Source organism: Neobacillus sp. NPDC093182, assembly GCF_044754045.1.
Window position 1 is genome coordinate 125,216 of the sequence record NZ_JBIVOI010000016.1, and the last position, 50,841, is coordinate 176,056.

The 50,841-nt window shown below is 39.6% G+C and carries 41 protein-coding genes and 1 pseudogene; 28 read left to right on the forward strand and 14 right to left on the reverse strand.

What is annotated here, in order from left to right; translation table 11 throughout:
• The coding region (locus ACIQAA_RS25300; RefSeq protein ID WP_402625298.1) for a hypothetical protein at window positions 1-412 on the forward strand (412 nt) is incomplete at its 5' end.
• Window positions 413-437: 25 nt separating this feature from the next.
• Here ACIQAA_RS25300 and ACIQAA_RS25305 read toward each other — a convergent pair.
• Window positions 438-812: a YmaF family protein gene (locus ACIQAA_RS25305; protein WP_402625300.1), complete on the reverse strand. Its 375-nt coding sequence runs from the start codon at window positions 810-812 to the stop codon at window positions 438-440.
• Window positions 813-1,319: 507 nt separating this feature from the next.
• Here ACIQAA_RS25305 and ACIQAA_RS25310 point away from each other — a divergent pair.
• The 6 genes from ACIQAA_RS25310 (at window position 1,320) to gnd (ending at window position 8,479) form a co-directional block, all read left to right on the forward strand.
• Window positions 1,320-2,378, forward strand: coding sequence for a hypothetical protein (locus tag ACIQAA_RS25310; RefSeq protein WP_402625303.1), 1,059 nt, complete (start codon window positions 1,320-1,322; stop codon window positions 2,376-2,378).
• Window positions 2,365-3,108 carry a hypothetical protein gene (locus ACIQAA_RS25315; protein WP_402625306.1) on the forward strand — a complete coding sequence of 248 codons (744 nt, stop codon included), beginning with the start codon at window positions 2,365-2,367 and terminating at the stop codon, window positions 3,106-3,108. Before ACIQAA_RS25310 ends, ACIQAA_RS25315 begins: the two co-directional genes overlap by 14 nt.
• 259 nt (window positions 3,109-3,367) lie before the next feature.
• On the forward strand, window positions 3,368-4,105 hold the full coding sequence (locus ACIQAA_RS25320) for a GntR family transcriptional regulator (protein ID WP_402625308.1): 738 nt from the start codon (window positions 3,368-3,370) through the stop codon (window positions 4,103-4,105).
• Window positions 4,098-5,639, forward strand: a complete 1,542-nt coding sequence (gene gntK, locus ACIQAA_RS25325) for a gluconokinase (protein ID WP_402625310.1) — start codon at window positions 4,098-4,100, stop codon at window positions 5,637-5,639. The genes ACIQAA_RS25320 and gntK overlap by 8 nt, the downstream gene beginning before the upstream one ends.
• A gap of 21 nt (window positions 5,640-5,660) precedes the next feature.
• Window positions 5,661-7,007, forward strand: coding sequence for a GntP family permease (locus ACIQAA_RS25330; protein WP_402625312.1), 1,347 nt, complete (start codon window positions 5,661-5,663; stop codon window positions 7,005-7,007).
• Between the two features lie 68 nt (window positions 7,008-7,075).
• Window positions 7,076-8,479 (forward strand): decarboxylating NADP(+)-dependent phosphogluconate dehydrogenase, encoded by a 1,404-nt coding sequence (gene gnd / locus ACIQAA_RS25335; protein WP_402625314.1) that lies wholly within the window; start codon window positions 7,076-7,078, stop codon window positions 8,477-8,479.
• 231 nt (window positions 8,480-8,710) lie between these two features.
• On the opposite strand, the gene ACIQAA_RS25340 is transcribed toward gnd, so the two are convergent.
• Together ACIQAA_RS25340 and ACIQAA_RS25345 are read right to left on the reverse strand one after the other, a co-directional pair.
• Window positions 8,711-8,929, reverse strand: a complete 219-nt coding sequence (locus ACIQAA_RS25340) for a DUF2922 domain-containing protein (RefSeq protein WP_402625317.1) — start codon at window positions 8,927-8,929, stop codon at window positions 8,711-8,713.
• 33 nt (window positions 8,930-8,962) lie between these two features.
• Window positions 8,963-9,181, reverse strand: a complete 219-nt coding sequence (locus tag ACIQAA_RS25345) for a DUF1659 domain-containing protein (protein WP_402625320.1) — start codon at window positions 9,179-9,181, stop codon at window positions 8,963-8,965.
• A gap of 165 nt (window positions 9,182-9,346) precedes the next feature.
• Between ACIQAA_RS25345 and gloA2 the strand changes: the two genes are divergently transcribed.
• The 4 genes from gloA2 to ACIQAA_RS25365 all read left to right on the forward strand — a co-directional run bounded on the left by gloA2 (window position 9,347) and on the right by ACIQAA_RS25365 (window position 11,120).
• The gene (gloA2, locus tag ACIQAA_RS25350; RefSeq protein WP_402625323.1) at window positions 9,347-9,733 is read left to right on the forward strand and encodes an SMU1112c/YaeR family gloxylase I-like metalloprotein; all 387 of its coding nucleotides are present in this window, start codon (window positions 9,347-9,349) and stop codon (window positions 9,731-9,733) included.
• A 381-nt stretch (window positions 9,734-10,114) separates the two neighbouring features.
• Window positions 10,115-10,264, forward strand: coding sequence for a Spo0E family sporulation regulatory protein-aspartic acid phosphatase (locus tag ACIQAA_RS25355; protein ID WP_402625326.1), 150 nt, complete (start codon window positions 10,115-10,117; stop codon window positions 10,262-10,264).
• Window positions 10,265-10,482: 218 nt separating this feature from the next.
• Window positions 10,483-10,839, forward strand: a complete 357-nt coding sequence (locus ACIQAA_RS25360) for a nucleotide excision repair endonuclease (RefSeq protein WP_307193642.1) — start codon at window positions 10,483-10,485, stop codon at window positions 10,837-10,839.
• A gap of 137 nt (window positions 10,840-10,976) precedes the next feature.
• Window positions 10,977-11,120 (forward strand): VOC family protein, encoded by a 144-nt coding sequence (locus ACIQAA_RS25365; RefSeq protein WP_402625329.1) that lies wholly within the window; start codon window positions 10,977-10,979, stop codon window positions 11,118-11,120.
• A 17-nt stretch (window positions 11,121-11,137) separates the two neighbouring features.
• Here the strand turns inward: ACIQAA_RS25365 and ACIQAA_RS25370 are convergent, their stop codons facing one another.
• Entirely contained in the window at window positions 11,138-11,353 is a 216-nt protein-coding gene (locus ACIQAA_RS25370; RefSeq protein WP_307193643.1) for a hypothetical protein, read from the reverse strand.
• A gap of 110 nt (window positions 11,354-11,463) precedes the next feature.
• On the opposite strand from ACIQAA_RS25370, the gene ACIQAA_RS25375 reads away from it, so the two are divergent.
• Window positions 11,464-12,393, forward strand: coding sequence for a TRM11 family SAM-dependent methyltransferase (locus tag ACIQAA_RS25375; RefSeq protein ID WP_402625333.1), 930 nt, complete (start codon window positions 11,464-11,466; stop codon window positions 12,391-12,393).
• 177 nt (window positions 12,394-12,570) lie between these two features.
• Here the strand turns inward: ACIQAA_RS25375 and ACIQAA_RS25380 are convergent, their stop codons facing one another.
• Window positions 12,571-13,770, reverse strand: coding sequence for an MFS transporter (locus ACIQAA_RS25380; protein WP_402625336.1), 1,200 nt, complete (start codon window positions 13,768-13,770; stop codon window positions 12,571-12,573).
• Between the two features lie 196 nt (window positions 13,771-13,966).
• Here ACIQAA_RS25380 and ACIQAA_RS25385 point away from each other — a divergent pair, with 196 nt between their 5' ends.
• The 6 genes from ACIQAA_RS25385 (at window position 13,967) to ACIQAA_RS25410 (ending at window position 24,107) form a co-directional block, all read left to right on the forward strand.
• Window positions 13,967-14,959: a galactan degradation operon transcriptional regulator GanR gene (locus ACIQAA_RS25385; RefSeq protein WP_402625338.1), complete on the forward strand. Its 993-nt coding sequence runs from the start codon at window positions 13,967-13,969 to the stop codon at window positions 14,957-14,959.
• Between the two features lie 151 nt (window positions 14,960-15,110).
• A complete protein-coding gene (gene ganS / locus ACIQAA_RS25390) occupies window positions 15,111-16,385 on the forward strand; it encodes a galactooligosaccharide ABC transporter substrate-binding protein GanS (RefSeq protein WP_402625341.1) in 1,275 nt (424 codons plus the stop codon).
• Window positions 16,386-16,511: 126 nt separating this feature from the next.
• Window positions 16,512-17,768, forward strand: a complete 1,257-nt coding sequence (gene ganP, locus ACIQAA_RS25395) for a galactooligosaccharide ABC transporter permease GanP (RefSeq protein WP_402625344.1) — start codon at window positions 16,512-16,514, stop codon at window positions 17,766-17,768.
• Window positions 17,769-17,771: 3 nt separating this feature from the next.
• A complete protein-coding gene (gene ganQ, locus ACIQAA_RS25400) occupies window positions 17,772-18,623 on the forward strand; it encodes a galactooligosaccharide ABC transporter permease GanQ (RefSeq protein ID WP_335529762.1) in 852 nt (283 codons plus the stop codon).
• 35 nt (window positions 18,624-18,658) lie between these two features.
• Window positions 18,659-20,719, forward strand: coding sequence for a beta-galactosidase GanA (locus tag ACIQAA_RS25405; RefSeq protein ID WP_402625347.1), 2,061 nt, complete (start codon window positions 18,659-18,661; stop codon window positions 20,717-20,719).
• 340 nt (window positions 20,720-21,059) lie between these two features.
• Window positions 21,060-24,107, forward strand: coding sequence for a glycosyl hydrolase 53 family protein (locus tag ACIQAA_RS25410; protein ID WP_402625350.1), 3,048 nt, complete (start codon window positions 21,060-21,062; stop codon window positions 24,105-24,107).
• A 58-nt stretch (window positions 24,108-24,165) separates the two neighbouring features.
• Here the strand turns inward: ACIQAA_RS25410 and ACIQAA_RS25415 are convergent.
• The 3 genes and pseudogenes from ACIQAA_RS25415 to ACIQAA_RS25425 form a co-directional block, all read right to left on the reverse strand.
• Window positions 24,166-24,246, reverse strand: a pseudogene (locus ACIQAA_RS25415) (family 1 glycosylhydrolase); the annotation flags it as partial.
• Between the two features lie 81 nt (window positions 24,247-24,327).
• Window positions 24,328-26,253: a beta-glucoside-specific PTS transporter subunit IIABC gene (locus ACIQAA_RS25420; RefSeq protein ID WP_402625353.1), complete on the reverse strand. Its 1,926-nt coding sequence runs from the start codon at window positions 26,251-26,253 to the stop codon at window positions 24,328-24,330.
• 293 nt (window positions 26,254-26,546) lie between these two features.
• Window positions 26,547-27,989 (reverse strand): L,D-transpeptidase family protein, encoded by a 1,443-nt coding sequence (locus tag ACIQAA_RS25425; RefSeq protein WP_402625404.1) that lies wholly within the window; start codon window positions 27,987-27,989, stop codon window positions 26,547-26,549.
• Window positions 27,990-28,255: 266 nt separating this feature from the next.
• On the opposite strand from ACIQAA_RS25425, the gene ACIQAA_RS25430 reads away from it, so the two are divergent.
• The 3 genes from ACIQAA_RS25430 to ACIQAA_RS25440 are packed head-to-tail and all read left to right on the forward strand — an operon-like array spanning window position 28,256 to window position 31,913.
• Window positions 28,256-29,725, forward strand: coding sequence for a spore germination protein (locus ACIQAA_RS25430; protein WP_402625356.1), 1,470 nt, complete (start codon window positions 28,256-28,258; stop codon window positions 29,723-29,725).
• Entirely contained in the window at window positions 29,710-30,810 is a 1,101-nt protein-coding gene (locus ACIQAA_RS25435; protein ID WP_402625359.1) for a GerAB/ArcD/ProY family transporter, read from the forward strand. Before ACIQAA_RS25430 ends, ACIQAA_RS25435 begins: the two co-directional genes overlap by 16 nt.
• The gene (locus tag ACIQAA_RS25440; RefSeq protein WP_402625362.1) at window positions 30,807-31,913 is read left to right on the forward strand and encodes a Ger(x)C family spore germination protein; all 1,107 of its coding nucleotides are present in this window, start codon (window positions 30,807-30,809) and stop codon (window positions 31,911-31,913) included. Before ACIQAA_RS25435 ends, ACIQAA_RS25440 begins: the two co-directional genes overlap by 4 nt.
• Before the next feature lie 262 nt (window positions 31,914-32,175).
• Here ACIQAA_RS25440 and ACIQAA_RS25445 read toward each other — a convergent pair whose 3' ends face one another.
• Entirely contained in the window at window positions 32,176-33,549 is a 1,374-nt protein-coding gene (locus ACIQAA_RS25445; RefSeq protein WP_402625364.1) for a sigma-54 interaction domain-containing protein, read from the reverse strand.
• Window positions 33,550-33,782: 233 nt separating this feature from the next.
• Here ACIQAA_RS25445 and ACIQAA_RS25450 point away from each other — a divergent pair, with 233 nt between their 5' ends.
• From ACIQAA_RS25450 to ACIQAA_RS25475, 6 genes are all read left to right on the forward strand, one after another.
• Window positions 33,783-34,808 (forward strand): NAD(P)/FAD-dependent oxidoreductase, encoded by a 1,026-nt coding sequence (locus ACIQAA_RS25450; RefSeq protein ID WP_402625367.1) that lies wholly within the window; start codon window positions 33,783-33,785, stop codon window positions 34,806-34,808.
• A 72-nt stretch (window positions 34,809-34,880) separates the two neighbouring features.
• Window positions 34,881-35,963, forward strand: coding sequence for an aromatic ring-hydroxylating oxygenase subunit alpha (locus ACIQAA_RS25455; protein ID WP_402625370.1), 1,083 nt, complete (start codon window positions 34,881-34,883; stop codon window positions 35,961-35,963).
• A complete protein-coding gene (locus ACIQAA_RS25460; protein WP_402625373.1) occupies window positions 35,956-37,407 on the forward strand; it encodes an aldehyde dehydrogenase family protein in 1,452 nt (483 codons plus the stop codon). The genes ACIQAA_RS25455 and ACIQAA_RS25460 overlap by 8 nt, the downstream gene beginning before the upstream one ends.
• 109 nt (window positions 37,408-37,516) lie before the next feature.
• Complete coding sequence (locus ACIQAA_RS25465) at window positions 37,517-38,608, forward strand: tartrate dehydrogenase (RefSeq protein WP_402625376.1); 1,092 nt, start codon at window positions 37,517-37,519, stop codon at window positions 38,606-38,608.
• Between the two features lie 148 nt (window positions 38,609-38,756).
• On the forward strand, window positions 38,757-40,298 hold the full coding sequence (locus tag ACIQAA_RS25470; protein ID WP_402625378.1) for a BCCT family transporter: 1,542 nt from the start codon (window positions 38,757-38,759) through the stop codon (window positions 40,296-40,298).
• 237 nt (window positions 40,299-40,535) lie between these two features.
• Window positions 40,536-43,388, forward strand: a complete 2,853-nt coding sequence (locus ACIQAA_RS25475) for a leucine-rich repeat domain-containing protein (protein WP_402625381.1) — start codon at window positions 40,536-40,538, stop codon at window positions 43,386-43,388.
• Window positions 43,389-43,424: 36 nt separating this feature from the next.
• Here ACIQAA_RS25475 and ACIQAA_RS25480 read toward each other — a convergent pair whose 3' ends face one another.
• Genes ACIQAA_RS25480 through ACIQAA_RS25490 form a run of 3 tightly spaced genes read right to left on the reverse strand, consistent with a single transcriptional unit; the run spans window position 43,425 to window position 47,392 of the window.
• Window positions 43,425-44,537: a GerAB/ArcD/ProY family transporter gene (locus ACIQAA_RS25480; protein ID WP_402625384.1), complete on the reverse strand. Its 1,113-nt coding sequence runs from the start codon at window positions 44,535-44,537 to the stop codon at window positions 43,425-43,427.
• A 34-nt stretch (window positions 44,538-44,571) separates the two neighbouring features.
• Window positions 44,572-45,789, reverse strand: a complete 1,218-nt coding sequence (locus tag ACIQAA_RS25485; protein WP_402625387.1) for a Ger(x)C family spore germination protein — start codon at window positions 45,787-45,789, stop codon at window positions 44,572-44,574.
• Window positions 45,779-47,392 carry a spore germination protein gene (locus tag ACIQAA_RS25490; RefSeq protein WP_402625407.1) on the reverse strand — a complete coding sequence of 538 codons (1,614 nt, stop codon included), beginning with the start codon at window positions 47,390-47,392 and terminating at the stop codon, window positions 45,779-45,781. Before ACIQAA_RS25490 ends, ACIQAA_RS25485 begins: the two co-directional genes overlap by 11 nt.
• A gap of 128 nt (window positions 47,393-47,520) precedes the next feature.
• On the opposite strand from ACIQAA_RS25490, the gene ACIQAA_RS25495 reads away from it, so the two are divergent.
• Window positions 47,521-47,763, forward strand: a complete 243-nt coding sequence (locus ACIQAA_RS25495) for a YczF family membrane protein (RefSeq protein WP_402625390.1) — start codon at window positions 47,521-47,523, stop codon at window positions 47,761-47,763.
• A 511-nt stretch (window positions 47,764-48,274) separates the two neighbouring features.
• On the opposite strand, the gene ACIQAA_RS25500 is transcribed toward ACIQAA_RS25495, so the two are convergent.
• Both ACIQAA_RS25500 and ACIQAA_RS25505 read right to left on the reverse strand, forming a co-directional pair.
• Window positions 48,275-49,183, reverse strand: coding sequence for a nuclease-related domain-containing protein (locus tag ACIQAA_RS25500; protein ID WP_402625393.1), 909 nt, complete (start codon window positions 49,181-49,183; stop codon window positions 48,275-48,277).
• A gap of 198 nt (window positions 49,184-49,381) precedes the next feature.
• A complete protein-coding gene (locus tag ACIQAA_RS25505; protein WP_402625396.1) occupies window positions 49,382-50,233 on the reverse strand; it encodes an AEC family transporter in 852 nt (283 codons plus the stop codon).
• Window positions 50,234-50,841 lie beyond the last annotated feature (608 nt).

A 50,841-nucleotide genomic window follows, 5' to 3' on the forward strand; every position in this document is an offset into this window, starting at 1 on the left:
GATGATTGTGGCTGTAAAAAGCAAGACAACTATAAAAAACACGATGATTGTGGCTGTAAAAAGCAAGACAACTATAACAAACACCATGATTGTGGTTGTAAAAAGCAAGACAATTATAAAAAACACGATGATTGTGGTTGTAAAAAGAAAGACAACAACAAACACGATGATTGTGGCTGTAAAAAACAAGACAACTATAACAAATATGATCAATACAGAAGGAAATACTATGGTCAAAAACAAGACAACAGATATGGCCAAAGGAAAAATAATGATTATAATCATGATCAAAAGCAAAACGATGATTATAATGAACGCAGACCATGCAGGAATTTTGGTTGTTTATTTAGATGTAGATGTTGGTAATTTTAAAAGGGAGCGATTTCTATTTACTAGAAAGCTCCCTTTTTGATGTGTGCAGGCAACAGAAATGGATCTTAGAGACTTGTTCTTCCACTATAAAAGTGTCTATGTGGCCGAGCCCCTTCCACCGTGGTGACACCATTAAATTCATGATAATGTCCACCATTTGGAAGCGGAATGGCAGGTCCCGTTACTCCTTGTATTTGGTGTCTGTGTCTGTCATCAACAGAAGTAAAGGTAAAATATCTATGGGTATGCGGGACCCCAGTGGGTGCTGGTTCGGTTGTGCCAGCGTATTGATGGCTGTGCCCATCATCAAAAGAGGTAATGCCGCTAAAGCTGTGAACATGAACAGGCCTTCCATCCCAAGAGGTAATATAAAGTCGGTGGGAATGCATTGGGTCTGAACCATCTGAAGAATACATAAAACCAGAAACAGGAATATCCATGGATAATCACTCCTAAAAAGCTTTTTAACACAGTATTCAATCTCTGCCGGATTAGTGCTAATGCCCCATTGAGGAAATCTCTGACTCGTTATTGCATGGCTAAAATTCGCTAATTCTCCTATATTAACAGACAATTATTTTAACAGAATCAGGATAGAAACCTTTCTATAGCGGGATTTATCCCGTTTTTACACAAACGTTTAATTACTAGGAGAATTCGTCGATAGATGTTGAAAGCCATCCTTTTTGGCTGGATTTGAAGGAATTCAGGTAAAAACAATCCTCCTCCTCGACAAGAAATTTTCTTGAAAAGAGGCTGGAGTTCGTTTTTCAAAAGGGGTTGGGATGTTTTTAATCAAACGTTTGATTGGCAGGGAAGTTTGCAGAGAAGTGTCGAAGTCTGCTTGAAGATATAGTAAAATGAAAGCAACGGGTGTCTGGGAGTGATTGGATGTTGAGTCTATATAATATTTTGAATAAACAGTTAATAAAAGAAGGTTATGAAGCATGATTGCCGATTTGCTTACTGCGTTAGAAGAGGAAAAGGACCAATGGATTTATAAATCAATCAATCGTTTTAATGAGCGGTTTCTGGTCTTTGGCGGTCAAAAGTATGGAACAGCTGAAGATCAGATTACGGAGATAAAAAACGTCGCGCAAAGCATGTTCAAGCAGAGGAGCCTTGATCTCGAACGGCAGGAGATTGAGATGAAGACGCTGGCAGAAGGCATGTTGGAGGATGAGCGAACGCTCGAGAATTTGGTGTCAACTGTTGATTTTCTGCAAAAGGAATTGGCGATGTACGAGAGTGCAGATAAGGTGTTAGAACCGATTCAGTTGGAAAAGTTCGAATTCTCACTTGAAGATCAGTTTACATTTGATAAAAAGGATCAAGTGGTGTTTAAGGAGCGGAAGGTATCCAAGTTGTTGGATGGCTATGAAATGGTCGAGGCGGATATGCTGGATTTTTATCAAAGGCAGCTTTCTAACAGTTGGCTGATGTTTACAAAGAGCATGCAGAATATCTTACCCCAAGCCAAGTTTGATGTTGAAACCAATCCGCCAGTGGTGGATGTTCGTTTAAATCACGGCCGGGGCCTGGATCAATATTTAAAGGCAGGAAATTTTGAAGAGGATTATTGGATAGTTCATGACACGTTAGATTGGAATAACAATAGTATTTATGAGTATTATGAAAACCAGATTAACCTTTTTAAAAAGAATAGTAGAGAAGAAATTATGCAGCTTCTTGATAATAAGAATGAGCATAAACGATTAGTGGAAGAAAAGGTACAAGTGCTGCGGGAACAAATACAGCAAAAGGAAAAACGTTTTATCGAGCTTCAAGATCAATTGGTTCGGGTGAAGCAGGAATGTGAACAGGATATGCTGCGTCCGAAAGTGCTGGATGATATTTTAAAAGAAGAGTTTGTGAAAACCGTGTCAGGCTGGCAGGAGAAGTTATTTTCGGAGAATGCTACTGATGAGGAACGCTGGGCCTGCCATCAATACTGCCAAATTATTTTAAAGCAAGCGGAGAGGATCATTGGAAATGAATACTTCTAATACTATTGATGAGAAATATACCGAGGCCATTCAATCACTTAAGAAAATTAATGACGAACTTTTTTATGATGACTTGAAAAAGCTAATGAAAGACCGGGAAGAAACGATTGCGGCATTGAATGAAGAAGTTTATGAATCTATTGAAAACATGCAGAAATCGATGCAAGGCTTCCCTGTGCAGGTTAGTGAGCGGTTAAGGGAAGACGTGATTGATCCTCAGAACGAGATATTTAATCGCGGGATGGAACGGTTTGATGAGAATATCCTGGTGCTGGAAAAGAAGATTGCTTTTTGGCACCAGCAATACGAGGAAAATCTCGAGAGAACCGAAAAACTGTTAGCTGAAGTAAAAGGATTCCAGCAGGAAGATCAAGCGTTTATCATTGGGGAAACAGATAGAGTGATGAACGATCTTAGGCAGCTGCAGGGAGCTTTGAGTGAGCAATCTTCCGCCTTGAATGTAAAATATGAAGTGGTGAGCGATCGATTAGGGTTGATAATCAAAGAGATTATCGCCATTGAAGACAGGTATAAAGAGGATATAGCGGAGTTGACACAGCAGGTGGTGCAGGTCCAAAAAGACGCTCGAGACAAGTGGGAAGCAAAGTGGAAACAGAGTGTTGAAAGTGGTGTAAAGAGAGAAAGACTGTTTAAAAAATGGCTGATTGGGCTGGCCGCTGGGCAGGGTGTTTCGATCGTAATGATGGTTTTGTATTTTATCATGAAGTAACGTGAGACTTGCTCTTGGAATAGGGGCAAGTCTTTTTATTGAAGTAACTATACGCTTAATTCAGAGAAACATAATTACCATAACCATGCCCACCCCGAGTATGATTCTACCCTTACCCTGCCAATGTACTAAATCAAGTTTTTAGAATTTTAATAGACAGTCCAACTAATGGAAGAAGAAAAAGCGCTTGCATAATTAAAAATATATACTATAATACTTGTATACAAGTATCCTTGTATTACATTAAGAAGGTGAAACTATGATAGAAACAAAGGAATTTCTATATCCTGAGAAGAGCCTTTCAAAAGCTTCCGCCGGTGAACGTGTAGCTTGCGAGCTTAGAATGCGTATCATTTCAGGTGTAATTGAAAGCGGCACCATCTTATCCGAAAACAAATTGGCTGCTGATTTTGCTGTAAGTCGATCCCCCATTCGTGAAGCGTTAAAAATACTGTCTTCCGAAAATATCATCCGATTAGAAAGAATGGGTGCCGTTGTTATTGGTTTAACAGAAAAAGAAATACAAGAGATTTATGATGTACGTTTACTTATTGAAACGTTTGTGTTTGAACGTCTTATAAAAATGGATACAGGGCAGCTATCAAGAGAACTTAGTAAAATACTAGAAATGATGAAGGTCGCGATAAAATATCGTGATGCGGATGAATTTGCTCTACAGGACGTTTTATTTCATGAAACGATTATTCGGTCTATTAACCATTCCCATATGCTGATGATTTGGGATAACTTAAAGCCTGTTATGGAATGCTTAATTCTGTTATCGATGCGTTTACGCATTAAAGAAGAGTATGAAGACTTTACAAGGGTTATCAGAAATCATGAAATTTATATAGAAGCGATCGAATCTAAGGATCGAGATCTTATGCTTGAGTCTTTACATCTAAACTTTGATGATGTTCAAGTTCAAGGGACAGTCGATGACCTATGGATGTCACAACAAATGCTGGCAAAAGGAGGTGTGCATAAAAATGACTAACTACATGTTAGGTGTAGATATCGGTACAACTAGTACCAAAGCTGTACTATTTACGGAAAAAGGTGAAGTTATTCAGGTAGAGAATCATGGTTATCCACTTTACACACCGGATATGTCTACAGCCGAACAAGATCCAAATGAGATTTATCAAGCTGTGCTGCAAGCGATTACTAATATAACGAAACGCCACTCTGATAAAAAGCCAGCTTTCATTTCATTTAGCAGCGCCATGCACAGTGTTATTGCGATGGATGAAAACGACCAGCCACTGACACCTTGTATCACCTGGGCAGACAACCGGAGTGAAGCTTGGGCACATAAAATAAAGAATGAGTTGAATGGACATGAAGTCTACAAACGGACTGGAACACCGATTCATCCAATGTCGCCATTAACCAAAATAACTTGGATGGTCAATGACCGTCCTGAAATCGCTGTTAAAGTGAAAAAATATATTGGAATTAAAGAATATATTTTTAAAAAGTTCTTTAACCAATATGTTGTCGATCATTCCCTTGCTTCATGCATGGGGATGATGAATCTCAAAAACTTGGATTGGGATGAAGAAGCATTACATATTGCAGGCGTAATGCGTGATCAATTATCGGAGCTCGTTCCAACAACGCAAGTTTTCCGCAACTGTAATCCTGACATAGCCAAACAAATGGGTATCAATCCACAAACTCCTTTTGTCATTGGTGCCAGTGATGGCGTCCTTTCCAACCTTGGTGTCAATGCGATTGGCAAAGGCGAGATTGCCGTTACCATTGGGACAAGCGGTGCGATTCGTACGATTATTGACAAGCCGCAAACCGATGAAAAGGGAAGAATATTCTGCTATGCCTTAACGGAAAAGCATTGGGTCATTGGCGGCCCGGTAAACAATGGCGGGATGGTTCTTCGCTGGATTCGTGATGAACTTGCCTCTTCGGAAGTTGAGACTGCAAAAAGATTAGGAATTGATCCATACGAAGTATTAACCAAGATTGCTGAACGTGTAAGACCAGGCTCGGATGGATTGTTATTTCATCCATACCTCGCAGGTGAACGTGCACCACTTTGGAACCCAGATGTACGAGGCTCATTTTTCGGTTTAACCTTATCACATAAGAAAGAACATATGATTCGAGCAGCATTAGAAGGAGTCATTTACAATTTATATACTGTTTTTCTAGCATTAACGGAATGCATGGATGGTCCTGTTGCCCGAATCCAAGCGACGGGAGGCTTCGCAAGGTCAGAGGTTTGGCGGCAAATGATGTCCGATATATTCGAATCGGAAGTAGTCGTTCCTGAAAGCTATGAAAGTTCATGCCTGGGGGCTTGTATTTTAGGGCTATATGCAACAGGAAAAATCGACTCATTTGAAGCTGTTTCTGAAATGGTTGGCAGCACTTTTACACATACACCTGAAGAAGCTGCCGCAAAAGAGTACAGGCAGTTGCTGCCGATCTTTATTCATTTATCAAGAGTATTAGAAGAAGATTATACTCGGATAGCCAAATATCAAAGAAAGCTTACAACACACAACTAGAAAAAGTACGGAGGAATTAACATGCCATTAGTTATTGTAGCGTTAGGAATTATCGCCCTACTTATTTTGATTATGGGCTTAAAATTAAATACCTTTATTTCTTTAATCATCGTATCGTTTGGTGTTGCGTTAGCCCTTGGAATGCCATTAGAAGAAGTGGTTAAAACCATCGAAGCCGGCTTAGGAGGAACACTTGGACATATTGGTTTAATCTTTGGACTTGGAGCCATGCTCGGGAAGTTAATCGCTGATTCAGGCGGTGCGCAGCGAATTGCGATGACGCTTGTGAAGAAATTCGGTGAAAAAAATACACAATGGGCAGTAGTAGTTGCCTCATTCATTATCGGTATCGCGTTATTTTTTGAAGTAGGTTTAGTATTATTGATTCCCATTGTTTTTGCCATTTCAAGAGAATTAAAAGTTTCGATTTTGTCACTCGGTATTTCCATGACAGCCGCTTTATCTGTCACACACGGCTTCTTGCCGCCACACCCAGGGCCAACTACGATTGCCGGTGAATTGGGTGCGGACATTGGTGAAGTTTTACTTTACGGTTTCATTGTTGCTGTCCCTACGGTTATCTTAGCTGGGCCAGTTTTTACAAAGATTGCGAAAAAACTTGTACCTGAATCATTTACAAAAATGGGCAGCATTGCCTCATTAGGTGAACTAAAAACATTTAAACTTGAAGATACACCAAAATTCGGTATCAGTGTATTTACTGCTTTACTTCCTGTTATCTTAATGTCGATTGCGACCATTATTACCTTGCTGCAAAAAACATTAGGCATCGAAGATAATACTGTATTAGCAGTCATTCGATTTATCGGTGAAGCGGGTACGGCTATGCTGATCTCGCTATTATTTGCTGTTTACTCCATGGGTATCGCAAGAAAGATTCCGATGAAGGATGTCATGGAGTCTTGTACACAAGCGATTCTGCACATCGGAATGATGCTATTAATCATCGGAGGCGGCGGTGCCTTCAAGCAAGTATTAATTAACGGCGGCGTAGGTGACTATGTAGCGGAATTATTCAAAGGGACTGCTATATCACCGATTATCCTCGCATGGATGATCGCTGCGATTTTACGTATTGCATTAGGATCTGCTACGGTAGCGGCATTAACAACAGCTGGTTTAGTGATTCCAATGTTAGGACAATCAGATGTTAACCTTGCGCTGGTCGTTCTTGCAACAGGTGCCGGAAGTGTCATTCTTTCCCACGTAAACGATGCAGGTTTCTGGATGTTTAAAGAATACTTTGGATTAACCATGAAAGAAACTTTTGCAACATGGACGTTGCTTGAGACGATTATATCCGTAGCGGGATTAGGATTTGTTCTATTATTAAGCTTATTTGTTTAAGTCATTCCAGGCAGTAAAATCTCTTAGGTTTTACTGCCTATTCATCTAGATAAAGGGAGTGGAAATAAATGGTAAATACAATTGGCGTCATTGGATTAGGAGTTATGGGCAGTAATATCGCTTTAAACATGGCCAGTAAAGGGGAACAAGTGGCTGTGTATAATTACACGAGAGATTTAACCGATCAGCTTGTGGAAAAACTTGATGGACAGAGTATTACTCCTTACTATGAAATTCAAGATTTTGTTCAGTCTTTGGAGAATCCAAGAAAAGTTTTTGTGATGGTGACAGCTGGAAAGGCAATTGATTCGGTGATCGCAGCGTTAGTACCACATCTTGAAGAAGGCGACGTCATTATGGATGGCGGTAACTCCCATTACGAAGATACGGAACGCAGATACGATGAGTTAAAGTCTAAAGGAATTGGTTATTTAGGAATCGGGATTTCTGGCGGCGAGGTGGGTGCATTAACGGGGCCTTCGATCATGCCAGGCGGCGATAAAGACGTCTATGAAAAAGCAGCACCGATTCTTACGAAAATAGCGGCCCAGGTAGACAATGATCCTTGCTGTGCTTATATGGGTCCAAAAGGTGCCGGTCATTTTGTAAAAATGGTACATAACGGGATAGAGTATGCAGATATGCAGTTAATTGCGGAAGCCTATACGTTTTTAAGAGAAAGGTTACATTTATCCGTTCATGAAATTGCCGACATCTTTGAAACCTGGAATCAAGGTGAACTGAAAAGTTATTTAATCGAAATTACTGCAGAGATTCTACGGAAAAAGGATGAAGTAACAGGCTTACCACTGATTGATGTGATTCTTGATAAAACAGGACAAAAAGGAACGGGCAAATGGACGAGTATGCAAGCCATCGATAACGGGATTCCAGCATCGATTATTACACAGTCTTTGTTTGCACGCTATCTATCCTCGCTAAAAGAAGAACGGGTTCAGGCTGAAAATATCTTGGCTGGCCCAGAGATGGATGAGGTAAATTTAGATCGAGATTTTTGGGTTGAGTATATTAGACAAGCATTGTATGTGGGAAAAGTTTGTGCCTACGCACAAGGATTCACTCAATATAAAACAACTTCTGATTTATATGGCTGGGATTTACCATTAAAGGATATTGCCCTGATTTTCCGTGGTGGCTGTATCATTCGTGCAGAGTTTTTAAATATAATAAGCGAAGCCTATCAAGAGCAACCAGATCTTGCGAATTTGTTGATTGCCCCTTATTTTGCTGAAAAGGTGAAAGAGTTCCAAATCGGATTACGCAAAGTGGTCTGTGATGGCATTACTGCTGGTATATCGTTACCGTGCTTAAGTGCAGCTCTTTCCTACTATGATGGTTATCGTACAGGTATTTCAAATGCCAGTCTCTTACAAGCACAACGTGATTACTTCGGCGCCCACACCTACGAACGCAGGGATATGCCTGGAATCTATCATACAAACTGGCAATAAACGTTCATCCTACTCCTTGTGTTGGAGTAGGATTATTTTTTTGAATACAAAAAAGATCCAGCAACATGCCGAATCATAAAAAAGGGGGAATATGATAAAGAAAGAAGATTAATAGGAGATCCTTCTCATGTCTATATCTTACCCCGTATTCATGAACAAACTATGAATAAAGGTTTAAGGTATTATTAATTAAAAGAGGCTGGCTTCGACTGAAACCGGCCTCCTGCTCTATTAAACAATCTCGTATTCAGTAACATTGCGGTCAATCACTCGTGCTCCTTTTACAGAAGCAAAATTACCATTTGTGGATGTGAAGATTCCAGACGCGATCATTTCCTCCATCGCCGCCTTTACCACAGATCCGTCAATCGGTTCCTTCGGATTGTCTACAGATAGACGTGCCGTTTTACCAAACTCGGTAACGAACTCTAACTCTAGTGTTTTAGCCATTTTATTCACCTCCTATCATTATTTATTTTCCGATTACGCTAGTAAATCCGCATTCTCGACTCTCTCAATATTGCTGAGCGTGTCATTGGATAAACCAATAAGGGCCTGTGCTGCTTGTAAAAGTTGATCGGGCGTGACGGATTTTTGGATATTATTGAATGTCTTTGCTTTAAGAACCGGTTTGCCTTCATCATCCATACCCACCTGGAACACCAAACGCAACTTTGACGCTGTTACCACTGCTTGTGCCATCGTTATCACCTCCTTTCACCCTTTATATAGAGAAATATAGGCAAAAAGGACAGGGTGATAAAAAATAAATTTGTCATTTTAGATTTACGTGCCAAACCCTAAGGTTTGTAGAATCAAGTCGAATGGTATACTTTGATAAAAAGGCGAAAGAAGTGAGAAGAGGAAATGAATCTAAAGAAAATACACCATATAGCAGTTATTTGTTCTAACTACGATGTATCAAAAGACTTTTATGTTCGGGTATTAGGTCTAACACCAATAAGGGAAGTGTACCGCGAGGAAAGGGACTCTTATAAACTGGACCTTGAGGTAAATGGACAATACCAAATTGAGTTATTTTCCTTTCCAAACCCGCCAGCACGGGTTAATTATCCAGAGGCTGCAGGATTAAGACATTTGGCATTTGAAGTGGACAATATAGAAGAGGCTGTCCATCATTTAAAAGAATTGCAGGTGGAAGTAGAAGACATACGGATAGACCCATGGACAGAAAAGAAATTTACCTTCTTTGCGGATCCGGATGGGCTGCCGATTGAACTATATGAATGTTAAATACTAGTCGAACTTAATGGGAGTAAATCTCCCGTTAAGTTCGACTTTCTTTTTACCATTCTCGAAAGAAAAAAGTTAATTTAGAGGGACTTTTCCTAATTTTAATCAAACGTTTGATTACTAGGCAAGGTGGAACTTGTCGGAATAGGAGTGTTAATCGTCAGCAAAAAAATTACCTAGATACTCTGCATGGTCAAGATATTGCAATACAAATTCTTTTAAGGTAGGGGGATTCCTACATTAAATGACAATCTAGGATGAAATCATACAGGGACAGGCAGAAGCCTGTCGAGATTTGATGATAGAAACTAATTCGTTGTATCCGCTTTCAGGTGATAATATTTTTATAAGCCAAAAGTTTTACATAAAGGGGTATTCGTGATGATAAAAGAAGAATTAATAGAACAAATCGAAAGCTTAAGAAGAACCATGATTTCTGTCGGGATGTCCCAAGGGTTTACCTCTACAGAAACGATTAGACTCAGTAAAACACTAGATGAATTATTAAACCAATGGGTTGTATCTGTGTAACTGCAGACCTAGTATCTGTATTAATAGCAGTCACAGTTTGAATCTGTAATTTAAAACAGACTCTTAGATCAAAATGGTCTAGGAGTTTTTAATTTAGGGATAAAATGCAAATCAAACTTAATGGAAAAATAGTTTTAAAAGGTTTTTGTAGGGAAATAGTAATATATGTAGATATATGTTAGTATAAACAGCGATATAGAAGAAGGAAGTGAGTTTGCGTGATCAACATTACTGTTCCAAAACCAGACGTTACTATTACCAAACAGGACAATCCAGAGCTGAGTAATATTTATGGATTTACTGATTTTCATCTTATCACTCGTGAAAAGGGTGGTATTTTTATGTTTTATAACAAGAATGATGAGCTATTGTTTGTTGGTAAGGCAAGAAAGTTACGACCAAGAATCAAAAAACATTTTGAGGATACGGTGTCTCCAATCAAAAACCACAGGGATGAAGTTACAAAAATTGAGGTTTGTGTGATTGAAGACCCAACACATAGAGAAATTTATGAGACCTACATTATTAATGAATTAAAGTCGAAGTACAATATCGACAAAGTGTTTTTTAGATGATTTCTTAAGGCAGTAGGGTGAGACCTATTGCTTTTTTTTTATATAGTCGGAACCGTTGAACCAATCGATGAGATACACATCCTCCAGCTTGGGTCAATTGTCCGGAAGCGGCTGGATTAAGACATTAGGCGTCTGAAGTGGACAATATTGAAGAGGTCGTTCACAATTTAAAAGCAATGCAAGTGGAAGTAAAGGACAAATGGATAGACCCATGGACACAAAAGAAATTTACCTTACTTGCGGATCCAGATGGGCTGCCGATAGAACTATATGAATGTTAATGGCAAGCTAGGTGTGTTTAATCGTCATCAAACATTTCACCGAGATACGCTGCGTGGTCAAGGTACTGTAAAACAAATTCATCTAAGGTCATGGGAATATTGGTATCTTCTAACCAATAATCATAACTTACTGCAATCGTTTTTTTGATAAAATCGTTGCCTAGCCACTTTTGTGCTAATGGATGTTGAAAACTGGAGAGAACTTCGTTTACATCCTGAATACTGGTTATCATCAACACCCCCTATAGATTGCCTTTTTTTAGTATATGCAAAAGCGTTCCATCTAGAGGTGAAAATGGAGAATTAACTTTTTTGTTATATTTCGGAAAGGGGTGAGAATGAATTGGATCGTAATGAAACGACCTATATCTATATTTACGCTGGTTATGAGGACGAGCGCTCCTTGCGTGTGCTGGAAATGCGCTCATTGTTTGGGACCGAATCAGAAACCAATGTCTTGGAAAGCTCTGTAAAAATAGATCCCAGCCGTAGTCCGTTTATAAAGGAGAGAATCGATGTAATTTTGGAAGGAGAGAGTATGGAGGAACTCCTCGATAAATTAGCAGCCTTCCAAGTAACCGGAGAGACGTTTAAGGTCATTTGTGTGAAAAATGGTGAGGTAGCATTTGAAAATCGGCGAACGATTGAGAGAGAAGTTGGCCAACGGATTAAAGGTGTTGCGGATATTCGAAATCCACAGCGCTTGTTAGCTGTCATGCATGTGAACGGAAGATGGGTTTTCGGTGACTATGTGAAAGGTGAGTCTGTTTGGTTTCACCATCAGCAGAAGCCGCATCAGTACTCCACCGCGCTGAGTACACGTCTGGCAAGGGCAGTCGTAAATATCGCGATTCCGAACCCAACTGGGATAAAAGCTATTGACCCTTGCTGTGGAATAGGGACCGTACTGATTGAAGCCCTGTCGATGGGGATTGATATCGTTGGGAGCGACAATAACCCCGTCATTCTTGCTGGTACAAGAGAAAACATCGCACACTTTGGGTTTATTGGAGATGTAAAGTTTAAAGACATGCGAGATATCACCAATCATTACGATGTCGCGATTATCGATTTACCCTACAACCTTTGTTCTGTGATATCCCCTGACGAGCAGCTGGAAATGCTCCAAAGCGCACGAAGGTTTACTGATAAGGTTGTAGTCGTAACCGTGGAACCCATTGATAAGATTCTTATGGAAGCGGGATTTGAAATTGTTGACCGGGCAGTTGCGAAAAAAGGGGTATTTACCCGTGAAGTAATTGTGTGCAGGTAGGATAATTGCGGCAGAATTGGTTCTATTTTAGTGCTTTTTTATAAGAAGAGATTTGAAGGAGACTGAATAATTTTCCAGAGGAGGACCGGCTTGTATCAGCGAAAATCCATAGTCTATCAGCGGAACTCATTCCCTGGCAAAAACAGCAACGAGTGCTCGCTGCTGCTGAATTACGACTTATCTATATATTTTAATAGTTTTCCTAACAATAAACCCATCTTTTTCGGCAGATAGGATTTTAAATAGCAATCCTTGAATGAATATCGCAAATAGAAAATAATAATGGGTCAGCTCTTTAGCGAACAGGTAAAGCAAAATAAAGGTGGTGATGGATAGAAGTCTGCCGATGTTAAGCATGATTTCCCTCATTACCATCGATTCTGTCCGCAGCCCAGACTTAGGCAAATCCTTTATTGCTCTGAACATGAAACTGAAATAGGTTACTCCTATTAGTACTTTACTGATTTCATTGATGATAAGGAAGATAAAGACTGTCCATATATTCATATGGAGAATCATCGGGATGCAAGCAAGGAAGTACATCAACCAGACAATCAATAAGGTATTGGGCTCTCTGTCTCTATGGTTGTACCTGGCATACCATAGACTTGATAGGACCGCAACCGTTCCAAACAGGATTGAGCTGATTCCAACGAGAAATTCATTCTTAACGGTCATAAATAAAATGACCGTTGGGAAAAATGCAAGTATTCCTTCGCACATTCCCCAAATTAACCATCCAAACCACATGGGTTTTAAAGCTAATTTCCTCTTGTTAAACCTCCATAATAAACGTAAATATAGTGGTTTTTTAGACGAGGCATCTTTAGGAAGCCAAAAGCTAAGGATAAGTCCTATAAAAAATAACAATAAGGATAGAGAAAACACAAGATTGTACCCAGTAAAATGTAGTTTGGAAATAACAAATCCAGCAAAAGCCGGCCCCAATGTATTGACTAATCCAAATACGGCCATTTGCTTTCCCATAAATTGTGAGCGTGATTGATTGTCCACGAGGTCATAGATCAACACTAGGTAGCCAAGCCAGTAGAAACCTGTAGCAGTACCATTCAAAATGCCGATTATCATCGGATATGAAGCGGTTTTCTCCTGTAATAGGATAACAAGTAAATAAAACAGCGCAGTTAAACCAATACCGATTTGAAAACTAAAGATTCTATCTGTCTTTTTTGACAGCAGGGCACCGACGGCAAAAGAGACGGTCCCAAAAAAGAACGTTACAAGGATAAAGGAAGCATTTACTGTCAAATTATTTGAAAGTCTCCATAAATAGAGATTTAAGAACAAGCCTGACATCGTAGTGGCCAAACCGTAACAAGCATGAATACTAAGTAATAATTTTTGTGATGGACTCAAGATGTTCCCCTCTATCTTATTAAACTGTTTTCAAATTAGTAAAAGTATACCTATTGGACAAGAGTCATGTCTACAATTTTATTGTGGAATATTTACTTGAATTCGCGATTTATATGCAGTAAAATTTAGTAAATAGTTTTACTAAATTGTGAACATCTTTAGAAAAAGACAAAATGTAAATATGGAGGTTTTCTTTATGGCTACGATTAAAGATATTGCGGAAAAATCAGGTTATTCTACTTCTACTGTTTCTCGTGTTCTCAACAATGATCAGAGTCTTTCGGTTTCGGATGAGACGCGTGACAGAATTTATGAGGTGGCAGAAGAGCTTAATTACCGGAAGAAAACAGTAAGGCTCCTTGTTAAGAATATAGCCTTTTTATATTGGTTGACGGATATTGAGGAATTAGAAGATGTATATTTTAAGACAATGCGAATCGAGTTAGAAAAAATGGCTAGGCTGTTCAACGTAGAGTTGATTACCTACAAAATTACCGATGGAATTCACCAAATTCCAGATACAATTGAGGGATTCATTGCTGTAGGGACGTTCTCGGACAAAGAACTTGCGCATTTGAGAAGCATTACCACAAATGGGGTCTTTCTAGATACATCACCTGACCCGAATCATTTTGACTCAGTAAGACCTGATCTGCCGCAAATAACAAGAAAAACAGTTGATTTCTTAATGGAAAAAGGTCATACAGAGATTGGTTTTATTGGCGGTACGTATCACAATCCCAACACCGGTGAAGATGAATTGGATTTGCGAGAACGAGTTTTTCGTAGATATATGGAAAAAAAGGGGATATTAAAGGACCAGTATGTTTTTCATCGCAGGGGATTTTCAGTTGATACTGGCTATTCTTTAATGAAGAATGCCATTGAAACGCTGGGAGATCAATTGCCAACGGCTTTCTTTATTGCAGCTGACCCAATCGCAGTAGGTTGTCTTCAAGCGTTGAATGAATATGGAATTACAATACCTAACCGTGTAAGTATCATCAGCATTAACAATATTAGTGTGGCCAAGTATGTTTCCCCGCCACTAACCACTTTCCATATTGATATGAGGGAAATATGCAAAAATGCCATTGAGTTATTGCTTGAACAAGTCTTGGAAAAACGAAAACTAGTAAAAACAATATATATAGGATCAGAACTGATCGTTCGTAAGAGTACGAATTAGCCTTTGTAAAGGTTCATTATATTTTCCTAAAAAAGTTTACCGAATTTAGTAAAAAAATTGTTTACTTGTTTTCTAGACGATGTTATATTTAATTTACTAAAACGCTTCCACCTAGGCGTTAAGTAAACTATTTTTGAAAGGATGTACATCCATGAAAAAGTTTAAAAAATATTTTAGCCTTATGAGTGGTATTGCTTTAAGTTTATCTTTAGTAGCATGTGGACCACAGGACGACGCTAAAGGCGGAGACACAAAAGAAGCAGATAAACCGAAAGAGTTACTCGTTTGGGAAGACATTATGAAGGGTGAAGGTATTAAAGACGCCATCGCCAAGTTTGAAGAAGAAAACGATGTAAAAGTAAAAATGGTAGAAAAACAATATACGAAACAAATAGAAGATTTACGTCTTGATGGACCAGCAGGTACAGGTCCAGACGTTCTTACTATGCCAAGTGACCAGATTGGTACAGCTGTTACTGAAGGGTTAATCAAACAACTAGATGTTGATGACACTACTCAAGGAATTTATACAGAAGCAGCAATGGACGCGCAAAAGGTTGAAGGTAAAGTTTACGGATTACCAAAAGCAGTAGAAACAACGATGCTGTTCTACAATAAAGACCTTATCACTGAGGACAAGCTGCCAACTACACTTGAAGGATGGTATGACTATTCTAAAGGTGTTGCAAATGGTGAAAAGTTTGGTTTCTTAGCACTATTTGATCAAATCTACTATGCAAACAGTGTATTAAGCGGATACGGCGGTTACATTTTTGGTCAAGATGACGACGGCAGCTACGATCCAACTGATATCGGACTCAATAATGCTGGCGCGGTCGAAGGTGCACAATACATTCAGAAGTTCTATAAAGAAGGCTTATTCCCAGCTGGTATTGTTGGTGAACAAGGTATTAATGTAATCGAATCATTATTTACTGAAGGAAAAGCTGCTGCCATTATTTCTGGCCCATGGAATATCGAGCCATTTACAAAAGCAGGCGTAAACTTTGGTGTGCAAAAATTACCTGAGCTTGGAAACGGTAAGAACATGGCTGCCTTTATTGGTGTAAAAAGCTACAACGTAAGCTCTTATTCTAAAAATCCTGAGCTTGCTGAAAAGTTTGTTGAATTCATTGCAAACGAAGAAAACTCTAAAACAAGATATGAAATTACAAAAGAAGTTCCAGCTGTAGCATCTTTGGCTACTGATCCTGTTGTTACTGAAAGCCCAGCTGCAAAAGCTGTTGCTGAGCAATCAAAATTCTCAGTATTAATGCCTAATATTCCTCAAATGAACGAAGTTTGGGCACCTGCTGATTCAGCGTTACAAACAATCGCAACTGGTAAAGCTCAACCAAAAGCAGCATTAGATCAAGCTGTTGAAACAATCAAAGGTCAAATTGAAGCAAAACACGGCAAAAAATAATTAGTCATCACAAATAATGGTGTCAAACGCTAATTATGTTTGACACCATTTATTATATGAATCTGAATATTAGAGCCAATAAAAGTTTACATTTTTAACGGTCATCTATATAGAGAGGTGAAGAAAGTGCAACATCGTACGATAGCCCCACTTTTATCTATCATACCTGGACTAGGCCAGTTTTATAATAAGCAATGGGTGAAGGGTCTTGTGTTCCTTGTTCTTGCAGCTTCGTTTGTGGTCGCATTTGGAGACCTTTTGAATATGGGTTTTTGGGGACTTTTTACCTTAGGAACTCAAGTGCCTCGAGATAACTCTATCTTTCTTTTAGCAGAAGGGATTATTGCCTTAATTGTTACTGCCTTTGGACTAGGTATTTATTATTGGAATCTAAAAGATGCTTATCATAATGGAAAACGACGAGATGAAAATTTCCCTGTCACTTCACTGAAGAGTGAATATCAAAATTTAATTGGACAGGGATATCCATACTTAATTAGTGGTCCATCCTTGTTTCTATTAATTTTTGCTGTTATCTTTCCGATTTTATTTAGTTTCGCATTAGCTTTTACCAATTATGACTTATACCATTCACCACCTGCAAACTTAGCCGATTGGGTTGGCTTAGAAACGTTTGCAGAAATCTTCACCGTTGATATTTGGCGTTCCACGTTCTTTGATGTTTTAGCATGGACGGTTATTTGGACGCTTGTGGCCTCATCTCTTCAAGTAAGTCTTGGCGTTTTCTTAGCCATAGTAGTAAACCAAAAGGAAGTACGCTTCAAGAAATTCTTCCGTACCATTTTGGTTTTACCATGGGCGGTGCCAGGGTTTGTAACGATCCTGATTTTTGCCGGACTATTTAATGATAGTTTTGGTGCAATCAACAATGATATTTTAGCGTTTTTTGGGATGGATCCTATCCCGTGGATGACAGATGAGAAGTGGGCGAGAGTAGCACTAATTCTAATGCAGGGATGGCTTGGATTCCCCTATATCTTCATCGTGACAACAGGTGTTCTTCAATCGATTCCTGAGGATTTATATGAAGCCGCCACGATTGATGGGGCCTCTATTTTTGCTAAATTTAAGAATATTACTTTGCCAATGATTTTAATTGCGATGGCACCAATCATCATTACGCAGTTTACCTTTAACTTTAATAACTTTAATATTATTTATCTTTTCAATGGCGGTGGTCCTGCTGTGGCTGGATCAACGGCTGGCGGAACCGACATCTTAGTGTCATGGATCTATAAACTGACCATGCAATCAAGCCAATACTCACTGGCTGCGGCCTTAACGATTTTGTTATCAATCTTTGTTATCGGCATCGCCTTATGGCAATTCAGACGTACAAATTCATTCAAGGAGGGGGCATAAAATATGCAGACAACTATGAAAACCAACCGATTCGTCCGTCTATTTTTCACCTATGCCCTGCTACTTTTTATGACCGTCCTGATTATTTATCCTTTACTTTGGACTGTAGGGGCAAGTTTTAACCCAGGTAACAGTTTAATCAGTACCTCGATTATCCCGGAAAATCCAACCCTTGATCATTATAAAGAGTTATTTGCGGGAAAAGAAAGTCTTCAATATGGCAAATGGTATTTGAATTCGTTGAAAATAAGCATTTTTACCATGCTTGGGACGATGATCACGGTATCATTTACAGCCTATGCTTTTTCACGTTTTCGCTTTAAAGGAAGAAAAAATGCATTAATGCTGTTTCTGTTATTACAAATGATACCGCAATTCGCGGCGTTAATTGCCTTGTTTGTATTAGCGCAAATCCTAGGGATGATGAATAGTCATTGGTTATTAATCCTTCTCTATATTGGCGGACAGATTCCGATGAATACCTATTTAATGAAGGGCTATATGGATTCGATTCCTATGGATTTAGATGAAAGCGCAAAGATTGATGGCGCTAGTAACTCTAGAATCTTTTGGCAAATTATCCTGCCATTATCAAGACCGATGTTAGCGGTTGTAGCGATGAATGGATTCACAGGTCCGCTTGGGGATTTCGTTTTATCATCGGTTATTCTTAGAACACCTGATTCTTTCACATTGCCAATAGGATTATATAAATTAGTGAACGATGTAATGGGAGCGAGTTATACGACATTCGCAGCTGGTGCGATTTTAATTAGTATTCCGATTGCTATTACCTTCTTGCTGCTGCAAAAGCAATTTGTTTCTGGCTTAACTGCAGGTGGTACGAAAGGGTAATGGTGGAGTAAGCAACAAATATAAAGGAGATTACTATGTCTAAACATGAAAAAACTTACGTGACGAAGGCTGACTTTATGCTGCATGGCGGAGACTATAATCCGGACCAATGGTTAGACCGTCCAGATATTTTAGAAGATGATATAAAATTAATGCAGAGGAGCCATACGAATACGTTCTCGGTCGGAATTTTTGCGTGGGCAGCACTTGAGCCGGAAGAAGGAGTCTACAACTTTGAATGGCTTGATAAAGTGATTGATGACATCTATAGCATAAATGGCCGAGTGATTTTGGCGACACCAAGCGGGGCTCGACCTGCTTGGATGTCACAAAAATACCCTGAGGTACTGCGTGTGAATGGCTCACGAGTTAAAATGCTACATGGCGGCAGGCACAATCACTGTTTTACTTCGCCGGTTTATCGTGAAAAAACGCAGAAGATTAATCGTATGCTGGCAGAACGTTATGGGAATCATCCTGGTTTACTTATGTGGCATATTTCAAATGAGTATGGCGGTGAATGTCATTGCGATTATTGCCAGGATGCTTTTAGAGGATGGCTTAAAAAGAAATATAATAACGATTTAAAATCCTTGAACGACGCATGGTGGGGTCCTTTCTGGAGCCACACTTTCACAGATTGGTCGCAAATTGAATCTCCTTCTTCGATAGGAGAAAATATGGTTCACGGTTTGAATTTGGATTGGCGCCGGTTTGTTACGGACCAAACGATTGACTTCTTTGAAAATGAAATCGTTCCAATTAAAGAATTAACACCAGAAATACCGATTACAACGAACTTTATGGCGGATACGCACGAATTAATCCCATTCCAGGCACTTGATTACAGCAAATTTGCAAAACATCTTGATGTTATCAGCTGGGACGCGTACCCTGCTTGGCATAATGATTGGGAGAGCACAGCCGATTTAGCCATGAGAGTAGGCTTTATTGATGACCTGTATCGTTGCCTAAAGCAGCAGCCATTTTTACTAATGGAATCCACCCCAAGCATGGTTAACTGGCATCCAGTCAATAAAGCGAAACGACCTGGCATGCACATGCTAGCATCGATGCAAATGGTGGCGCATGGCTCTGACAGTGTCCTTTACTTCCAATGGCGGAAATCCCGGGGGTCTTCGGAAAAATTCCATGGTGCTGTTGTCGACCATGACAATAGTTCAGAAAACCGCGTATTCCAAGAGGTTGCGGAAGTCGGCAAAACGCTTGAAAAGCTTTCTAACGTTGTTGGTACGAATCGTCCTGCTGATGTCGCCATTTTCTATGATTGGGAAAGCAATTGGGCGCTTAATGATGCACAAGGTTATGGCTTGGAGACAAAACGCTATCCGCAAACCTTGGTTCAGCACTACCGTGCTTTCTGGGAACAGGATATTCCTGTCGATGTCATAACGAAGGAACAGGATTTCTCATCTTATAAATTATTGATCTGTCCGATGCTTTATTTAGTCAGTGAAGAGACGATTGCACGCTTGAAGACATTTGTTGCCAGCGGCGGTACGTTAGTTACGACTTATATTAGCGGCATCGTCAATGAACATGATTTAACCTACACAGGTGGTTGGCACAAGGATTTGCAAGATGTTTTTGGAATCAATCCAGGGGAAACAGATACGTACTATCCAAGTGATCGGAATGCTGTGACCTATCAAAATCAGTCTTACGAATTAAAAGATTACGCAACAGTTATTAAGGTGGGGAAAGCAACAGTTGAAGCCGCCTATGAGGAAGATTTTTATGCTGGGACACCTGCAGTGACAAGCCATCAGTATGAAAATGGTAAAGCCTACTATATTGGCGGCCGTTTAGAAGATCAATTCCAACGTGATTTCTACCAAGAATTGATTAATGATTTGTCACTTGAACCTGCCTTTGAGGTAAAACACGGGCTAGGCGTTTCTGTCCAAGTTAGACAAGCAGTGGAAAGTGACTATATATTTGTCATGAATTTTACCGAAGAAAAGCAGCCCGTTACAATAGAATCTTCCGTAAAAGATCTGCACACTGGTGAAGAAGTTTCCGGTGAAATCACCTTAGAAAAATATGAAGTAAGAATCCTTGAGAAAAAGAAATAATGGGTGCGATGGTGCCTGTCACCGCTCGTGGACACTGTCCACCTCAGGCGGACAGTCGAACTCTTTTATGATACTGTAACCGACAATCCAAAAAGTTTTCGGTCGCTATGAAGCTCCTATAGTGACCGAAGTGAATATTCTAAAAAGGAAATTAGTCCTCTATAAATGGTCATGAGGAAAATATCAGCGAAACAATGATTATGGAACCATTCATTCTATTTTTAGGGTGGATGGTTTCTATACATATAATAGTTTGCTAGATTAATTGGAACCGCCTACCACTAGAATTGACATCATTCATATAGCAGACAATACAAATGATTGTAAAGGTGATGGGAGAATGGGAAAAAGAAGTGGCAGGGTTTTATCAATGTTTTTTGCGTTTTTAATGGTGTTTAGTTCATTATTCGTCAACATCAAACCCGGCTTAGCAGCAACTGCACCCTCTTTGGTTAATGGTGGATTTGAATCGAATTTTTGGGAAGATGGATCATGGACAGTAGAAACGATGAATTGGAATGGTATTTCAGTAAATCCATCTCAGAGTGAGAAATTTGAAGGTAATTCTTCCTTTAATTATTGGATCATGGAAACAGCCAGTGGAACCCAGACATTTACTGTGAAGCAGACAATTGGTACACTTCCTGCGGGGAATTATGAATTATCTGTTCAATCAATGGGTGGATCAAATGATGCAGCAGGAAATGTTAAACTATTTGCTGGGGCAGAGACAATTGATGCTGTTGCAACCACAGGGTGGGGTTCTTGGGCGCCCGTTACGTTAAAGTTTGAGGTCACAGAAGATGTTTCAAATTTTGCAGTAGGTGCAGTGGTTGCAGGGGAACCAGATGCTTGGGGTTATTTAGACAGCTTTAGCTTAAAGTCACTGAATGCGAGTGTTCCTGATCCTGTTGAAGCTGATATTGTTGTAGAAAGAGTAGACGGTATCAGTGAGGACTTTATTAAAGGTGTCGATGTCTCTAGTATCATTTCTTTAGAAAAAAGCGGAGTATCATTTAAAAATGAAGCTGGTCTTGAACAGGATATTTTCAAAACGTTAGCGGAATCTGGTGTCAATTATGTACGTGTGCGTGTTTGGAACGATCCTTTTGACGCTGCCGGGAACGGTTATGGCGGCGGAAACAACGATTTAGATACCGCGATTGAAATTGGGAAAAGAGCAACTGCGAATGGCATGAAGCTGTTAGTAGACTTCCATTATTCTGATTTCTGGGCGGATCCAGCTAAACAGCAAGCACCAAAAGCATGGGCAAACTTAAGTTTTGAAGATAAGAAGCTAGCTTTATATAACTATACAAAAGACAGCCTGGAAGCCATGAAGGCGGCGGGAATTGATATTGGTATGGTTCAGGTTGGAAATGAAACAAATGGAGGAATAGCAGGAGAGAAGGATTGGACGAAAATTAGTGCTTTATTTAATGAAGGAAGTAAAGCAGTTAGGTCGATAGATACGAATATCTTAGTAGCCTTGCATTTTACTAACCCAGAATCAGCAGGAAGATATGCTTCCTATGCTAAAACTCTTGCTGAAAATAACGTTGACTATGATGTCTTTGCCAGCTCTTATTATCCATTCTGGCATGGTACCTTAAGTAATTTAACAGCTGTTCTTAAAAATGTTGCCGATACATATGGCAAAAAGGTAATGGTCGCTGAAACCTCTTACGCATATACAGCGGAAGATGGAGATGGCCATGGAAACACAGCACCAAAGGATTCCGGTCAGACGTTAAATTACCCGATTACAGTACAAGGTCAAGCGACAGCGGTTAGAGATGTGATTCAAGCCGTTGCAAATGTTGGTGAAGCGGGAATTGGTGTGTTTTATTGGGAACCTGCCTGGCTTCCAGTTGGTCCAGCAAGTCAGTTAGAGCAAAATAAGGCAATTTGGGAACAGTATGGTTCTGGTTGGGCAACCAGCTACGCTGGAGAATATGATTCTCATGACGCAGGTGTGTGGTATGGCGGAACTGCAGTAGACAACCAAGCTTTGTTTGATTTTACTGGTAAACCATTATCTTCAATAAACGTGTTTAACTATGTTGATACTGGTGCCAATGCCCCATTAAAAATCGATGAAATTAAAGATATAAGAGTAAGTGCGATTTTAGGAGAAGACATTACTTTGCCTGGAACCGTAACGGTTACCTATAATAATGGAACAAAAGGATCTACTTCTGTTACTTGGGATGCTGATGCACTTGAACAAGCGATAAGCAGCGGTGCTGGATTATACGTAATTGAAGGCGCAGCTGAAGGTGGAGCGACTGTAAAAGCACACCTTACCATTAATCCTAAAAATTATGTGGTAAACCCTAGCTTTGAAAATAGTGATCGTTCGATGTGGAAGGTTACTTATGGAAATGGTGCTAAGTCACATACTTCATTCCAACAAAAGGCAGCTGACGCGAAAGCAGGAGAATATGCTTTTCATTTTTACTCAGATAATGGTGTGGATTTCAAAGTAGAGCAAACCATTACAGGCTTAGAACCAGGTTATTACAACCTTTCTATGTTTCTGCAAGGTGGGGACGCAGTAAACCCGGAAATGTACTTGTTTGCGAAAACTGGCGGTTATGAATCAATAGCCAATACCTCCGTAAACGGCTGGGTAAATTGGAGCAATCCTGAAATCGCTGAGATCCTTGTTCTAGATGGAACCATTACTATCGGGGCAAGTATAAAAGCAAACGCAGGTGCATGGGGAACGTTAGATGATTTCTATTTATACCGCGCAGGTGATGATACCAAGGCGCCCGTAACGGAGGCGGTACTTTCAGGACAAGACCGTAATGGTTGGTATAACCAGAATGTGAATGTTACTCTGAATGCTTCAGATGATAAATCTGGTGTAGCAAAAATAGAGTATAAAATTAATGAAGGTAATTGGCAAACCTATCAGGGGTCATTTGATGTAAGTGCTGAAGGAGAAAATGTGGTTCAGTACAGAAGTACAGATCTCTTAGGTAACATTGAAGATGCTCAATCTGTTACAGTAATAATTGATAAGAGTGCTCCAACATTGAATGTTTCGTTTAACACAAGCGTCCTAACCGATCGAAACCATGCGCTCATTCCGATTAAAGCGTTGGTTGATGGTGCAGACACCCTTTCAGGGATTGATAGAATTGAATTACTATCAATCGAAAGCAATCAACCTGATAATGGAAAAGGCGATGGGAATACAATCCATGATATTCAGGGAGCAGACTTTGGAACCTATAATACTGATTTTCTACTAAGAGCAGAGAGAAGTGGAAGCGGGGACAGGGTTTATACTGTAACCTATAAGGCATGGGATCATGCCGGAAATTCCGTGATCCAATCCAATCAGATTATTGTAAAGCATAATGATTCGAAAAAATAAGGCTTATAGATCAAAAAAGTGTAGAGTTTTCAGGCTCTACACTTTTTTAGTCTTCTTGATAGGCACCCTCCAATTGGTTAGCCGCTACGGTACCGCCCCATAAAAAACCATCTGGGAATTTTCTTGTTTGTGAACTCAACCCATTCACCCCTTAAGTAACTTGCGTTAATCAATCCTTTAATGAGTCTCAACGATTCGTTTGTCTTAGCTGAACATCATTTTATTTCATGTTCAACTCAAATAATCGATCGCCAGCTTTTATTTGCTTTTGGCCGGTTATAATCGGGGTTTGATAGTGATCGGTATTTGTCACAATCACAGGGGTAGTGACAACATATCCTGCCGCTTGAATACCTGGAATATCAAATTCAATCAGTAACTGACCTTTTTCTACTCGTGCTCCTTGAACGACGTGTGAGGTAAAAAACTTACCTTCTAGCTGCACCGTATCCATTCCAATATGGACTAATATTTCTGCACCATTGATGGAGGTTATCCCAATCGCATGGTTGGTTGGGAAAAGCGCTGTGACTGTACCGGAAAAAGGGGAGTACAGCTTCCCCTCAGAAGGTTCTATCGCAACACCTTTTCCAATTGCACCAGAGGCAAAGGCTGCGTCGTTAATCTCCGAAAGAGCTTTAACTTCACCATTGAATGGGCTGAAAATAACGTCATGGCTCTGGCTTGGATTTGGTTGAAATTGATCAGTCGATTTGGATTCAACCGTTTGTGTATTTTGGTTGGCTGTGTTGTTTTTTCCCATTCCAAACAGCCAAGTTAAGATAAAGCCGACGATAAACCCGACAATCATCGCAACGATTGAACCCCAGAATTCAGCATCGAGCCCTCCTTTAGGACTGATATAGGTAGGGATTCCGAAGATACCCAAGCCCCCAACCATATAGATTTGTGAGCCCATAAAGCCTAAAATGGCACCACCTGCTGCACCACCGATACAACTGATAATAAACGGTCTTTTTAGAGGCAGGGTAATCCCATAAATGGCCGGCTCCGTCACGCCGAAAATACCGGAAATAAAAGCGGGTAAACTCAGTGATTTTAATTTCTGATCCTTCGTCCTTAACCAAATCGCGAGTACGGCACCAATCTGAGCAAAGGAAGCTGCAAACATTGTACCAAGGATTGGGTCCGCGCCGTGCACAGTAAGATTGTTAATCGCAATAGGGACAAGACCCCAATGTAGCCCAAAGATAACAAATACTTGCCATAGTCCACCAACAAATAGCCCCGCAATCATCGGACTGAGATTATATAACCAAAGGGTGGCTTTACCTAAAAGGACACCCGCCCAAGTGGCGATTGGTCCAATGACAAGAAACGTTATCGGAACAACAATCAACAGCGTCAAAAAAGGTACAACGAATGCCTTAACCACATCCGGTATAACTTTTTTGAAAAATTTCTCAACCTTTGCTGCAAAATACGTGGCTAAAATAATCGGGATAACCGAAGAGGCATAGCTCATTAAAATAACCGGTATCCCTAAGAAAGTAATGTATACTGGGGACTGAAAAACACTCCCCGAAAATAAAGTCGTAATAGGGTCACCCGTTGTTAATGTCGTTAAAGTCGGATAAACAAGAGAGGCACCAATCGCCATCCCGATAAAGTGGGATCCGCCGAATTTTTTGATGGCGGTATAGCCTAAGAAAATCGGGAAGAAATAAAACAGGGAGTCACCGATTGCGTTTAAGATATGATAAGTTCCTGTGGTATTTTCTAACCAGCCTAGTGCCACGAACAGGGCGACTAACCCTTTAATCATTCCGGTTGCGGCTAGCACGCCTAGAACTGGGGTGAAAATACTAGAAATGATATCAATAAAACTTGCTTTCTGTTTGACACCGCCATCAACTGCATCGACAGGCGATTGTGATTGGAAACCGCCTGTATTTACAACAGCTTTGTATACATCTGGCACATGATTTCCAATAACCACTTGATATTGGCCGCCGCTTTTCATCACGGTGACAACGCCTTCCATGTTTTTGATCGCGTCCGTATTCGCTTTTCCTTCGTCCTTCAATTTAAAACGTAACCGAGTAATACAATGTACGACGCTATTCACATTTTCTTTTCCGCCGACATTTTGTATGATGTCTTTTGCTAATTGTTCATATTTCATCCCAACACCTTCTTTCTTTTAAAATGGGCTGTGTTAAATTGGCCTGTTGATTTCCGCTCCAGGCACTTCGCTTTCCGCGGGCGGTCCGGTGAGCCTCCTCAGCGCTTCGCGCCTGCGGGGTCTCACCTGCCCCGTCCTCCCGCAGGAGTCTTCGTGCCTTCCGCTCCAATCAACAGGGTGCTAAATAAAAATTGGCTTTAACACAGCCTTACAATAAAAAAACCTATATTCCTTTAAGCACACATGTGTAGTGTGTTTTAAAGAAATACAGGTTATTCTGATGGTCTGTTCTTTTAATAGACCACCACTGGCTGGTAGACACTGAGGTTATCATAAACGGCTTTCATCATACTAGGAGATACGTTGACGCAGCCGCCGGATCCTTGTGTAAGATAGGCGTTGTTGTTCCAATTTGTCCGCCAGCTGGCGTCGTGGAATCCTTGGCCGCTGTTTGTAAATGGTGCCCAATAATCCACTTGGACGGAATAGTCAGGTTTGCCGACGGCGCTCCCCTTAAGTGTGTAGGGTGTTCGTTTAAAAAGAATATACCATACACCGGGTGAAGTATCTTCACCCGTACTGTGTTTGCCGGTAACCACATTCGTCGTTAATACCAAATTTCCATCTCTGTAAAGCCAAATACGCTGTTCGGCAATGGATATTTCAGCATAGGTACCGCCAATGCCATTGTTGGCAATGGTTTCGTAGCCATAGCCCTCTTTGTTCCAGCCGTTTCCGTGGATATTAGAAGCAGAAACAGATGTTTCTCCGTTTTCAAAAGCGGCTTGAACGAGTGCTGTTTCTTTTTCGACATCCAGAGCCCAGCCATAGCCTTCACCTTTAACCGATATCACAGAGCCTGAGTGAGTGGTAAAAGTAAAATTCTTCCCTAATGTGGATTGAGCATTATTAATTTCCATAATTTTATTCTTAATACTGCTTGGATCGATCGAAACTTTCATGTCTGTGGACACAGAGGCATTTTGAATAACCTCACTGCCCTTTAAAGAATAAACTTTATCCTGCACCTTATAGTCAACACTTTGCTGAAGGAGAGCTTGCAGTTTTTTCTCTAGGTCTTTTACCGTTTGACTGTCTTCCATGATCGGTTGACTCAATATTGGATCAAGACGGATTTCGCTCGTAAATGGCTGATTTTCATAATCCTTTATTAGACTAGTCACATCATATTGTGTACCTTCAATACCATTTATGATCGTTATTTTTCCTTCTTGCAAGGTTACCTGCGCATCTTTAGGAGCTTTTAATTTCTCATTCATTGCGTTGAGTTTTTGTTCCAGCTCGTTTTTCAAGCTTACACTGCGATATTCGTCCTGTTCGCTTGGCGTTAAGGTATAATCCTTTGCTTTAAATGAAGGAAAAAATGTCCACTGGCTTTTTAATAGTTTTTTTACTTCAGGCAGATCCTCTTTCGTAAGTCCCATCTCTGAATCATTTCCATTAATAATTAGCTCTTTTCCAATATAGACATCATTTTTTAAAACAGATGATTGTAATGTGTTGAGAGCCTCGTCAGCCGTTAAGCCGCTAACTTTTATGCCATTAATCGATACATTCGCATTAAAATGGTTTGCCTGATAATAGCTAACCCCCGATAGTAAAAGTGCAATCATAATGCCGATGAATGCTGATATGAGCTTCCAATTTTTGTACCACTGTGTTTTGTTATTTCGTGAATGGTTAATCTCACTAACTTCTAACGCGTTTCCCACAATTGTTCCCCCCGCATACCTTTGAATCTTTGAATGTTATTATACCATAAATTACCAAGTATTTTACATTACTATTAATCTTTCATTACAATTCTACAAGATAGTATAGCGTAAACTTTGTCGTTATTTGTATAAATTTTATATATATATTTTTTCTAAAAAGTGGTAACCAACCAATCGATTAATTCGATACGTGCCTGGCGCAAAGAATATGGGCAGAAATTAGGGAAATAATAGGTAATATCTAGTTTCTTAAGGAGTTTTCGGACATGAGTTTCTCAAATAAAGTGGGGCAGCTTTCTGATGATATTGATAAAAATATTAAAATGGTAGAAGAGCATTTTTGCCATACAGAAGATTTAATGAAAAAAGAACTCCTTTTTTCTAAACAGAAGTGTGTCATTCTCTACCTTGATCCCTTATTGAAGAAGGAACTTCTCCAATCCTCGATTATCGAGCCTCTTTTAGAAGGGGAAATCGATGGGATTGAACAAATTGTCCATGCGGCGGAAGTAAAAAAGACCACCCTAATTTCAGAAGTAGGGAAACAATTATTAGATGGATTCTGTGTGATTTTTCTAGAAAACCATTCCCAAGCCTATACCGCTTCAGTGGGAGGAATAGAAGGCAGGTCGATTGAAGAACCGAATAATGAGCGGAATATTAAAAGTTCTCATGATGGTTTTGTTGAAGAGTTTAGCTCCAATCTGCAGCTTTTACGTAAGAGAATGAAAAGTCCGTATTTAAAAGTAAAATATTTTACAATCGGAGACCTTACCCATACAAAAGTGGGCATGGTTTATCTAGAAAATTTAGCAAACAAAGAGCTTGTTGACGAAGTAGAGCGGAGAATAACTTCGATTGAAATCGATCAGCTTTATTCCTCTGGTGATTTAGAGGAGCTTATTGAAGACCATCCATTTTCACCATTTCCGCAAAATTTAGCAACAGAAAGACCGGACAGAGCAGTGTCCTATCTAGCTGATGGAAAAATCACCATCATTGTCGATGGAAGTCCCCGAGTGTTAGTCGTTCCGATTACTTTTTTTGCGTTTTATCAGGCACCGGACGACTATAATAGCCGATGGCTGGTTGGTTCTTTCTTTCGAATTATTCGTATCTTTAGCTTCATTGTCGCGATTAGTTTACCTGCTATCTACATAGCCATCGTTTCCTTTCATTCAGAGGTCCTTCCAATTGGGATCCTATACTCCATCCGGACTTCCTTAGAGTATGTTCCTTTTCCGCCATTTGTGGAGGCCTTAACGATGCAAATCATTTTGGAACTATTAAAAGAGGCTTCGATTCGATTGCCGTCACCTATTGCTCAGACCATCGGGATTGTTGGGGGATTAGTCATTGGGACAGCTATAGTAGACGCCCATATTGTATCGAATATGATGATTGTGGTAATCGGGTTTACCGCCATTGCCTCTTTTGTGGCGCCAATCAATGAAATGGGGACGAGTGCAAGGTTGTTAGGATTTCCGACCATGCTTGCTGCAACCCTGTTTGGGTTTTTTGGGATTGTCTTCGTGTTAATGCTGATTTTTATGCATTTAAGTAAACTAGATTCTTTTGGGATGCCCTATTTTTCACCGTTCGCGCCATTAAAAAAAGAAGAGCTGAAGGATTCGTTTATCCGGCTGCCTTTATGGAAATTAAATACTCGTCCGACTGACGCAAAGCCAGCTTATGAGAATCAACAAGGGAGAACAAGGGCATGGAAAAAGAAATGACGAATAATCAGATAACCAAATTTCAGTTGTTTTTTTTATTGATACAAAGTCAAGTTGGTGTCGCTCTTTTATCCTTGCCGCATGCTGTGCAGGAGAGTGCGAAAGGAGACGGGTGGATCTCTACGATTATTGCAGGGCTGGCGGTTCAAGTGATGCTTGTTGTTTATTGGCAATTGTTAAAACGATTTCCTGCCCTTATCTATACAGAAATAACCAAGAAGGTACTCGGGCGTTTTTTAGGAAAACTCCTTAATGTTTTCATCTACCTAAATTTCATTCTTGTCGGGGGCTTAGCGACGATTTTATTTATTAAACTTATCAATTTATGGTTATTGCCTTTGACACCTGGCTGGATGATCTCTGCATTGATATTGACTGCCTGTATTTATTTAGCTAGCAGTGATTTAAAAATCATTGCAAGATTCTTTGTCCTGGCAACCTCCTTAATCATATTATTATGGTTTACATCTGTATTAAGCTGGTTTACCCCGAAAGAATTTCAATATGTGCTTCCGCTGGGGAGTTCAGGATTGAAAAATATTTTAATGGGAAGTAATAACTCGCTTCTCGCGATGTTAGGATTTGAAGCGCTTCTGTTTTTCTTCCCGTTCATTATTGAAAATAAAAAGGGCGTATTGAAAACGGTATCGATGGCCAACCTTTTTATCACTCTTTTTTATACATACTTTATTTTTGTCACCCTCATCAGTTTTAGTACACATCAGCTGGCCCAAATGAGGGAACCGATTTTAAATCTACTTAGAGGAATATCCTTTAATATGATTGACCGGGTCGACCTGATTTTTCTGTCGGTATGGATGGTTCCGATGGCCACTTCGATTATTACCTATTTATTCGCTGCAAGTAAAAGTTTGAATCTAGAAAAAAAGAATTACCCAAAAGCTGTCTTATTAAACGGATGCATTCTTTTTTTGATTACCTTGATTCCTAACGAAGATGCCATTATTACTTTGTTTAACCAATATGTTTCCTATTTAAGTTATGTGGTCGTATTTTTGATTCCTACTTTGTTATTAATTCTTTCATTCCTGATGAAAAAACATGAAATGAGTGAATCACGATGAGAAAAATCTGCCTCATCATTTTATTGATACTCCCCATCATTTTGACGGGTTGTTGGGACCAGCGCCTTTTAGTAAATCGAACACTGGTCAATGGGGTAAGTTTCGATGTGACCGAAGATGGTAAAATCGCTGCAGCAGTGAGAGCGTTAAATATACAAAGTAAGGGTGGCGGCTTATTCGAAATCCAGGATGAGCTCGTTGAAGCCAAAAGACCAACCCCCGTTGGTTTGGGATTAGATTTAGACAGTAAAATTCCGGGTGAACTGGATGCGAGTAAAGCGCATGTCGTTATAATAGGGGAAGATTTAGCGAAAAAAGGAATTCACCCTTTCATGGAGTTCTTTTATCGAAATCGGGAATCTTATTTGTCTTCCAAAATTGTGATTAGTAAAGGAAAGGGAAAAGAGATTCTTTCCGTGGAAAAAGAAAAAAGCCCCATTGCTTTCGCCATCCTGCAATTACTAGAGGGTGCCGAATCGGATACGGTCATTCCAAAAAAAAATACCTTTACGGTTTGGAACAACATTCTGGATCCAGGTAAGGATATGGTGTTACCGTATCTGGAAAGGGCAGAGTCCGATAAGGTAGAAGTGGCTGGAGTAGCCTTATTTAACGGTGATAAATTTACAGGTAAAACATTACCAAAGGAAAAAAGCAGTTTACTATTGTCCTTAATGGATCAACTAGACAAAAACAATCGAATGGCATTAATACTCGGTTCAGAAAGCAACGGCCGATCGGTTTCTTTTTCCACTAGAGATTTAAGACGGAACCTGGATGTCCAAGTGAAAAAGGATGAAAAGATCACTTGTAAAATAGATGTCAAAATGAATATTGAAATCGTCAGCTATCCGCAAGATTTTAAAAATGAAATCAATGTAAAACAACTAAATCAAGAACTTTCGGATGAATTCACTAAGAAGGCGAAGGGGATTACCGACACTTTAGTGAAAGCCAATTGTGACGCGTTTGGGATTGGCCGGCAAATCGCAAGCTTACACCCTGAACTATGGAAGAAAATCAATTGGGACCAGGAATATAAAAATGTTCAAATTGAGCCTGTGGTAAAGGTAAACATTATAAAAACGGGAAATGTATTTTAAGCTACTGTTTTGAAGATGGTTGCCTGTTTCATATATAAAGAGAGGTTGCCGGGATACCCCTTGCTTTAATAACGGTGGTGTATGACGGCTGTTGCAAATTTACATGACCCATTTGCGTCTCCCTTTCATATAGTAGACGGAGCAAATTTAAAATTTATTGGAGAAATTTTATTTTTTTGAGGACATGCTAATTGTTGGAAGAAAATGGGGGTATAAAAGTGTAAAGTTTCTAGGCTTTACACTTTTTACACTAAAAAACTTCTTATCCGTTTAATAAATCTGAGCAATATTTTCTGATCATGTTGGATGCTTTCGTTTGGCTAATGCCGAGGTCGTTTGCTACCTTTCTAGAAGATTTATACGTTTGATAGGATCTCCTGACAAGGGTTCTCTTCGTTTCATCTAGAGCTTTATCCAATGAGTTTGGAAGAGCAAGTTGAGTAACCTGTCCGACACTTTCATTGATGATATCTGGTAAATCAGCCAGCTGAATAATAGAGTTACTCACAATCACTAAACGTTCCATTAAATTTTCGAGCTGTCGTATATTACCGGGCCAGGAATAGTGAATAAGAATGTTCAGGCACTCATCGGATATCACTTTATTTTGATTATATTTTTGATTAAATTTATTTAAAAAGTTGTAAACGAGTGGAACAATATCCTCTTTTCTTTCAGACAACGGCGGTAAATGAATATCAATCACATTCAAACGGTAAAATAAATCTTCGCGAAATGCTTTGTCTTTCACCATATCAGATAAGTTTTTATTGGTTGCTGCCATAATCCGAATGTCCACTTTTTTTATTTTATTACTTCCGACAGGGATAAACTGTTTTTCCTGAATAACCTGTAGAAGTTTTGCTTGCACAGATAGAGGCATTTCCCCAATCTCATCTAAAAATAAGGTACCGCCATTTGCGGCCTCGATTAGTCCTTCTTTTCCCAATTTACTTGCACCGGTAAAGGCCCCTTTTGCATAACCAAACAGCTCTGACTCTAATAACTCCTCAGGAATGGCCGCACAGTTGATGGCTAGAAATGGTCCATTAATTCGTCGACTCATTTTATGGATATATTGAGCCAGCACGCTTTTCCCTGTTCCGGATTCTCCTAGAATTAGAATATTTGAATCTGTCGGTGCGACTTTTTTGCAAAACTCTAAGATACTCTTAATCTTGCCGCTATTTGTTACGATATGAGCATCATCATTCGACTTGTGAGTGGTTTTTGACTCACCATTCTCTTCTTTCGCCTTCATCATTTTTATCGTTTCTACCTGAGTTGATGTGATTACAACGAGGTCAATTTCTCCTTTTTCGTTCAATATAGGAACTGCGGACGTCATTAACTCCGCTCCAATATTCGTAACCTGCCTCATGTAACATGGCACTTTTCTCCTGTAAACCTCGGGTACAATCGAAGGCTTCCAATACCCTTTTTCAAACAATTCAACATTAAATTTTCCAATAACATCTGTTGGTTTAAGCCCATAGTGCTTTTCGCAAACCTGGTTAACATAAAGAATTCGCTTTTCGCCATCAAGGACGAAGATCTCGTCAGAGGAGTGATCAAGAATTTTTAATAGAGTTTGAACAGTCATTTCAACATTGCCTGTGTGATTCGATATTTTCATTGGAAAGCCCTCTCTTTATGAAAGTGAGTTATTTTTGCTTCAAAGTAATGGATAATGAGTTAATTTTAACTCATTTATTCATGCTATTCAGCAAATTTTACCTAATTTTCTGCCTATTTACTGATTTAACAACATTGGCACAGTACTTGCATTAGAAAAGGTATGAGTCATTTATTATTTTGTTTAGTTGGTGAATGGTGCAAGTTTACCACAAAACAAATGGGAGGGAAGATATGGGAGAGCAGCTAGAAACATTTGATATTACCATTATCGGCGGGGGGCCAGTTGGTTTATTTACTGCCTTCTATGCGGGAATGCGCCAAGCTTCCGTAAAAGTAATAGAAAGTCTTCCACAATTAGGTGGACAATTGTCTGCGTTGTACCCTGAGAAATATATTTATGATATTGCTGGGCTTCCAAAGGTGAGAGCAGGCGAGCTCATTGAAAATTTGATGACGCAGATGAATCAGTTTGAACCAACTGTTTGCTTAGAGGAATCAGTTGAAAGTATCACCCGTCTTTCAGATCAGTCTTTTGCGCTCTTAACGGACAAAGGAACTCATTTTACGAAAGCAGTCATTATTACGGCTGGAAATGGTGCATTCCAGCCACGGAAGCTGAAATTACCGGGCGAAGGAAAATTTGAAAGCGCTAATATCCATTATTTCGTTCAGGACCTAAGTAAATTTTCTGGACGAAGGGTTGCTGTATTTGGGGGTGGTGATTCTGCGGTTGATTGGGCGTTAATGCTTGAACCAATAGCAGAAAGAGTATCGCTCATTCATAGGAGAGATAAGTTCCGTGCCCATGAACACAGTGTTGAATTATTGAAAAAATCAAAAGTAGAGGTTTTAACGCCGTATGTACCGGTCGAACTAATAGGAGAAAACAAGGTAGAAAAGGTGGTTTTGACAGAAGCGAACAGTGGTGAGACAAGGGAAATTGAGATAGATGATGTCTTTGTCAATTACGGATTTGTCTCCTCGCTGGGCCCGATAAAAGACTGGGGTTTGGAGATCGAAGGTAATTCGATCGTTGTCAATTCCAAAATGGAAACAAATATACAAGGCATTTATGCTGCAGGGGATATTTGTACGTATAAAGGAAAGGTAAAGCTGATTGCCAGCGGTTTTGGTGAAGCACCGACAGCAGTCAGTAACGCTAAGGTCTACCTGGATCCCAATTCGAAAGTACAGCCGCTTCACAGTACGAGCCTTATGGAAAAAAAAGATAAAAGCAGTGAAGCTGTTTATTTTTAAGTTTCTACTGATTGTAGAATTTAAAAGTTTAATAGCAAAAAATATACCATTCTATTATTGGGGGAAAAAATGATGGCTTATAACCAAGTGCAAAATGCAACGAATCGTACATTTGAAAGAACCTTGTCTTATGACAAATATACAGACCCTAAAGTTTTGGAAAAAGAGATGGATCTTGTTTTTTCAAAATCATGGCAACTAGTGGGACATGTTAGCCAGGTAGAAAAACCGGGGGACTTTTTTACTGTTGATGTAGCAGGAGAGCCGATTATTGTAAACCGCGGAAAAGATGAAGTGATTCGTGCTTTTTACAATGTATGTCCCCATCGTGCGACCAAGCTTGAAAGAACAGAGGCTGGTAACAAGAAAATCCTGCAATGCGGGTATCATGGATGGACTTTCAAGCTTGATGGTCAGTTGAACAAAGCTCCTAATTTTCGAGGGGAAGACGCTGCTTGTGTGAAGGATGCCTGTTTACGCTCTGTCTCCATCGGTATTATGGAGTCATTGATTTTCGTGAATCTTGATGATCACGCAAAGCCGTTAAGCGAATCGTTTGGTGATTTCTTTGAAAAATTAAGCAAGTTCCCATTCTTAAGTGAGTTAAAACGAACTCACCAAAGAACACGTGTGGTGAAAGCAAACTGGAAGGCTTATATCGACAACTATCTAGAATGTGACCATTGCCATGTTGCCCACCCAGGTTTTGTTGCAGCCCTTGATATGAATGATTATCAAATCATTACATGTGACAATTATTCGATCCAAGGTACAGTTGTAAAACCAGATAAAAAATATGGTTCGGTTAATCTAGATGAAGCAGAAATGCAAGGCGGGTCATTCTATTGGCTGTGGCCGAATTTAATGGTGACCATTTATCCGGGTCCTGGTAATATGGCTACCATTCAAATGATACCAATTGATCACGAAACATCCTTGGCTGTTTATACCTATTATTTTCGTGATGAAAACTTGACTCAGGAAGAAAAAGACCTAGTTGCATTTGCGGAGCAGGTTCGCCAGGAAGATATTGAGCTTGTAGAGCTGGAGCAAATTGGCTTCCGTTCCCGTGCATTTACTAATGGCAGATATTCATCCTCAGAAAAAGCGATTTTACAATTTCATGAAATGGTATTGGAGGCCCTCAATGAGTAAAAATGTCAGTGAATTAACGACGACGAAACAGTCCCTAATCATCAATGGTCAAAAAGTAGAACCAACAAAATATGCACCACTTCGCTCCCCGTATTCTGGAGAGGAAATAGCCCAAATTGCGATGGCAGATAGAGAGCTTACGAAAGAAGCAATCGGTGCTGCCTACAACGCACGCGAAGTGATGGCAAAAATGCAAGCCTATAAGCGTGCTGAGATTTTGGAAAAGGTTGTTTCGCTTTTAAAAGAAAAGGAAGATGAAGCTGCCGAGATTATTACGCGGGAATCCGCAAAACCGATTATGTTCTCCAAGGCAGAAGTGGCAAGAACCATTGAAACGTATAAGTTTGCAGCTGAAGAAGCAAAACGAATTCATGGTGAAACGATTCCTTTCGATGCAGCCACAGGCGGTGTGGGCCGATTTGGATATACAGTAAGAGAACCGATTGGAGTGATTGGAGCCATCACGCCCTTTAATTTTCCGATGAACCTTGTCGCTCATAAAGTAGGGCCGGCAATTGCAGCAGGAAACACTATTGTATTAAAACCTGCATCACAGACACCGCTGTCCGCGCTTTTTATTGCTGAACTCTTTCTTGAGGCAGGTCTTCCAGCCGGTGCTTTAAATGTTGTAACGGGACCAGGTGGTATAGTAGGAGATGCTATTGTGGAAGATGATCGAGTGAACATGGTTACCTTTACGGGGAGCCCGAGTGTAGGGATTGGTATACGCAGTAAAGCTGGACTAAAAAAGACGACATTGGAGCTAGGTTCTAATTCTGCATTAATTATAGATAAAGACATTACTATTGATAACATTATCGATCGTTGTATCCTCGGTGCTTTCTCTAACCAAGGACAGGTGTGTATTTCCTTACAGCGCGTTTATGCCCATGAAGAAGTTTATGAAGAATTTGTATCGAAATTTACCGCAGCAACGAAGCAATTGAAAATTGGTGATCCATTGGATCCGGAAACCTATATTTCAGCATTAATTTCAAAAGGAGAAGCTGAACGTGTATTAGGATGGATTAACGAAACAGAAGGCAGCACTGCCAATATCACCACAGGTGGAAAGCTTACGGACGGTATTCTTGAGCCAACGATTATTACCGATGCGGATCACGATTTAAAGGTATCTTGTCAGGAAGCTTTTGCACCGGTTGTTGTTGTGAATAAAGTAAGTTCCGTAGAGGAAGCGATTAAAGAAGTCAATAACTCCCGCTTTGGACTTCAGGCTGGTATTTACACGAATAGTGTCAAAAATGCTCTTTTTGCCTCACAAGAATTACATGTAGGTGGAGTTATAATAAATGACATACCAACATTCCGTGTTGATCAAATGCCATACGGCGGTGTAAAAGAAAGTGGTACTGGCCGTGAAGGTATAAAGTATGCAGTGGAAGAAATGACCGAAATGAAGTTGATTGTCTGGAACCATAGTTGATAAAATAAGCGCAAGCTTCCTTTGCAAGGCTGATGGGCTGCTTGCGCTGTACAATTATCAAGGCTGAATGTATAAATTTCTATGATCATAAAAAAGGGAGTTATCTATTGTGAGAATACTAAAAATTGCGGTAATTGCAGGTGACGGTGTTGGGCCCGAAGTTATTAACGAGGGGATCAAGGTTTTAAATAAAGTGGCTAGCATCGATTCAACCTTCCAATTCAACTTCACTTATTTTCCATGGGGCTGTGAATTTTATTCAAAACATGGAAAAATGATGCATGATGATGGCATTGAGCAGTTAAAAGAGTTTGACGCGATATACTTAGGAGCGGTTGGTTTTCCCGGTGTCCCTGACCACATATCTCTGTGGGACTTGTTGTTGAAAATTCGAAAAAGCTTTGATCAATATGTGAATATACGTCCCGTGACGTTATTAAAAGGGGCAAAAACGGCCTTAAGCGATGTGAAACGCGAAGATATCAATATGCTGTTCATCCGTGAAAACAGTGAAGGGGAATATTCCGGTGCTGGAGATTGGCTGTTTAAAGGGCAAGATCACGAAGTGGTTTTACAAAACAGTGTATTTTCCAGAAAGGGAACAGAGCGGATTATCCGTTATGCATTTGAAACGGCTAAAAAAGAAGGAAGGTCCCTCACGAGTATATCGAAGGGAAACGCATTGAATTATTCAATGGTTTTTTGGGATCAAGTTTTTGAAGAAGTTAGTGCTGAGTATCCTGAAGTGAAAACGGCATCTTACCTTGTCGATGCAGCGGCAATGTTGATGATAAAAGATCCGAAGCGATTTGAAGTAGTTGTCACATCCAACTTATTTGGTGACATTTTGACTGATTTAGGTGCTGCGATTGCTGGAGGAATTGGACTTGCTGCAGGGGCAAATATTAATCCTGAAAGAGACTATCCATCTATGTTTGAGCCTATTCATGGTTCTGCTCCTGACATTGCGGGACGAGGGATTGCGAATCCTTTAGCAGCCATTTGGTCAGCGAGTCAAATGCTCGACTTTTTCGGCTATGAAGCATATGGAAAGATGGTGCTTGAAGCGATTGAACAGCTTTTGGAAGAAGGACAAGTACTAACACCGGATATGAGTGGAACTGCCTCGACGTCTGAAGTAGCTGACAAGATTATTGAAATCATTGAATCTACTGTTCAATCCAATAGCTTAAAAGTTTAATAATGGACGAGATTCAAAGGAAGGAGCTTTCCTCCATATGATGTCAGACTATTCTTTAAAATCTGTTTATGTTTACGTTTTTTTTACCGCATTTAGAAATCGCTTACATGTGGAATCCCAATCTTTCTATTAAAAAAGGAGTGTTTGTATGAAGGGTAAGAAAACCGTATTCCATTTCTCATTGGCTATAAGCTTAGCCTTAATAAGTGTTGGTATTTTTGCGCCGAAACAGTTGGAGAATTTCTCCAACTCATCCCTTGGTTTCATCTATAATAATTTAGGCTGGTTTATTCTAGGCAGTGTCTTTCTCTTCTTTGCTTTTTGTATGCATATTGGCTTGTCGAGGTTTGGTCACATTCGGTTAGGTGATGACACCGATCGCCCTGAATTTAAAACGAGTACCTGGATTGCCATGCTATTCAGTGCTTCTATCGGCATTAGTCTTGTGTTTTGGGGAGTTGCAGAACCTGTATCTTATTATATTGATCCTCCGTTCGGAAAGGCTTCGTCCGAACAATCGGCAAAGCTGGCGATGCAATTTGTCTATCTGCACTGGGGTGTTTCCGCCTGGGCATGTTATGCCGTTGTAGGAGTTTCATTAGCGTTCTTCCAATTTAGAAAAAAACTGCCTTCTTCCTTAAGTTCGACCTTTCACCCGTTAGTAGGAGATAAAATTAATGGCAGGTTTGGCAAGTTTATTGATATCATTGTTACTCTTTCTATCGTAATTGGAATTGCTACGTCTCTAGGCTTTGGAACGTTGCAAGTCAATAGCGGGATGAACTATCTATGGGGTATTCCGGTAGGGTTTCTCACTCAGGTAATCATCATTGTTGTCGTCACGGCACTCTATCTTGGATCATCTGTTTCAGGGCTGCAAAGCGGCATGAAACACCTATCTAATTTAAATATGGCTTTAGCTTTTCTTCTATTAGCTTTTATGCTGGTACTTGGACCAACTCAATCAATCTTAAAAATCTTTTTACAAGGAATTGGGGATTATGCCCAAAACTTTATCGGTATGTCATTCAGAACGGAGCCATACAGTGATGGATCATGGATCGGAAGCTGGACACTATTTTATTTTGGCTGGTGGATTGCTTGGGCACCGCTTGTAGGAAGTTTTGTGGCGAGGATTTCTAAAGGGCGAACGATAAAAGAATTTATGATGGGGGCTATCTTTATACCCGTTCTTGGTTCCTTCTTGTGGTTTGCTGTTATGGGAGGATCGGCCATTGATCTAATCCAAAATCAGGGCCAAACAGCCATCGCAAATGCTGTTTCGTCGGATGTGACCTCTGCTCTATTTAAATTCTTTGAATACTTCCCGATGAGTACATTCTTAAGTATTCTAGCTATGGTTCTGGTCCTTATTTTCTTTATTACATCCGCGGATTCAGCTATTTTTGTACTTGGTATGATTAGTGAAAACGGTAATCCTAATCCTTCTCATTCGACAAAAATTATTTGGGGCGTCATCATCGCGGCAGTTTCCTCTGTATTAATTGTGACAGGTGGTTTGTCGGGACTGCAATCAGCCCTCGTGGCAACGTCGATACCACTAGCAATTCTAATGCTATTTATGTGTTACTCCACCTATAAAGGGCTGACAAACGAACTGAAAATCATGTCAGCGAAAAATCAACAACCAGTCACTGTAAAGAATAAGGTTATCTCGAAGAAAGCGTAACGATGGATAGAAGCACCAACATTTACGGGGAACTCGTCGACAGGACGAGTTCTTTTTACATTAATCGTCTTCAGAGAAAAATAGTTTCATACACATCAGGCGAAAGTATTTATGTCAGCACTTATATTTAGGATAGCGAAATATGTAAAAATTTAGAAATATATTATACCAAATGTCCTGCAAGACAGTATATAATTATTTTGTTAGTAAAACTTTTATACCTAAGGAGGATGCAGTTTGCATAATCGAAAATGGACGAATCTCTCGATCGTTCTAGTATTATTATTTTCTTTGTTTAGCCCGTTTACTAGTTTGAAGACTTATGCTGCGGCAGGGTTGCAAATACTAGACGTGACAGAGAAAAAAGAGTCCACGGTTCTTGTGTGGGAAGTGGTGAACGATGAGGGACAAGAACTTACAAACTACCAATTAATAAAAAATGGTGAAGTGCTGGATATAGAGCCGGCACCATTAGAATCTTCAGAGGACAATGTCACAAGGTACTCCTATGAAGATCAATATGTAGAAAAGAATACCCTATATAAATACGAAATCACGGGATCCCTTTCCACTGGGGAAAAAGTAATAAGTGCACCAGTAGAACATACTTTTGTTGGACAAGCAGAAGAGCAGCAAAATAATGTACTAGTGAACCCTGAGTCAGATGTCGTGACGACAAATATCAAAGTGGTTACGGATCTGGGTACGATTCCATCAGGATTTGATTTTTCAATCGTCGGTGAAGAAGGTTCCGAAATCGCTTATTATGGTTATTTAGATGATGAAGGATTTTTTGTAGAATACGAGTCTGAATCCCGTGATATTGAACTTCCTATTGGAGCCTACACTATAAATACTCAAAACTACTCCACAGAAGAAGAAATTACGGCTGCGTTCACGATTGAGAGTGGGAAAGATTATGTAACAAACCCAATAGAAATGGTGTTCCCTGATGAAAAACTAGTTATTAAAAAGTTCCTGGAAGTTGCAGGAACAACGGAGCAGTCGATTTCAATTAGCTGGGGAGAGTCTGTTGATCCCGAAGCAGTAGAAAAATATCTTGTCTACTTAAATGACGAGCTAGTTGAAGAAATTACCGAACCCTATAGTACTTCTTATACGTTTTCAGGATTATTAGCTGAAACGTCCTATCAGGTAAAAGTAGAGTACGTCTATAAGGATGGAACAAGCGAGACGGTAACCGCAGATGTTACGACGTTAGCTCCTCCTTTAGGTGAGGTTGTTGTTTTTGCAGATGAAAATCTAAAAAATGCAATTGCTAATCAATTGAAAATCCAGCACCGTGACATTTATACGGATGATATGGAAAAATTGACTGATTTAGATGCCAGCTATTCAGACATTAGTGATTTAACAGGCATTGAGTATGCTGTTAATCTTACAAGTCTTATGTTATATGGTAATCAAATTGAAGATCTATCACCGCTTGCGAACCTTATGAATCTAGCGTCTCTGGATTTGGATGAGAATTTGATTACGAGTCTTGATGACTTGAAAAACTTGCAAAACCTCGAATCTTTGTTTTTATCTTTTAACCAAATTGAAGATATTCTTGTCCTGAACGAATTACCGAATCTCACTTATGTGACGTTAATCGGTAATGAAGGTCTTGATTTTAGAAAAGGTTCCGAAGATGCTGAGGTGTTGAAAAAACTAATTACAGCTGGGGTTTCAGTTGAGTGGCTGTTAGAAAACTTTGAAATTTCGATTCAGGATGTAACGGAATCCTCGATTCATTTTGAATTTAATTTTCCTGGCGTTACTGATTTTCTGAGCGCTTATAATCTTTATCTAAATGGTGAGTTAGTGGCAGAAATACCAGTTGAAGAGAATGGTTATGAGGTGACGGATCTTGAGCCGATGACAGAATATGAGATTACGGTAGAAGCTGTTGATGAATCTGGTAATGTTTGGGCCAGTGCCTATAACTATTTGACGACACCACCTGTACCAGAGGGGGAAGTGATTTCATTTAAGGACCCGGCTTTAGAAGAGGCAGTACGTGATGCTTTGCATATTTACTCCCGTGACCTTTACGAGAGTGATATGACCATTCTGATAAGCTTAGATGCGAGCGATCGGGGAATTGAGGAGCTTGAAGGTTTAGAGTTAGCTGTTAATCTGCAGGAATTGTTATTGGACTCCAACGCCATTCGCAATTTTGAGCCAATAGCTGGATTATCGAATTTAGTTCATTTATCGCTAAGCAATAATAAACTGTCAGACATTTCTGGGCTGGCAGCATTAACAAATTTAGAATCGTTAATGCTTGATGGCAATGAAATAGTAGATATTAGTATCCTATCTCAATTTTCAAAGCTTACCCTTTTGTCTTTGCAAGAAAATAAGGTAAACGATATTGGTCCGTTAGCGAACTTAAATATTGAATTTCTTAACATTGGGTATAACGAAATTGACGATATTTCAAGTCTGCTAGAATTAGAGAATTTACAATACGTCTTAATTATGAATAATCTACTTGATTTAACGGAAGGGTCTGAAACACGATCTGTGATTCAGACGTTAGAAGACAATGGGGTCATCGTCATGTATGAATATCTGGACATTTCCGTCAATCAAGTAACGGAAAGTACGATTGAGATTAGCTGGGGACCCGTTCCGCAAAACGGCGTACAGGATTACCTCTTCTATGTCCTAGTAGATGGGGAAGAAGTGGCGATTGATTTAACTGATTCTTCTTATACCTTGACTGATCTTGAAGCGGAAACAGAATATAAGATTGAGGTTTTAGGAATAAGTGAGAACTCGGAAAGTTTTATTTATGGAACTACTGTTGTTACGACAGCTGCTGTTCAGGAAAATCCTGCTCCAGGGGATACTGAGAAACCAGGTGAGGGAACAGTTGGGGATGGAGTGAAAGCTCCATCTATTCCAGGTAAAGAAATCGAAAATGGTTCAACTCCAGTTGTTAAAGTAACGCAAGAACCTGGACTGAATCTGCCAAACACAGCAACAAACAGTTTTAACTTGTTAATACTTGGATTTGGTTTAGTTGCGGTAGGAGCAACCTTCTTTGCTGTAAATCGGAGAAAAGTAGCAAATAAATAGTCAGAAATAAGGACAAGGGGTTTTAACCCCTTGTCCTTATATTTTTTGATTACTACTTTTTCGGTTTTTTAAAAAGGCAATCCCTAAGAGCAGTAAGGGAATAACAATAAAGAAGAACGGGCTCAAATAGCTTGTAACAAATTTCAACCCTTCCTTTAAATGCTCAGCATAGCTACTTGCGATTGTAACAGACATGAATAAAATAACCATTCCTATGGGATAGGTTAAACTTGAAGGTTCTTTTATCTTAAATATGACCGCAGTACTTGCAACGGCAGCATAAAAATATATGCTTACCTTAAAAAAAATACAGATGACGGTAGATATCATAAAAAAAACATCAAGACGTTCGAGAAATTCTGCTACTTGTATGCTTTGAATGGTACTTAAAAGCGGAAATTGTGAGCGGGCAGTAAGGTCAACACCCAATACTCCAATATTTATCGCCATAGTAATAGCAAGGTTAATTCCGCTCAGCCCTATTGCAAATAAACCTATTTTTTTCGCACTTTTTCTTTTTGTTTTTGTTACATAGGGGAAAATCATTGAAAAAACAATGGCTTCACCGAATGGAACATATAAGGTTTGAGTGAATACTACTCTGGCTATAGGAAAAATGCCATGCTCTAGTATAGGTTTTAAATTATTTATATCAATGAGCCCAGAAAAGATAATCAGAATAAAACCAGTAATAGCTAGAAAATAGATAAAAACAAAAAATAATTCTCCCGTTCTTGCCACAACCTCAATACCTTTGCTAACAGCATAAATAATAACCAGCATCAGTAAGGCATTTACAATAAATAAGGGAGTTTCAAGATAGGCAAAGGTCAGGAGCATCTCACCAAAATCGCGAAGTACTCTGGCTGCCGTATACATAAAAAAAATAATATAACAAAAGGCAAGGATTGTACCTACTATTTTTCCAAGCAGCTTTTGCATATATTCCGGGGGGACTAACTCTGGATAATAAAGAAATAAACGGAAATTTACCCAGAATAAGAATAGCCCCCCTAACAATCCAAAGAGAATGGCCAGCCAGGCATCCTGTTTGGCATCAATTGCCAGGGGTACCAAAATTGCACTGCCCAGTTCAAATAACAAGATTAGGACAAAAAGCTGGTATAAGCTTATTTTTGCCTTTTCCACGCTTTTGTCACATCCTTTTCATCTTATTTGATTATTACTTATTAACTTGGTGGGGCTTGTTACGTAATCCTGTTCGACGAATAAAGGCATCCACTACTATTTCTGTTTTAACTTCTGGAAAATAAACATCGTTCCATTTAGAGGCCATTTTTTCCCATTCCTTAGGGTTTGTTCGATGAAGTGCATCTCCAAAACCAAAAATATCGGATTTATTTTTTTGGGCCTGCTTCACAGCCATAGAAATCTCTTTTTTAATTTCCTTTTCAATTGCTTTTTCTATTTTTAAAAGAACATCAGGATTAGTAAGGTCTGTGGGCACCCTTGTCTCACCTATATTTCCCTCCGCCTGAACCTCAATTGAAACGCGGGGCTTTCCTTTTTCCATTTTTGCCATTACCTTTGTTTTTTGTCTGATTAATTCATATATTATAGCCTCGTCTTTTCCTTCCCACTTTATAGCAAGTGCAGTTGCTTTTAATTTGTCGAGGAGGAATACAGACCCTCTTGCAGTCTCACCATCGATCCAATCGTTTAACTTCCCGCTTTTAAATATCGCAAGACTACCTGCGTAAAGTAAAGAAGAGGGTTCTGTTTGCTGAGTATTTTCGATTTTTTTCCCTTTATTAACATCTCCGCTTAAACGAAATCCCGAAACAACCAGTTCCTTACCAGGTGAGACAAGTGTCTTTATCGCATCCTGCACATTAACAGAGAGATTTTCTCCCCAAGTCTTTTCAGTAAATTTTAACGTTTTGATTATTTTATTTGATGGGATTTTATCAATTGCTGTCAACACTTTAACAATATCGGAAGCTTTCGTTCCCTGGGCGATCACAATGATTGCTGTACTCCGGAATTCCGCATCACGTTCTAGTGGATCAAGAATGGTGCTGATGGATTCCTCTTTTGCAAGATCTTCACCAATGACAACTAAATTTGTATGCGCATAATACAGTGTTCTTGACAATTTACGGGATGTCCTTCTGCTTAACTCCACAATACTATCTCCTGTTCCCGTAACGACGGAAACGGGTGGTCCTTGACTCCCGCCGCCGCCGCCTTGCATACCGCCTGCAACGTTACCTGGATTGATAATTTGCAATGTGCCAACATATCTGCCTTCTTCATTCCTGTCTATTCCAATGGCAGCAACAATAGCCAAGTCGGTTAATTCCTTTTTACTCCAACAACCTGATAAAAGGAGGATGTTTCCTAAAATTATCAATAAATGCAATAATCGCTTATTTCTCATCCGGGTCACCTTTTTCTATCTCAGAGTTGACCATCCCCCTGCTTTCAGGTGGTGTGGGTTTCTGATTATCGCCTACCCGATTCTCGTTATCGCTGCTAATAGTTCTTGGACGTTTTTTTTGTGCCCAAAGTGGCAAACGGATAATTGAATCGCCTATGTTAGCTAAGATAAGGGGGGCCATTGGGGTTAAATAAGGTACTCCAAAAGACCGAAGGCTGCATAAATGTACGGCAAGAATGATAACACCCAAAATGATTCCATAAAAACCGAAAGTTGCAGCTGCAAACATAAATCCAAAGCGAATGAGACGGGCAGAGATGGCGACTGCAAAAGCTGGAGTTGCAAAATTGGCAATGGCAGTTATAGCTACAACTATGACCATAGCAGGGGAAACAATCCCTGCCTGAACGGCTGCCTGACCAATAACCAGCGCACCAACAATTGAAATGGCTGAACCTACTGCTCTAGGCATCCTTACTCCTGCTTCACGGAGGATTTCAAAAGCAACTTCCATGATCAGTGCTTCGACCAATGCCGGAAAAGGGACTGCTTCCCTCTGGGCTGCAATTGCAACTAACAGCTGTGTCGGTATCATTTCCTGATGAAAAGTTGTAATCGCAATATAAGTAGCTGGTGCGATAATCGAGATAAGGAATATTAAAATCCTTAAGAAGCGCAGTGCAGTTGCAATATCAGCCCGGCCATAATAATCTTCTACCGACTGAAAAAATTGGATAAAAACTGCCGGTGCAATAAGGACAAAAGGGGTTCCATTAACAATGATCGCAACCCTTCCCTCGAGGAGATTCCCAGCAACCATATCCGGTCTTTCCGTATGATAGAGGGTTGGAAATGTCGTCAATGCCTGGTCTTCAATAAGCTGTTCGATATAACCTGATTCAAGAATACTGTCAATTTCAATGCTTTTTAATCGATTCCGAACTTCCTCAACAATTTCATCCTTTGCAATGCCTTTTATATACATAATGGAAACATCCGTTTTCGTGACTCTGCCAATCTTCATATTTTCCAGCCATAAATCGGGGTTTTGAATACGTCTGCGAATCAAAGCGGTATTGGTACGAATGGATTCGGTAAAACCATCTCTCGGCCCCCGAACCGTTACTTGGCTCCCAGGTTCTTGAATGGAACGCTGCTCCCCGCCTCTGGTGCTGGCACTAAGGGCTTTTTGTGCACCATCAACCAGTACAATACTCTCGCCAGACATTAAGGATAGGTACAAGTTGTCCCAATCCGTAATTTCTTTTACATCACCCAGCGCTACTACCTCTTTTAAAAGGATCTCAAAAATAGGCTGGCTGTTGTGAACGTGACGATTATTCATAATGGATTCAATCAGAAAATCATTAATTGACTTACTATCTGAAATTCCTTCTACGAAAACAACCGCTGCACTTTTGCCATCCCCAAGCTGTAATTTTCGGATGACAACATCAATGCTATTCCCTGTTTTTTCTTTAATATAATTTATTTGATCTTGTAAAGAGCTATGAATTGCTTTGGGTGACTGACCGGTTTGTTGAGCCTGTTTCTTTTGCAGTTTTAATTTTTTTAATTTTTTGGATAGGGAAAATAGAGACATCGTCACTAAACCTTTCCTGCTTTTTTATTATTTTCCACTAATATTGAAAAGGTATTCTTCATTTTCTAGAAAGTACCAGAGCAATTTCATAAAGAATGAGGAATTATAAATTGAAAGGTGATAAGAGAATGAAAATAATCGGTATTACAATAGGGATGCTAGCCATATTAATAAGTTGTTCCTTTGGTATTGACCTCTTGTTGGGCTTTGAAATGAAAACCGCTTGGCGTAATGCCATAAGCCCTTTTCGCGTCATGGAAGTTCCTGAATACTTCGTATTTGTTTTTCTAATCGTCATTTATTTTATAAAGAAACTTTATAGTTTGGTTAATAAAAGGATAAGCAGGAAACTGTCGAAGCTTTTAGAGTAGGTATTATAGGAAAACAGGAGATTACACGTCTTATTTGGACAGGGTGAGGCGCAAAAAGGGGAGGAGCTGTCAGAATGCGGGTGTCATTCGGACAGGCTAGGGAAAAAAAAGCGAGTAGCTGTCAGAATGCGGGTGTCATTCGGACAGGACGAGGCGAAAAAAGCGAGTAGCTGTCAGAATGCGGGTGTCATTCGGACAGGACGAGGCGAAAAAAGCAAGGAGCTGTTAGAATGCGGGTGTCATTCGGACAGGAAGAGGTGAAAAAAGCAAGGAGCTGTCAGAATGCGGGTGTCATTCGGACAGGATCAGGCGAAAAAAGCGAGTAGCTGTCAGAATGCGGGTGTCATTCAGACAGGACGAGGTGAAAAAAGCAAGGAGCTGTCAGAATGAGGGTGTCATTCGGACAGAGCCAAGGCGAAAAAACCAGGAGCAGTCAGAATGCAAGCCGTATTCAGACAGTCCAATGCCCCCAAAAATAGACACTGTCTGAATCAGTCCTCTCGTAAAAAAGCTATTGATAATAAGTATCTCTTGTATTTCCAAATGCGGTATAGTTTTTCTTTAAAGCCCGGCTAAATGTCCTCCTATGTAAATCCACCTTGCACCAATCATAAATGCTTTGGGTTGTAATCTTTCGATCAGGAAAAAGCAGTTTAAATTCTTCTGCATTACGTAAAATAGCTTGTTCAATCATTTCATGTTCTCCACAACTTCCACAAACAAAGTAATTATTTTTAATAGAAACCTGAAAAGACCCGCAGGTTCTACAGTAATTTCCTTTCTGTACCTTGTCATAACTGTATTCAGGCAATTCCGTGAAGGGGTTTTTAGTTTGGTTTAATGAGATTAGTGTATGGGCGAGTTTCTTGTGCCCAACATTTAGCTTAGAAGGTGTTTTATTTATTTCACTCAAAAAACAATTAACCTGGGTTGGAAAAATAATTGGTTGGTCCCTTGGGGCTTGATATAAGGTGAATTCAGGGTTAACAAAGATAACCGAGGCCTCAAATAGGTAATTTAGTTTGAGGGTTTGAAGGAGTATTCGGAATTGAGTCGAGCACCTTTTTAACTGGTCAAGAGGATTCTTATATTCGCGACCGGACGAAACCGCATATAGTTTATCATTTTCTAAATAATAATCACCTTGATAATTTTTTATATCCAATAGGTGAATAACCCCTTGTAAAATATGTAATGAATCAATTTGAAAGTAGGAGTTATTAACTTTAAGTAACAAGTCATTTAAGATATATATTTCTTCATGAAGACTTTCTGCTAATCGGTCAAATTTTAGTTCCCCTTCATAGCCTTTTTCAAGGTTTGAATAACGAAATTGTTCATCCTGAGTTAATTCCATCCTTTTGTTTAAATAGCGCATAGCCAATAATTCTTTCGATTCAGTACGACTTTTTAGTAACATAAGCCACTTCCTTTCATATACTCTAAGCTTATTTTAATAAAAATTATGAAGATAGCCCTTGGCAAATTTGAATGTTTTTTAACAATTCTACTCACAAAAAAGACGCTTTGCTATTAGATAGCGAAGCGACTTTTTGTGAAAGGAAAACCGACAGCAGTGGGACTTCAGAAGCGTTGGAGTAACCGAACTTCCGGGATCCTACTTAACCAAAACAATCAATACCGGTAATATGAAAAAGGATAATAGGGTAGTCCAAAGAATCGTCTTAGTTAACACTTTTGGTGATGCATCAAATTTTTCTGCTAGTATGCCTGCGTTAATCGCAACGGGCATACATGATAATACTAATAGAGTAGAGAACATAATGCCTTCAATTTCTAATAGATGTAAACATAATAAAGCGATCAGAGGTGCAATCAATAATCTCATGCCCATGCCAGTCCAAAAGGTGACCCGTGTATTCCTAGTGATCGTTTCTGTTTTCACACTGGCCATTTGTGCTCCTAAAACCGCTAGAACAATGGGTGGGTAGGCTTCTGCGATCATGGAAACTCCGGTGGCGAGTCCGCCGGGCAGGATTAAATCAAATGTGCGTAGCACCATCGCTAGCAATACAGCATAAATTGCCGGCAGGGCAAACACGGATTTAATCGCATTTTTTATTGTAAAATGAGAGCGCGCTGCAAAGAAGATTCCCAGCGTGTGCATCATGACCATCTGCATTACAATATAAACCGATGCCTTTTCGAGCCCCAGCTGACCAAAGGCAAGCAACATGAGTGGAATTCCATAGTTGACCGCATTGGTGAAAGAGGAAATCAAGGTTAACCCGGCTATATCCTTGGCAGGCAGTTTGAGTAATTTTCCTATCATATTGGCTACAACCGCAAGCAAGACTAAGTTTAGCAAGGAATATGCAAGAGTTAAATATACATCCTCAGGCGACAGGCGCGCCTCCATTAAAGTATCAAAAATCAAGAATGGCGTTATGTAATATAAGGCAAAGTTTAAAAGCGGCTTGATTTCCAGCTTCCCAAACCTACTAAGCAAGACCCCTGTTATGACAGGCAAAGAGAGTGGTAAAATCACATCAAAAAGCGTGGCGAAAATTTCAGATAGCATAAAAAACTTCCTCTCAAATTAACAAACTATCATCTACTGCTAAGCCCTAAAAAGGACAATATCAAAAGATGTTTCTTCATATTGTTTATTTAATTATAATAGATTTTCTCTTCATAATAAGATTTTTATTACTATAATCATGCCGTGATTTTTATTAATCAAAGTAATTATTATTGTAAGTTTACTTCATATGAAGTCGGTTTTTATGTTGGTGCTTAAAAGGAACTGATATTGTTTTCTAAAGAAAGGCTTTGAAGAAATGTTATTTCGAAAAAAAGAAAACTTTCTATTGCATAAGTGAATCGAAGGTGCTATTATAAAGGAGTTGCTTTTAACGCCGGATTTACTAGTAGAAAGTGAGAACAAAAAAAGTTAAATTATTATATTGAAATAATAATAGAGATGTGATATGATAATATCACTGTCGCTTAAGACAAATTAAATTGCTCTTTGAAAACTAAACAAACAAGAACGTCAACAAAAAATATTAGTTTCTTCTATAGAAACTAGCCAACGTAACAAAATGAGCTAATCAA

What these genes read in the sequence shown, in the direction of transcription:
- ACIQAA_RS25305 (WP_402625300.1), bottom strand. Translation starts at nt 812, where the DNA reads ATGGATATTCCTGTTTCTGGTTTTATGTATTCTTCAGATGGTTCAGAC.
- ACIQAA_RS25310 (WP_402625303.1), top strand. Translation starts at nt 1,320, where the DNA reads ATGATTGCCGATTTGCTTACTGCGTTAGAAGAGGAAAAGGACCAATGG.
- ACIQAA_RS25315 (WP_402625306.1), top strand. Translation starts at nt 2,365, where the DNA reads ATGAATACTTCTAATACTATTGATGAGAAATATACCGAGGCCATTCAA.
- ACIQAA_RS25320 (WP_402625308.1), top strand. Translation starts at nt 3,368, where the DNA reads ATGATAGAAACAAAGGAATTTCTATATCCTGAGAAGAGCCTTTCAAAA.
- gntK (WP_402625310.1), top strand. Translation starts at nt 4,098, where the DNA reads ATGACTAACTACATGTTAGGTGTAGATATCGGTACAACTAGTACCAAA.
- ACIQAA_RS25330 (WP_402625312.1), top strand. Translation starts at nt 5,661, where the DNA reads ATGCCATTAGTTATTGTAGCGTTAGGAATTATCGCCCTACTTATTTTG.
- gnd (WP_402625314.1), top strand. Translation starts at nt 7,076, where the DNA reads ATGGTAAATACAATTGGCGTCATTGGATTAGGAGTTATGGGCAGTAAT.
- ACIQAA_RS25340 (WP_402625317.1), bottom strand. Translation starts at nt 8,929, where the DNA reads ATGGCTAAAACACTAGAGTTAGAGTTCGTTACCGAGTTTGGTAAAACG.
- ACIQAA_RS25345 (WP_402625320.1), bottom strand. Translation starts at nt 9,181, where the DNA reads ATGGCACAAGCAGTGGTAACAGCGTCAAAGTTGCGTTTGGTGTTCCAG.
- gloA2 (WP_402625323.1), top strand. Translation starts at nt 9,347, where the DNA reads ATGAATCTAAAGAAAATACACCATATAGCAGTTATTTGTTCTAACTAC.
- ACIQAA_RS25355 (WP_402625326.1), top strand. Translation starts at nt 10,115, where the DNA reads ATGATAAAAGAAGAATTAATAGAACAAATCGAAAGCTTAAGAAGAACC.
- ACIQAA_RS25370 (WP_307193643.1), bottom strand. Translation starts at nt 11,353, where the DNA reads ATGATAACCAGTATTCAGGATGTAAACGAAGTTCTCTCCAGTTTTCAA.
- ACIQAA_RS25385 (WP_402625338.1), top strand. Translation starts at nt 13,967, where the DNA reads ATGGCTACGATTAAAGATATTGCGGAAAAATCAGGTTATTCTACTTCT.
- ganS (WP_402625341.1), top strand. Translation starts at nt 15,111, where the DNA reads ATGAAAAAGTTTAAAAAATATTTTAGCCTTATGAGTGGTATTGCTTTA.
- ganQ (WP_335529762.1), top strand. Translation starts at nt 17,772, where the DNA reads ATGCAGACAACTATGAAAACCAACCGATTCGTCCGTCTATTTTTCACC.
- ACIQAA_RS25405 (WP_402625347.1), top strand. Translation starts at nt 18,659, where the DNA reads ATGTCTAAACATGAAAAAACTTACGTGACGAAGGCTGACTTTATGCTG.
- ACIQAA_RS25410 (WP_402625350.1), top strand. Translation starts at nt 21,060, where the DNA reads ATGGGAAAAAGAAGTGGCAGGGTTTTATCAATGTTTTTTGCGTTTTTA.
- ACIQAA_RS25420 (WP_402625353.1), bottom strand. Translation starts at nt 26,253, where the DNA reads ATGAAATATGAACAATTAGCAAAAGACATCATACAAAATGTCGGCGGA.
- ACIQAA_RS25430 (WP_402625356.1), top strand. Translation starts at nt 28,256, where the DNA reads ATGAGTTTCTCAAATAAAGTGGGGCAGCTTTCTGATGATATTGATAAA.
- ACIQAA_RS25435 (WP_402625359.1), top strand. Translation starts at nt 29,710, where the DNA reads ATGGAAAAAGAAATGACGAATAATCAGATAACCAAATTTCAGTTGTTT.
- ACIQAA_RS25440 (WP_402625362.1), top strand. Translation starts at nt 30,807, where the DNA reads ATGAGAAAAATCTGCCTCATCATTTTATTGATACTCCCCATCATTTTG.
- ACIQAA_RS25445 (WP_402625364.1), bottom strand. Translation starts at nt 33,549, where the DNA reads ATGAAAATATCGAATCACACAGGCAATGTTGAAATGACTGTTCAAACT.
- ACIQAA_RS25450 (WP_402625367.1), top strand. Translation starts at nt 33,783, where the DNA reads ATGGGAGAGCAGCTAGAAACATTTGATATTACCATTATCGGCGGGGGG.
- ACIQAA_RS25455 (WP_402625370.1), top strand. Translation starts at nt 34,881, where the DNA reads ATGGCTTATAACCAAGTGCAAAATGCAACGAATCGTACATTTGAAAGA.
- ACIQAA_RS25460 (WP_402625373.1), top strand. Translation starts at nt 35,956, where the DNA reads ATGAGTAAAAATGTCAGTGAATTAACGACGACGAAACAGTCCCTAATC.
- ACIQAA_RS25470 (WP_402625378.1), top strand. Translation starts at nt 38,757, where the DNA reads ATGAAGGGTAAGAAAACCGTATTCCATTTCTCATTGGCTATAAGCTTA.
- ACIQAA_RS25485 (WP_402625387.1), bottom strand. Translation starts at nt 45,789, where the DNA reads ATGAGAAATAAGCGATTATTGCATTTATTGATAATTTTAGGAAACATC.
- ACIQAA_RS25490 (WP_402625407.1), bottom strand. Translation starts at nt 47,392, where the DNA reads ATGTCTCTATTTTCCCTATCCAAAAAATTAAAAAAATTAAAACTGCAA.
- ACIQAA_RS25495 (WP_402625390.1), top strand. Translation starts at nt 47,521, where the DNA reads ATGAAAATAATCGGTATTACAATAGGGATGCTAGCCATATTAATAAGT.
- ACIQAA_RS25500 (WP_402625393.1), bottom strand. Translation starts at nt 49,183, where the DNA reads ATGTTACTAAAAAGTCGTACTGAATCGAAAGAATTATTGGCTATGCGC.